Annotated in this window: 53 protein-coding genes (2 of these 53 only partly in view); 26 read left to right on the top strand and 27 right to left on the bottom strand. The window is 70.1% G+C overall.

Annotated features, from left to right (window positions below):
• Positions 1–611: the 3' portion of an SGNH/GDSL hydrolase family protein gene (locus ACZ4TO_RS01695; RefSeq protein WP_382780461.1), read on the top strand. The gene continues 316 nt to the left of window position 1, outside the view; only the last 611 of its 927 coding nucleotides appear in the window; its start codon lies off the left edge, out of view; the stop codon is at positions 609–611.
• A 75-nt stretch (positions 612–686) separates the two neighbouring features.
• Here the strand turns inward: ACZ4TO_RS01695 and ACZ4TO_RS01690 are convergent, their stop codons facing one another.
• Entirely contained in the window at positions 687–2129 is a 1443-nt protein-coding gene (locus ACZ4TO_RS01690; RefSeq protein WP_468023112.1) for a cellulose binding domain-containing protein, read from the bottom strand.
• Between the two features lie 298 nt (positions 2130–2427).
• On the opposite strand from ACZ4TO_RS01690, the gene ACZ4TO_RS01685 reads away from it, so the two are divergent.
• Entirely contained in the window at positions 2428–3315 is an 888-nt protein-coding gene (locus ACZ4TO_RS01685) for a GntR family transcriptional regulator (RefSeq protein ID WP_385046474.1), read from the top strand.
• A 21-nt stretch (positions 3316–3336) separates the two neighbouring features.
• Here ACZ4TO_RS01685 and ACZ4TO_RS01680 read toward each other — a convergent pair whose 3' ends face one another.
• Together ACZ4TO_RS01680 and ACZ4TO_RS01675 are read right to left on the bottom strand one after the other, a co-directional pair.
• The gene (locus ACZ4TO_RS01680) at positions 3337–4110 is read right to left on the bottom strand and encodes a crotonase/enoyl-CoA hydratase family protein (protein WP_468023111.1); all 774 of its coding nucleotides are present in this window, start codon (positions 4108–4110) and stop codon (positions 3337–3339) included.
• Between the two features lie 64 nt (positions 4111–4174).
• The gene (locus ACZ4TO_RS01675; RefSeq protein WP_468023110.1) at positions 4175–5383 is read right to left on the bottom strand and encodes a cytochrome P450 family protein; all 1209 of its coding nucleotides are present in this window, start codon (positions 5381–5383) and stop codon (positions 4175–4177) included.
• 377 nt (positions 5384–5760) lie between these two features.
• Here ACZ4TO_RS01675 and ACZ4TO_RS01670 point away from each other — a divergent pair, with 377 nt between their 5' ends.
• A complete protein-coding gene (locus tag ACZ4TO_RS01670; protein WP_382780475.1) occupies positions 5761–6588 on the top strand; it encodes an alpha/beta fold hydrolase in 828 nt (275 codons plus the stop codon).
• An 88-nt stretch (positions 6589–6676) separates the two neighbouring features.
• Here ACZ4TO_RS01670 and ACZ4TO_RS01665 read toward each other — a convergent pair whose 3' ends face one another.
• The gene (locus tag ACZ4TO_RS01665) at positions 6677–9526 is read right to left on the bottom strand and encodes a SpoIIE family protein phosphatase (protein WP_468023109.1); all 2850 of its coding nucleotides are present in this window, start codon (positions 9524–9526) and stop codon (positions 6677–6679) included.
• A 254-nt stretch (positions 9527–9780) separates the two neighbouring features.
• Here ACZ4TO_RS01665 and ACZ4TO_RS01660 point away from each other — a divergent pair, with 254 nt between their 5' ends.
• Positions 9781–11016 (top strand): AI-2E family transporter, encoded by a 1236-nt coding sequence (locus ACZ4TO_RS01660; protein WP_385046487.1) that lies wholly within the window; start codon positions 9781–9783, stop codon positions 11014–11016.
• A gap of 128 nt (positions 11017–11144) precedes the next feature.
• Here the strand turns inward: ACZ4TO_RS01660 and ACZ4TO_RS01655 are convergent, their stop codons facing one another.
• Together ACZ4TO_RS01655 and ACZ4TO_RS01650 are read right to left on the bottom strand one after the other, a co-directional pair.
• The gene (locus ACZ4TO_RS01655; RefSeq protein WP_385046490.1) at positions 11145–11591 is read right to left on the bottom strand and encodes an SRPBCC family protein; all 447 of its coding nucleotides are present in this window, start codon (positions 11589–11591) and stop codon (positions 11145–11147) included.
• Between the two features lie 354 nt (positions 11592–11945).
• Positions 11946–12524, bottom strand: a complete 579-nt coding sequence (locus ACZ4TO_RS01650; RefSeq protein WP_468023108.1) for a hypothetical protein — start codon at positions 12522–12524, stop codon at positions 11946–11948.
• Between the two features lie 138 nt (positions 12525–12662).
• Between ACZ4TO_RS01650 and ACZ4TO_RS01645 the strand changes: the two genes are divergently transcribed.
• The 4 genes from ACZ4TO_RS01645 (at position 12663) to ACZ4TO_RS01630 (ending at position 14756) form a co-directional block, all read left to right on the top strand.
• A complete protein-coding gene (locus ACZ4TO_RS01645) occupies positions 12663–13163 on the top strand; it encodes a molybdenum cofactor biosysynthesis protein (RefSeq protein WP_382780488.1) in 501 nt (166 codons plus the stop codon).
• A 146-nt stretch (positions 13164–13309) separates the two neighbouring features.
• Positions 13310–13672, top strand: a complete 363-nt coding sequence (locus ACZ4TO_RS01640) for an ArsR/SmtB family transcription factor (protein ID WP_385046499.1) — start codon at positions 13310–13312, stop codon at positions 13670–13672.
• Positions 13669–14205 (top strand): SRPBCC family protein, encoded by a 537-nt coding sequence (locus tag ACZ4TO_RS01635; protein ID WP_385046502.1) that lies wholly within the window; start codon positions 13669–13671, stop codon positions 14203–14205. Before ACZ4TO_RS01640 ends, ACZ4TO_RS01635 begins: the two co-directional genes overlap by 4 nt.
• Positions 14202–14756 (top strand): TIGR03086 family metal-binding protein, encoded by a 555-nt coding sequence (locus tag ACZ4TO_RS01630; protein WP_385046505.1) that lies wholly within the window; start codon positions 14202–14204, stop codon positions 14754–14756. Before ACZ4TO_RS01635 ends, ACZ4TO_RS01630 begins: the two co-directional genes overlap by 4 nt.
• Positions 14757–14811: 55 nt before the next feature.
• On the opposite strand, the gene ACZ4TO_RS01625 is transcribed toward ACZ4TO_RS01630, so the two are convergent.
• Complete coding sequence (locus ACZ4TO_RS01625) at positions 14812–17169, bottom strand: FUSC family protein (protein WP_468023107.1); 2358 nt, start codon at positions 17167–17169, stop codon at positions 14812–14814.
• Positions 17170–17649: 480 nt separating this feature from the next.
• Here ACZ4TO_RS01625 and ACZ4TO_RS01620 point away from each other — a divergent pair, with 480 nt between their 5' ends.
• Positions 17650–19719 carry a serine/threonine-protein kinase gene (locus ACZ4TO_RS01620; protein ID WP_468023106.1) on the top strand — a complete coding sequence of 690 codons (2070 nt, stop codon included), beginning with the start codon at positions 17650–17652 and terminating at the stop codon, positions 19717–19719.
• Positions 19720–19810: 91 nt separating this feature from the next.
• Positions 19811–20893 (top strand): DNA polymerase III subunit beta family protein, encoded by a 1083-nt coding sequence (locus ACZ4TO_RS01615; RefSeq protein ID WP_468023105.1) that lies wholly within the window; start codon positions 19811–19813, stop codon positions 20891–20893.
• Between the two features lie 12 nt (positions 20894–20905).
• Here the strand turns inward: ACZ4TO_RS01615 and ACZ4TO_RS01610 are convergent, their stop codons facing one another.
• On the bottom strand, positions 20906–21187 hold the full coding sequence (locus ACZ4TO_RS01610) for a deoxyxylulose-5-phosphate synthase (RefSeq protein ID WP_468023768.1): 282 nt from the start codon (positions 21185–21187) through the stop codon (positions 20906–20908).
• A gap of 343 nt (positions 21188–21530) precedes the next feature.
• Here ACZ4TO_RS01610 and ACZ4TO_RS01605 point away from each other — a divergent pair, with 343 nt between their 5' ends.
• A complete protein-coding gene (locus ACZ4TO_RS01605) occupies positions 21531–22436 on the top strand; it encodes a lamin tail domain-containing protein (RefSeq protein WP_468023104.1) in 906 nt (301 codons plus the stop codon).
• 185 nt (positions 22437–22621) lie between these two features.
• On the opposite strand, the gene ACZ4TO_RS01600 is transcribed toward ACZ4TO_RS01605, so the two are convergent.
• The 5 genes from ACZ4TO_RS01600 to ACZ4TO_RS01580 all read right to left on the bottom strand — a co-directional run bounded on the left by ACZ4TO_RS01600 (position 22622) and on the right by ACZ4TO_RS01580 (position 28417).
• A complete protein-coding gene (locus ACZ4TO_RS01600) occupies positions 22622–23644 on the bottom strand; it encodes an ABC transporter permease (RefSeq protein ID WP_385046522.1) in 1023 nt (340 codons plus the stop codon).
• Positions 23641–24603: an ABC transporter permease gene (locus ACZ4TO_RS01595; RefSeq protein ID WP_384796568.1), complete on the bottom strand. Its 963-nt coding sequence runs from the start codon at positions 24601–24603 to the stop codon at positions 23641–23643. Before ACZ4TO_RS01595 ends, ACZ4TO_RS01600 begins: the two co-directional genes overlap by 4 nt.
• The gene (locus ACZ4TO_RS01590; protein ID WP_468023103.1) at positions 24596–26158 is read right to left on the bottom strand and encodes a sugar ABC transporter ATP-binding protein; all 1563 of its coding nucleotides are present in this window, start codon (positions 26156–26158) and stop codon (positions 24596–24598) included. The genes ACZ4TO_RS01595 and ACZ4TO_RS01590 overlap by 8 nt, the downstream gene beginning before the upstream one ends.
• A gap of 1 nt (position 26159) precedes the next feature.
• A complete protein-coding gene (locus ACZ4TO_RS01585) occupies positions 26160–27260 on the bottom strand; it encodes an ABC transporter substrate-binding protein (protein WP_382780521.1) in 1101 nt (366 codons plus the stop codon).
• Between the two features lie 143 nt (positions 27261–27403).
• Positions 27404–28417 (bottom strand): LacI family DNA-binding transcriptional regulator, encoded by a 1014-nt coding sequence (locus tag ACZ4TO_RS01580; RefSeq protein ID WP_382780524.1) that lies wholly within the window; start codon positions 28415–28417, stop codon positions 27404–27406.
• Between the two features lie 159 nt (positions 28418–28576).
• Between ACZ4TO_RS01580 and ACZ4TO_RS01575 the strand changes: the two genes are divergently transcribed.
• Both ACZ4TO_RS01575 and ACZ4TO_RS01570 read left to right on the top strand, forming a co-directional pair.
• Complete coding sequence (locus ACZ4TO_RS01575; protein ID WP_468023102.1) at positions 28577–31180, top strand: PA14 domain-containing protein; 2604 nt, start codon at positions 28577–28579, stop codon at positions 31178–31180.
• 237 nt (positions 31181–31417) lie between these two features.
• Positions 31418–32620: an MFS transporter gene (locus ACZ4TO_RS01570; protein WP_468023101.1), complete on the top strand. Its 1203-nt coding sequence runs from the start codon at positions 31418–31420 to the stop codon at positions 32618–32620.
• Position 32621: 1 nt separating this feature from the next.
• On the opposite strand, the gene ACZ4TO_RS01565 is transcribed toward ACZ4TO_RS01570, so the two are convergent.
• On the bottom strand, positions 32622–33092 hold the full coding sequence (locus ACZ4TO_RS01565) for a hypothetical protein (RefSeq protein ID WP_468023100.1): 471 nt from the start codon (positions 33090–33092) through the stop codon (positions 32622–32624).
• A gap of 374 nt (positions 33093–33466) precedes the next feature.
• Between ACZ4TO_RS01565 and ACZ4TO_RS01560 the strand changes: the two genes are divergently transcribed.
• A complete protein-coding gene (locus ACZ4TO_RS01560) occupies positions 33467–33922 on the top strand; it encodes a hypothetical protein (protein ID WP_468023099.1) in 456 nt (151 codons plus the stop codon).
• Positions 33923–34165: 243 nt separating this feature from the next.
• Here ACZ4TO_RS01560 and ACZ4TO_RS01555 read toward each other — a convergent pair whose 3' ends face one another.
• Complete coding sequence (locus ACZ4TO_RS01555; protein WP_468023098.1) at positions 34166–34771, bottom strand: hypothetical protein; 606 nt, start codon at positions 34769–34771, stop codon at positions 34166–34168.
• A 196-nt stretch (positions 34772–34967) separates the two neighbouring features.
• On the opposite strand from ACZ4TO_RS01555, the gene ACZ4TO_RS01550 reads away from it, so the two are divergent.
• The 3 genes from ACZ4TO_RS01550 (at position 34968) to ACZ4TO_RS01540 (ending at position 36479) form a co-directional block, all read left to right on the top strand.
• Positions 34968–35495, top strand: coding sequence for an SMI1/KNR4 family protein (locus tag ACZ4TO_RS01550; protein ID WP_468023097.1), 528 nt, complete (start codon positions 34968–34970; stop codon positions 35493–35495).
• Between the two features lie 159 nt (positions 35496–35654).
• Positions 35655–36071 (top strand): hypothetical protein, encoded by a 417-nt coding sequence (locus ACZ4TO_RS01545; RefSeq protein WP_468023096.1) that lies wholly within the window; start codon positions 35655–35657, stop codon positions 36069–36071.
• 111 nt (positions 36072–36182) lie between these two features.
• Positions 36183–36479, top strand: coding sequence for a hypothetical protein (locus ACZ4TO_RS01540; RefSeq protein WP_382780546.1), 297 nt, complete (start codon positions 36183–36185; stop codon positions 36477–36479).
• A 76-nt stretch (positions 36480–36555) separates the two neighbouring features.
• Here ACZ4TO_RS01540 and ACZ4TO_RS01535 read toward each other — a convergent pair whose 3' ends face one another.
• Positions 36556–37086: a GNAT family N-acetyltransferase gene (locus ACZ4TO_RS01535; RefSeq protein WP_468023095.1), complete on the bottom strand. Its 531-nt coding sequence runs from the start codon at positions 37084–37086 to the stop codon at positions 36556–36558.
• 54 nt (positions 37087–37140) lie between these two features.
• Positions 37141–37614 (bottom strand): MarR family winged helix-turn-helix transcriptional regulator, encoded by a 474-nt coding sequence (locus ACZ4TO_RS01530; protein ID WP_468023767.1) that lies wholly within the window; start codon positions 37612–37614, stop codon positions 37141–37143.
• Positions 37615–37764: 150 nt separating this feature from the next.
• Here ACZ4TO_RS01530 and ACZ4TO_RS01525 point away from each other — a divergent pair, with 150 nt between their 5' ends.
• Complete coding sequence (locus ACZ4TO_RS01525; RefSeq protein WP_468023094.1) at positions 37765–38139, top strand: HGxxPAAW family protein; 375 nt, start codon at positions 37765–37767, stop codon at positions 38137–38139.
• A gap of 271 nt (positions 38140–38410) precedes the next feature.
• On the opposite strand, the gene ACZ4TO_RS01520 is transcribed toward ACZ4TO_RS01525, so the two are convergent.
• A complete protein-coding gene (locus ACZ4TO_RS01520; protein ID WP_468023093.1) occupies positions 38411–38923 on the bottom strand; it encodes an SMI1/KNR4 family protein in 513 nt (170 codons plus the stop codon).
• 94 nt (positions 38924–39017) lie between these two features.
• Positions 39018–40133 carry a PP2C family protein-serine/threonine phosphatase gene (locus ACZ4TO_RS01515; RefSeq protein ID WP_468023092.1) on the bottom strand — a complete coding sequence of 372 codons (1116 nt, stop codon included), beginning with the start codon at positions 40131–40133 and terminating at the stop codon, positions 39018–39020.
• A gap of 284 nt (positions 40134–40417) precedes the next feature.
• On the opposite strand from ACZ4TO_RS01515, the gene ACZ4TO_RS01510 reads away from it, so the two are divergent.
• On the top strand, positions 40418–41194 hold the full coding sequence (locus ACZ4TO_RS01510) for a hypothetical protein (protein WP_468023091.1): 777 nt from the start codon (positions 40418–40420) through the stop codon (positions 41192–41194).
• A 346-nt stretch (positions 41195–41540) separates the two neighbouring features.
• A complete protein-coding gene (locus ACZ4TO_RS01505; RefSeq protein WP_382780566.1) occupies positions 41541–41918 on the top strand; it encodes a hypothetical protein in 378 nt (125 codons plus the stop codon).
• A gap of 531 nt (positions 41919–42449) precedes the next feature.
• Here the strand turns inward: ACZ4TO_RS01505 and ACZ4TO_RS01500 are convergent.
• Entirely contained in the window at positions 42450–42698 is a 249-nt protein-coding gene (locus ACZ4TO_RS01500; RefSeq protein WP_468023090.1) for a hypothetical protein, read from the bottom strand.
• Positions 42699–43041: 343 nt separating this feature from the next.
• Between ACZ4TO_RS01500 and ACZ4TO_RS01495 the strand changes: the two genes are divergently transcribed.
• Together ACZ4TO_RS01495 and ACZ4TO_RS01490 are read left to right on the top strand one after the other, a co-directional pair.
• Positions 43042–43332 (top strand): CPCC family cysteine-rich protein, encoded by a 291-nt coding sequence (locus ACZ4TO_RS01495; protein ID WP_468023089.1) that lies wholly within the window; start codon positions 43042–43044, stop codon positions 43330–43332.
• A 735-nt stretch (positions 43333–44067) separates the two neighbouring features.
• Positions 44068–44517, top strand: coding sequence for a hypothetical protein (locus ACZ4TO_RS01490; RefSeq protein WP_468023088.1), 450 nt, complete (start codon positions 44068–44070; stop codon positions 44515–44517).
• A 229-nt stretch (positions 44518–44746) separates the two neighbouring features.
• On the opposite strand, the gene ACZ4TO_RS01485 is transcribed toward ACZ4TO_RS01490, so the two are convergent.
• On the bottom strand, positions 44747–44920 hold the full coding sequence (locus tag ACZ4TO_RS01485) for a hypothetical protein (RefSeq protein ID WP_468023087.1): 174 nt from the start codon (positions 44918–44920) through the stop codon (positions 44747–44749).
• Between the two features lie 1606 nt (positions 44921–46526).
• Here ACZ4TO_RS01485 and ACZ4TO_RS01480 point away from each other — a divergent pair.
• Positions 46527–47528, top strand: a complete 1002-nt coding sequence (locus ACZ4TO_RS01480; RefSeq protein WP_468023086.1) for a YdcF family protein — start codon at positions 46527–46529, stop codon at positions 47526–47528.
• Between the two features lie 466 nt (positions 47529–47994).
• Here ACZ4TO_RS01480 and ACZ4TO_RS01475 read toward each other — a convergent pair whose 3' ends face one another.
• The gene (locus tag ACZ4TO_RS01475; protein ID WP_468023085.1) at positions 47995–48636 is read right to left on the bottom strand and encodes a uridine kinase family protein; all 642 of its coding nucleotides are present in this window, start codon (positions 48634–48636) and stop codon (positions 47995–47997) included.
• Positions 48637–48972: 336 nt separating this feature from the next.
• On the opposite strand from ACZ4TO_RS01475, the gene ACZ4TO_RS01470 reads away from it, so the two are divergent.
• Positions 48973–49404, top strand: coding sequence for a DUF4259 domain-containing protein (locus ACZ4TO_RS01470; RefSeq protein ID WP_468023766.1), 432 nt, complete (start codon positions 48973–48975; stop codon positions 49402–49404).
• A gap of 229 nt (positions 49405–49633) precedes the next feature.
• Here ACZ4TO_RS01470 and ACZ4TO_RS01465 read toward each other — a convergent pair whose 3' ends face one another.
• Positions 49634–50752 (bottom strand): fatty acid desaturase family protein, encoded by a 1119-nt coding sequence (locus ACZ4TO_RS01465; RefSeq protein ID WP_385046594.1) that lies wholly within the window; start codon positions 50750–50752, stop codon positions 49634–49636.
• A gap of 7 nt (positions 50753–50759) precedes the next feature.
• On the bottom strand, positions 50760–51815 hold the full coding sequence (locus ACZ4TO_RS01460; RefSeq protein WP_468023084.1) for a ferredoxin reductase: 1056 nt from the start codon (positions 51813–51815) through the stop codon (positions 50760–50762).
• Between the two features lie 87 nt (positions 51816–51902).
• Here ACZ4TO_RS01460 and ACZ4TO_RS01455 point away from each other — a divergent pair, with 87 nt between their 5' ends.
• Together ACZ4TO_RS01455 and ACZ4TO_RS01450 are read left to right on the top strand one after the other, a co-directional pair.
• Positions 51903–53042 carry a PucR family transcriptional regulator gene (locus ACZ4TO_RS01455; RefSeq protein WP_468023083.1) on the top strand — a complete coding sequence of 380 codons (1140 nt, stop codon included), beginning with the start codon at positions 51903–51905 and terminating at the stop codon, positions 53040–53042.
• A 75-nt stretch (positions 53043–53117) separates the two neighbouring features.
• Complete coding sequence (locus tag ACZ4TO_RS01450) at positions 53118–53489, top strand: hypothetical protein (RefSeq protein ID WP_468023082.1); 372 nt, start codon at positions 53118–53120, stop codon at positions 53487–53489.
• A 186-nt stretch (positions 53490–53675) separates the two neighbouring features.
• On the opposite strand, the gene ACZ4TO_RS01445 is transcribed toward ACZ4TO_RS01450, so the two are convergent.
• From ACZ4TO_RS01445 to ACZ4TO_RS01435, 3 genes are all read right to left on the bottom strand, one after another.
• Entirely contained in the window at positions 53676–54953 is a 1278-nt protein-coding gene (locus ACZ4TO_RS01445; RefSeq protein WP_468023081.1) for a hypothetical protein, read from the bottom strand.
• A gap of 293 nt (positions 54954–55246) precedes the next feature.
• Positions 55247–55825: an O-methyltransferase gene (locus ACZ4TO_RS01440; RefSeq protein WP_468023080.1), complete on the bottom strand. Its 579-nt coding sequence runs from the start codon at positions 55823–55825 to the stop codon at positions 55247–55249.
• A 23-nt stretch (positions 55826–55848) separates the two neighbouring features.
• Positions 55849–56044 carry the 3' portion of a hypothetical protein gene (locus ACZ4TO_RS01435; RefSeq protein ID WP_468023079.1) on the bottom strand. It continues 167 nt past the right edge of the window, so only the last 196 of its 363 coding nucleotides appear in the window; its start codon lies off the right edge, out of view; its stop codon occupies positions 55849–55851.

Below are 56044 nucleotides of genomic sequence, written 5' to 3'. Positions count from 1 at the left end.
TGTGGAAGGCGCAGGGGACCAACGGACCCCAGCTCGACGCGGTGAAGCGGGACACCGATCTGGTGACCGTGCAGATCGGCGGCAACGACATGGGCTTCGGCCCCATCATCGCCACCTGTGCCGGGCTCAGCTCGAAGGACCTCGCGGGCAACCCCTGTCAGCAGTACTACGGTGCCGCGGGCTACGACCAGCTCACCCTGAACATCCTCCAGACGGCGCCCAAGGTCGCCCGGGTACTGCGGGAGGTGCATTCCAGGGCGCCGCACGCCCGCGTGGTCGTCGTCGGCTACCCCGACCTGCTGCCCGACGACGGCAGCGGCTGCTACCCGACGGTGCCGTTCGCCGCGAAGGACTTCCCATACCTGCGCGACACCGGCAAGCGGCTCAACCTGATGCTGCGCACGGTGGCGTACCTGAACCGGGCCGAGTTCGTGGACACGTACGCGCCGACCGTGGGTCACGACATGTGCAAGGCGCCCGCCGACCGCTGGATCGAGCCGCTGCGCCCGACCGCGCCCGCCGCTCCGGCCCACCCGAACGCCGCGGGCCAGGCGGCCATGGCCCGCGCCGTGCTGGCCGAGCTGGGCCACGGGGCCGGCCACCACCACTGACCGCTCCGGTCCGACGCCCGGTCCCTGTCGGCGAACGCCCCCGCGTCCGCCGACAGGGTCCTCGGACCGGCCGGGTCAGGAAGCCGGCACCTCGTCGACGAACGTGGTGCCGGCGCCGCGGTAGGCGCTCACCTTGGCGGCGACCTGGGCCGGGGTGAGGACCTGGTCCTTGACGTGCAGGACGTAGTCGACCTGTTCGTCGTACGCGCGCGCCCCGGTCGAGGTTTGTCCGGAGAGGTCGATCAGCCACTGGTTGAAGTTGATCGACATGGGCCGCTCGGGCAGGTACTGGGCGTCATGCGTGCCGAAGAGCTGCCCGTCGATGTAGTACTTGATGCTGCTGTTGTCGATCGTGAGGACCAGGTCGTGCCAGCCGGCGTAGCTCTGGCGGGCCTCGGTGTGCTGGTTGACGGCCTGCCAGGGGTCGGGGTTGTAGGTCTCCCAGGACGTCGTGTACAGGATGTTGCCCGTCTCGCCCCAGCCGCCGTTCGGCAGGTACTCGAAGTCGTACTCGGCGTAGTCGTCGGCCATCGGCGCCGTGAGGTCGTTGATGGTGAAGAACGTCTGCACCAGGTGGTCTCCGTCGGGGCCGGACGCGGGCGCGTCGGCGAACTTCACCCGCGCCGCGTAGGTGCCGTTCTTGAACTTCATGCTCTTGGAGACGACTTCGGTCTGCCGGGTGGACTCGGCGGTGCCCGAGGTCGACGTCTGGAGGTTCATCACCGAGTTGCCCGACACCACGGGGAACGTCACCTTGGACGGGTCCCAGGTCGCGCCGGGAACACCGGGGCCGCCGGAGTTGGAGCGGACGTTCCAGCCGTGCGCGGAGATCGCGGGGTCGGTGGACGACGCGTAGGAGAAGTCGTCGAACAGCGCCTTGCCACCGCCGGGCGGGTCCGTCGGATCGGTCGGGTCGGTGGGGTCGGTCGGATCCGTGGGGTCGTTGCCCGCGGGTGCCGTGCCCCACACGGTGGTTCCGGCGAGCTGGGCGGTGACCTTGTTCCAGTCCGCGTACGAGGTCTGGGCGCCGTTGAAGGAGTAGTCGTCCGCCTGGTTCAGGGTCTGCCAGCTCGACTGGTAGAAGCGAAGCTGCATGTCACCGGTGTCGGCGCCCGGTGCCAGCGTGCCGGCCGTGGAGGTGAAGCCGATCTCCAGGTACCGGTCCGCGGTGGCGGTGGGGTGGGCCAGGGTGCCGAACGTGCCGGTGACGTTCGCGCATCCCTTGACGGCCCAGGAACAGGCGAAGCGGTAGCCGGCGCTCGCCGAGTCCGCCTTGAAGTAGTAACGGATCCTCACCTGGCTCAACTGCACCGTCGTGGAGCCGGTGTTGCGCACCTTGAACCAGGGCTCGCTCTGGTCGGCGGTGGCACCGCTCGCGCTGGTGCGGTACTGGACGGCGATGCCCCCGGCCGCGGCGGCGGGGACGGACATCGGGACGGCCACCAGGGCGGTGCCGCCCAACAGGGCCGACAGGGCGAGGGCCACGCGACGGCGGCCTGACAGGGGGCGGTTGCTCATGTGGGTTCCTTTCGATGGGCTCCCGCCGGCCGCGGGAGGTGGGGGTGCTCAGGAACACGTGGAGACGGGCCGTGCTTGACCAGTTGGACGCTGGGCCTTACCAGTTGACGTCGCCTGAAAAGTGGCATAGACCAATGCGTCCGTCAACCCCCTTGTGTTCGAAGGAAGTTGGCCGGAGGGAGCGGATGTGCGTCACTGTTGAGTGGAGCCCAGGGGGAGCAAGAGGCAGGACCAGCAGACCAGTTAGGGTCAGGGGCCATACCAGTTGCCCGGCACCGACGACGAGCGAGGGTCAAGCATGGAGATCGATCCCGCCGCCTCCCGCGCGGTACTCAAGCGGGAAAGGGTCCGGGACACGATCCTCGAACTCATCGAGGAACGCCGTCCCGGCGACGCCATCCCGTCCGAGCGCACCCTCTGCGCGCAACTCGGGGTGTCACGGCCCACCCTGCGCGCGGCCGTGGACCAACTCGTCGTGGCCGGACTCCTGGTGCGCGAGCACGGGCGGGGCATGTTCGTGGCCGCCGAGAAGATCACCCAGGAACTCGTCCCCGACCGGGAGAACTTCAGCCTGCCCCGGGCCGCGGGCACCTGGACCAGCCGGCTCCTGGAGTTCAGCACGGTGTCCGCCGGTGCCCGGGTGGGCCGCCGCCTGCGCATCTCCCCGGCCGCGGACATCCGTTACGTGGCCCGGCTCCGCCTCGTCGACGGCTCACCCATGGCCATCGAGTACCTGCACGTCCCCGCCGGCCTGGTGCCCGACCTGACCAGTGACGAACTGGAGAACGGCGACCTCTACGAGCACCTGGGCGAACGGCACGGGATCCAGGTCAGCGAGGCGTTCCAGTCGATCGAGCCGACGGTCCTGACCCGTGACGAGGCGGACCTGCTCGACGTGCCGGAACTCTCCCCGGCCCTGCTGTTCGAGCGCCTCACCTCGGACGCCTCGGGCCGGCCGGTCGAGTACGTCCACTCGATCTACCGAGGGGACCGCTACCGCATCGTCTCCCGCCTCGCCCTCGGGCCCCGTTCGCAGCGCCCGTCGCCCCACGACGGACACCACCCCGGGATCCCGCCCGGCGACTTCCTGCCGGGCGAACCCGTCACCTTCTCCACCCGCGGCGTCGTGGCCGGCGGCCTCTTCGGCCAGGGCGGCGGACCGGGGGAGGGCGGGCCGGCGACGTGACGGGGGCGGACGCCTCGTCGCTCACCGCCTCCAGGCAGGGGGGCGCTTCTCGGTGAACGCCCGCGCTCCCTCGGTGGCGGCGTGGGTGGTGAAGACCGGCGCGCTCAGCGGATCCTGGACGGCGTAAGCGGTGTGGTCGTCGAGGCCGCGGGTGTCTTGGACGACGCGCTTGGTGATGTGGACGGCGTCGCGGGAATGGGCCTGGACGCGTTCGGCCAGGGCGATCGCCGCGTCGAGGGCTCCCCCCTCGGGGGTGAGCCGGTTGACGAGTCCGTACCGCGCCGCGTCGGCGGCCGGCAGCGGAGCCGCGGTCAGCAACAGTTCCATGGCCACGTGGTAGGGGAGCCGGCCGGGAAGACGGACGGCGCCGCCCTCGGCGGCGATCAGCCCACGGGCGACCTCGGGCAGGGCGAAGAACGCGGTGTCGGATGCGGTGATGAGGTCGCAGGCGAGGGCGAGTTCGAAGCCGCCCGCGACGGCCGCGCCCTCCACGGCGGCGATGAGCGGCTTGCGGATCCGGGCGCGGGTCAGTCCGCCGAGCCCACGGTCCGCGACGAGCGGAACTCCATGGTCGGGGAAGGCCTTGAGGTCCATCCCCGAACAGAAGTGGCCGCCCGCGCCGGAGAGGACGCCGACACCGAGCGAGGGCTCGGCCTCCAGCCGGGCGAGGGCCGTGTCCAGGGCGTCGGCCAGCGCCCGGTCGACGGCGTTGCGGACGTGGGGCCTGTTCAGCGTGATGAGCAGGACGCCGGGGCAGGGTTCGGCCGTCGTCACCACGGGTTCACTCGTGTCCATGAGATGTGCTCCTGGTCGAGGGTCGTTCGGCACGCGGGCCCGCGCGCCGTAGGGCGGGGGCGGATCAGATCCGTACGACAGGGAGTTCGGCCAGCCCGCGCATGACCCGGGCCGGACGCCAGGGGAGTTCGTCGTAGGGCTTGGCGAGCCGGACCGGGCCCAGTCGTTCGAGCAACCGGGGGAAGGCGACCGCGCCTTCGAGGCGGGCGAGAGCGGCGCCGATGCAGAAATGGGGGCCGTGGCCGAAGGCGAGATGGTCGTTGGGGGTCCGGCCCACATCGAGCCGGTCGGCGTCCGCGAAGCGGGCCTCGTCCCGGTTGGCGGAACCGATCAACAGGCTGACGATGTCCCCCCTGTCGATCGACTGGCCGTGCAGGCGGATCGGTTCGGCGGCACACCGGAAGGTCGCGTCCCGCACGGGGGAGTCGTACCGGAGCAGTTCCTCGACCGCTGTGCCGACGAGCTCGGGGCCGGCTTCCGGTCCGGTCAGCAGGGCCGCCTGGTCCGGGTTCCGGAGCAGCGCGAGCGTGCCGTTGCCGATGAGGTTCATGGTGGTGTCGTGGCCGACCAGCAGCAGGAGGTAGGCGGTCGAGCGCAACTCCTCCTCGCTCATCGCCCCGCTGTCGTCGCCGGCCCGCACGAGAGCGCCCAGCAGGTCGACCCCACTGCTTTCGCCGCTCGTTCGTTTTCCGGCGATCAGGCGGTCGAGGAGGGCGTGCAGTTCTCGTGCCACCCGGGCCGGATCCCGGCCCGGATCGGGTGCGATCGTGGCCATGAGCGTGTCCCGGGTGGCCGCGTCGTCGAGCTCCGCGGGGACACCGAGGATCGCGCAGATCATCCGGAAGGTGAGAGGAGCCGCGAAGGCCGCGATCACGTCGACGTGGGTGTCGTGCTCGATCCGGTCCAGCAGGCGGTCGGCGGTTTCCGCGATGAACGGTTCGAGACGGGCGATGCGGCGGGGTACGAACGCGGCGTTCACCAGGGTCCGCAGACGGGTGTGGTCCGGAGGATCGGCGTGCACCAGATGCCGGTTCAGCCCGGGCGGCCCCGGAACGTAACCCGGTACCCGGTCCGGGTCCTTGCTCAGTCGCCCGTCGGTCAACAGGGCTCGTACGTCCGCGTGGCGGGAGATCTGCCACACGGTGGGCCGGCCGGGCCTGCGGTCCGCGTGAGCGGGCGCGTTCCGGCGCAGCCAGGCGAAGTACGGATAGGGGTCCCGCACTCGCTCGGCCAGGAGGCGAGGGGGCGGGGACGGTACGGGAGGAGCGGGCACGCTGGCTCCGGATGCGGTGATCGACAGGGACACCGCGCCAACGCCGGGACGTGACCGGAGGATGCGGAAACCATCGCGATCGCACGCGCCATGGGATGCAAGATCGCTCTGACGGCTCAGTCGGGCCCACAGGTATGGAGGTGCGCTCCGCCCGCCGCGACGCCGCGTGGCAGTTGGGCTAGTGTGAGCTGGACAACGTACTCATTCCGGGCGATTCGCGCTGCCGATCTCCCTGTCGCGCGGACGGACAGCGTGCGAGGCCGACGGTGTGGATGCCCGACGGCGTACGCGGTCGGCGGCATCGCCGGCAGGACCGAGGAGTTCGTCGACGGCGCGCGAGGCGCCGGGATCCGGACCAGATTCGAGAGGACCCGTACATGCCCTTCGCCACCGCCAAGGACGGCACGCAGATCTTCTACAAGGACTGGGGATCCGGTCAGCCGGTCGTCTTCTCGCACGGCTGGCCGCTGACCGCGGACGCCTGGGACGCCCAGATGAAGGTGATGGTGGACAACGGCTTCCGGGCCGTCGCCCACGACCGCCGCGGCGGCGGACGCTCCGACCAGCCCTGGGACGGCAACGACCTCGACACCTACGCCGACGACCTGGCGGCGGTCATCGAGGCCCTCGACCTCCGGGACGTCATCCTGGTCGGCCATTCGACCGGCGGCGGCGAGGTCACCCGCTACATCGGCCGGCACGGCACCGGCCGGGTGGCCAAGGCGGTCCTCGTCGGCGCGATCCCGCCCCTCATGCTCAAGACGGCGGAGAACCCCGAAGGTCTGCCGGTCGAGGTGTTCGACGAGATCCGCAAGGGCGTCGAGACCGACCGGTCGCAGTACTACCAGGACCTCAGCGCGCCCTTCTACGGCGCCAACAGGGACGGATCGACCGTCACCCAGGGGACACGGGACCAGTTCTGGCTCTGGGGGATGACCGTCGGCATCAAGGGCGCCTACGACTGCGTCAAGGCGTTCTCCGAGACCGACCTCACCGAGGACCTCAAGAAGATCGACGTCCCCACCCTCATCGTGCACGGCGACGACGACCAGATCGTCCCCATCGTGGCCTCGGGCGACAAGTCCTCCAAACTCGTCAAGGACGCCGTCTACAAGGTGTATCCGGGTGCTCCCCACGGCCTGGCGATGGTGCCGAAGTTCGCCGAGGTGTTCAACGCCGACCTGCTGGAATTCGCACGTGGCTGACGCTTGGCTGACGTCGGATCAGCGGCTTTCCCGTAGAGCCTCGTAGAGCCTCCGTGGCGCGGTCGCATCGACCGCGCCACGGAGGCTCTTACGGGCGTCGAGACCGGCTCGGGGCGTCCTGGTCCGGATCCTCGCCGGGCGCCTCCGTGCCGCCGGGAAGGGCCTGTTCGGTCCAGATGGCCTTGCCGTCAGGGGTGTAGCGGCTGCCCCAGCGCTCGCAGAGCGCGTTGATGAGCTGGAGCCCGCGGCCCCCCTCGTCGGTGTCCGTGGCCCGGCGGATGCGGGGCATCGTCAGACTCGCGTCGGACACCTCGCAGACCAGCGTCCCGCTGCACAGCAGCCGCAGGCCGATGGGGCCGCTGGCGTGCCGGATGACGTTCCCGACGAGCTCGCTGGCCAGCAGCTCCGTCGTCATGACCAGGTCGTCCAGGTGCCATTGGGCGAGCTGCTCGCGTACATGGCGGCGGGCCTCGCCCGCCGCCTCCGGGCCCTCCGGCAGCGCCCAGGAGGCCACCTGGCGGTCGGCCACGTGGTGCAGGCGCGCGATCAGCAGAGCCGCGTCGTCGGCGGTGGGCCCGCCCGGGAGCAGGCCCCCGGTCACGGAGTCGCACAGCTCCTCCGGGTCGGCGGACCCCGCCGCACCGCGGAGCAGACCGGCGAGCTGGGCCATGCCCTGGTCGATGTCCCGCCGCGGTGACTCCACGAGCCCGTCGGTGTACAGGACCAGGAGGCTCTCGGCGGGCAGTTCGAGCTCCGTCGTCTCGAACGGGGGGAACGCGGCGCCCAGGGGAGGGTTGGCGGCGACCTCGGGGAAGTCGGTGCTTCCGTCCGGCCGCACGACGAGCGGCGGCGGGTGACCAGCCCGCACCATGGTGCACGAACCGTCGGTGGAGTCGTACAGCGCGAACAGACAGGTCGCGTAGGCGTGGTCGCCGAGGCCGCCCACGATGTCGTTCAGATGGCCCATGATCTCGTCGGGGGGAAGTTCCAGGGCGGCCAGCGTGTGCAGGGCGGTGCGCAGCCGCCCCATGGTCGCGGCCTCGGACAGGCCGTGGCCCATCACGTCCCCGACGACCAGGGCCACCTGGCCCGCCGACAGCGGGATCAGGTCGTACCAGTCCCCGCCCACGTCCAGGCTCTGCCCGGCCGGCAGATAGCGCGCCGCGGCCGTCGCCTCCGGAACGGTGGGCAGCCCCCGGGGCAGCAGCGCCTGCTGGAGCTCCTCGGAGCGGGTGAGCTCGGCCTCGTAGAGCCGTGCCCGCTCCAGCGCGTGCGCGACCAGGGCGCTGATGGTGATGAGGAGCGTGCGGTCCTCCGGCGTGAGGAGCCGTGCGGTGTCGAAGGCGATGACGCACACGCCGAACGTGTGGCCGGACGCCGTCAGAGGGAGGAAGGCCCAGGCCTCCATGCCGGTCGGCGGCAGGCTCCCGTCGTCGGGGAAGGCCGTGCCCCATTCCTCGCGGGAGGAGTAGAAGCGCGGCTCGCCGGTCAGGATCGCCTCCCAGGCCGGGCCCGCGTCACCCACTTCCCTGCCGTTTTGCCCGTGCTTCCGACGCAGAAAGGAGTCCGGGTAGCCGACGGACCCGATGTGCACCAGCTTCTGCTCCTCGATGACGAGAACGAGCAGGCCCTGGGCGCCGAACGGTGGCAGGACACGCTGCGCGACGGCGGCGACCACGTCCTCGGACGTGGTCGCCGCCGCGAGCTGCTTGGTCAGTTCCGCCGTACGGCTCGCGCGCTCGGCCGCGGCGCGGACGGCCGCCGCCTGATCGGCCTCACGGCGGCGGCGGTCGGTGACATCGGTGAAGTACACCGTCAGACCGCCGGGGACGGGGACGATCCGCAGGTCGTAACAGCGCCCCGTGTCGGTCAGCGTGATGTCGAAAACGGCCGTCGTGGACTGCGCGGCCCCGTGCCGGCACCTGTCCTCCAGATCCGGAACATGGCTCAGGGCGGGCAGGGCCCACAGGTCCCGGCCGAGAAGCTGCTCGCCGGACGTTCCGAGAATGCGTTCCGCCTCCAGATTGGCGAAGGTGATCCGCCAGTCGTCGTCCACGGACAGGAAGGCGTCGCTCATGTGCCGCAGGGCCCGGCTGAGCGCGTCGCGGGTCGAGCGTGCCGCGTCGCTCGCCCAGCCCTTGCCGACGATGCGCGTGACCTGGCCCTCGTCGTCGAGCACGACATGACCGGAGGCGCGGGTCCACGTGTATCCCCCGTCGCTGCGCCGGACGCGGTACTCGGCCTCGAACGGCGCGTGCGTGCGGATGGTGCGTTCGGCGGCGGCCAGAGTGCTCGGGAGGTCGTCGGGGTGGACCACCTTCATCCAGGTCTCGACACCGGGCACAAAATCTCCCGGCCGGGTCTGGTAGACCTTCATGGCCACCTGGTCCCACCGCAGCTCGCCGGTGCGTACGTCCCACTCCCACGAGCCGACCGGAGTGGTGTCGAGGTCGGTGCCCATGCGTTCCGGCTCCGGCATCTTCTGCAGCCGGTTCATCGTCCAGTCCGCGACCGCGCCGAGGAACGCCCGCTGATCGGGCGCGGGCTCCTCGTTGTCACCGGTGAGACAGGTGATCGCCCCGACGGCACGGCCCTCGTGGACCAGGGGTACGGCGAACCAGCCGGACCGCGACAGCAGCGGCGCGGTGGGCTCCTCCAGGTCGGAGGGGAGCGCGGCCACCCATACGTGCTCACCGGAGCGCACGGCACGGGCGGTGGCCGTGGGACCGTCCTGGTCGAGGATCTCCCAGGCGCGGGTGACCGACGACGGCAGTCCGGTGGAGGAAACCAGACGCAGGGCCGACATCGGGCCCCGCAGGTAGACGGCCCCGCCGACGCAGCCCAGCTCCGCGATGGAGTGCTGAAGGGCGAGCCGGAAGACCTCGCTTTCCGTGATGCCGTCGTCAGCGGTCTCGAGTAGGTCCAGCCGCCTGATCACAGACCCAATATAGGGGTGAATGTCTTAAATGACATTAAAGGGATGAGGTGCCGACGAGAGTTCCCGAGCCGTGGACGCGACGGCCGAGGACCGTGCGCCTCCCGGGTTGCGGGGCGTCGGGCGCGACACCACGCTGGCCAGGACGCCCCGCGTGATCGACGACCGGGGGTCGCCCGCTTCCCGAGGTCGCGCGGCGGTCCGCGGCCGACGCGCGGGGCGGGCGGGCACGACGACGGGAGGACGGTGGCACACAGGTGAACGCCGGATCGCGTCGTCCTGACCGGCCGCCGGGCGAGCCCGGCACGGGCCGCGGCGGGCGCCGTGCGCGTCCCGTCGTCGGGAGCCGTTCCTCCCACGGCGCCCGGACGGTCACGCGGACCCGTACGGCCGCCGCGTACGGGCGGTACGGCAGCGGGGACCACCAGGGCGCGCTGGTGCATCACGGGCTGCGGGTGGCCGCTGCCTACGCGTGGCGGCTGATCGTCGTCGGCGTGGTCGGCTACACGGTCTTCGCCCTGCTGGGCAAGCTGCAACTGGTCGCCGTGGCCCTGTTCCTCGCGCTCGTCGTGACGGCCGTCCTGCGTCCCCTCGCCGATCTGCTGGCGCGGCGCCTGCCGCGGACCGTGGCGGTGATCATCAGCATCCTCGGCAGCATCCTGCTGGTGCTCGGCGTGATGGCGCTGGTCGGCGGTGTCGTGGCGAGCGAGTCCGGCGACCTGGGCCACGAGTTCGCCGGGGGACTGGGCCGGATCGAACGATGGCTGGAGGGCTCACCCTTCCATCTGAGCCACGCCGTGCTCTCGAACCTCCAGGGCAAAGTGGCCACGTTCGTCTCCGACCACCGTGCCGTGGTGATCAGCAGCGCCCTGAGCGGCGCGGGACGCGCGGTGGAGTTCGTCACCGGCCTCGTGCTCGCGCTGTTCTGCTCGCTCTTCTTCATCCGTTCCGGGGACAGGTACTGGCGCTGGTTCCAGGAACTGATGCCGGAGGGCGTTCGGGACACATGGGACCGCGGCGGCCGGGCGGCCTGGCGCACGTTCGCCGGTTACACCCGCGGCATCATCATCGTGGCGGCCACCAACGCCGTACTCGTCGGCATCGCCCTCACCCTCCTGGGTGTCCCGCTGGCGCTGCCCCTCACGCTCCTGGAGTTCTTCGCCGCGTTCATCCCCCTGGTGGGCTCGCCCGTCGCGCTCGGCGTGGCCACGGTCGTCGCGCTGGCCAGCAAAGGGCCGGTCGTCGCGATCATCGTGCTCGCCCTGATCGTCGTCATCGGCCAGATCGAGGGGCACGTCCTGCACCCGCTCGTCATGAGCTGGGCGGTCCGGCTGCACCCCGTGGTCGTGGCCCTCTCCGTCATCGCGGGGAGCATCCTGGCCGGGGTGACCGGGGCGGTGGTGGCGGTGCCGATGGTGTCGGTCGCCTGGTCCGTGATCACCGAACTGCGGTCACGCCCCGAGCCGGAACCCCCGGGGCGCCCACCGCGGTGACGTCGTGACCCCGGATCCGCCGCGATCAGCGGGCCTCGGCGGCCGCCGGATCCTCCAGGCCGGGAACCTCGGCGGCCGCCTTGATCCTCCAGGTTCAGGAGGCCTCGACGGCCGTCGGAAATTCCAGGTCAGGAGGCCTCGACGGCCGCCTTGATCCGCTGGCCGAAGGCGTCCGCGTCCTTGCGGGCCGCGCTCAGGGCGAAGCCCACCAGCAGCTTGCCGATGCCGTGGCCCTCCAGGACGTTGAAGATCCGCACGCGCGTGGTCCCGGGGCCGGTGGACTCGAAGTCGTAGCCGCCCTCCGCCGCCATGACGACGTTCTTCGAGATCTCCGCCCAGCGGATCCGGCGCGACGGCTCGAACTCCGTGATCCGGAACTTGCGGCCCGTCTTCATGCCGGCGTCCTTGACGGTGCTGGTGAAGACGGTGCCGACGGCCGTCGGGCCCTCCGGAGTCTTGGTGATCGCCTGCACCCGCGGGCTGAACTCCGGGTCGTTCGTGCCGGCGGCGAGGTAGGCGAAGACCTCCTCGACGGGTCGGTTGATCTCGGTTGTCGCCTCGAACTGACCGGACACGGTTCCTCCTGTGCTGCGATCACGGACCGCCCGCTGAGGGCGCGCGGGGCTTTGCCGCGCCCGATCAGACTAGGGCCTGTCTGACAATTCGCGTCGTCGCCCGAAGGGCGGCCCGGCGGCGTCGTGGGGGTCCCCCCTGCTCGAGCGCAGCCGAGAGCTCGGGGGAGCGTGCTCTCGGTGCGCCGGCCCCAGGCCTGCGTACTGGACGTACTCGGGTCTGAGGCCGGTGTGGCGAGTGGGGGTCCCCCCTGCTCGCAGAGCTTGGGGGAGCGTGCATGGCGTCGCCGGGCAGACGGGAATTGTCTGACAGGCCCTAGGGGGCCGGGAACTGGGTGGGCGCGTCGTACGGCCGGTTCAGTGGTCGAAGACGTCGGTCAGGCGCACGGTGTAGCCGTCCTCCTCCATCAGGACGACGGTCACCCCGAAGGGATTGGGGTGGTCCAGCTCCATCGGAGTGAACGCGTACTCCACGGCGGCCTTGACCGGGGGCGGCAGTTCGCCGTCCGGCCGCGGCGCCGGCGCCTGGCCCCAGTCGAGTCCGGCCGCCGGCTCGTCCGTGTTCCCGGTATCGGCGGACGAGGACTCCCCGGTGTAGGGGAACTGGTGCAGCACATGCCCGTCCGGGGTGGCGCGCACCATGTTCAGACACGGGGCGGGCCCCACGACGGGAAGCTCACAGGCCGTGGCGACCTCCTGGGTCTCCCAGGCCAGGACGACCTCGTCCGCCCCGGCCGCCGCGGCGATGTTCGACAGCGCCGCGATGCCGGTGAGCGCGTCGGCGCCGGGCTCGGTCGGGCGCACCCAGACCAGCCCGACCAGCTCGCCCCGCACGAGCGGCATGATGACCGGCCGGGGCACCGCACCCTCACGCACTCCCTTGACGTAGGTGCTCTTCATCGAGCTGACCAGCGTGTCCCACGTTCGCGTGTCCACGGAAGCCCCTTTGCCGCTGTCGTCTTCGATCACCGCCGACCCTGTCACGCGGGCCGGCCCCGTGTCAGGCGGACCTCCCCTACGCTCGATGAGACGGGACGTGTGGGAGAGGCGGGGCGTGTGGAAGAGGCGGGGCGTGTGGAGATCCTTCAGCTGCTGGTCTCGCCCGTGCACCGGTTCGAGGGCCGTCCGGGCGACGGAATACCCCCGCTGCCCGACGCGGACCTGGTGACGACCGCCCGGGTGCGCGCCGGACTGGGGATCGTCGGCGACCGCTACTTCAACCATCCGGCCCATCGCAACGCGTCGATCACCCTCATGGCCGTCGAGCGCTTCCCACAGGGAGGGGCCGCCGAGCCGGATCTCCGGCTGACCCGGCGCAACGTCCTGCTCCGCGGGGTGGACATCGACTCCCTGGTCGGGGCGACGATCTCCCTGGACTGCGGCACCGGGCCCGTCGTCCTCGCCGTACGCAGTGCCGCCAGGCCCTGCGGCTGGATGGACGCCACCCTGGGCCCCGGTGCGCGACGGGCGCTGCGCGCCGGCGGCGGAATCCGCTGCCGCCCGCTGACGGACGGCACGCTCGCGGTCGGGCCGGCCGAGTTCGCGGTCCTGGAGCCCGCACCCCCGAAGGACTGACACCCGGGTGGAGAGGGCGGCCGGAGGCGGCGTGAGCAGCGGACCGGCACGGCTCACCCGCCTTACTCAACCAGTTGGTTGACTAAGCCGTCGGCCCGTCGTACGGTTATTCAACCGACTGGTTGAGTAAGCGAGGTGAGTGAGAGGTGCCCGACGATCGGCTGTCCCGGGTGTTCTCGGCCCTGGCCGACCCGACGCGGCGGGACATCGTGGCCAGGCTGGCCACGGGGGACGCCACTGTCAACGAACTGGCCGAGCCGTACGACGTGACGGTGCAGGCCGTGTCCAAGCACATCAGGGTGCTGGAGGAGGCCGGCCTGGTCAGCCGCAGCAGGGACGCCCAGCGCCGGCCCTGCCATCTCGAAGGCGAGGTCTTCGACCTGATGACGCGATGGATCGAACGCTACCGCCGTGAGGCGGAGGACCGTTTCCGCAGGCTCGACGCCGTCCTCGATGAGATGGCGGACCAGCCAGGGGAAACCACCCCGGGGAAGAAGGCGGCATCGTGAGCACCACCCACCGCGGGCACGAGACCCTGATCGAGGCCGATCCGGCGCTGCCCACCATCCTCATCACCCGCGAGTTCGAGGCGCCCCCGGAACGCGTGTTCAGGGCGTACACCGACCCCGATCTCGTCGTACGGTGGCTCGGCCCGCGCCGGATGACCATGCGGATCGACGTGTACGAGGCGCGCACCGGTGGCTCGTACCGCTATGTGCACCGCGAGGACGACGGCACCGAGTACGGCTTCCGCGGGGTGTTCCACGAGGTGCGCCCCGACGAGCGCATCGTGCAGACCTTCGCCTACGACGGCTTCCCGGACGGCGTCAGCCTGGAGACCACCCTCTTCGAGGACCTCGGCGGCCGGACCCGGGTCACCACCACCTCGCTCATGGCGTCGGTCGACGCCCGCGACGCGATGATCAGAAGCGGTATGCGGCGCGGTGTGACCGAGGGGCACGAGCGCCTCGACGAACTGCTCGGCGGCGGCCCGAGCGGAAACCCCGGATCACGGACCGAGACGGAAGGCTTGAGATCATGACCAGCGCAGCAGACGAGCACCGCACCATCGCCGAGGGCTTCACGGAGCGGGTGCGCGGGGTGAGCCCCGAGGCCTGGGACCACCCCGCGCCGGTCGAGGGCTGGGTCGCCCGCGACGTGGTGCGCCACCTCGTCGAGTGGTTCCCCGCCTTCCTGAAGTCGGGCGCCGGGGTCGAACTGCCGAAGGGACCCTCGGTGGACGAGGACCCGGTGAAGGCGTGGACGGTGCACAGCGACGGGGTGCAGGCACTGCTCGACGACCCGGCCACGGCACACAAGATCCTGTCGAACCCGCACATCGGGGAGGTCCCGCTGGACCAGGCGGTCGACCGCTTCTACACCGCCGACGTCTTCATGCACACCTGGGACCTGGCACGGGCCAGCGGCCAGGACGAGCGCCTCGACCCCACCAGGTGCGCCCGGTTGCTCGACGGCATGCTGCCGCTGGACGACGTGCTGCGGCAGAGCGGGCAGTACGGGCCGCGGGTGGAGGTCCCGGAGGACGCCGACGTCCAGACGCGCCTGCTCGGCTTCATCGGCCGCACCCCCTGAGGACCCCCTCTTTCAGGCGGTTCGGCGAGGACCCCTCTCCCAGGGGTCGGCCCCGTCACCCTCCCTTGCGTGCGGTGGCACCGTGGCCGTCGGCCGGTCGTGTCCCGTCGCCCCCGACCGCGGGCGGCGGACCGTCCGGACCGCTCCCGCCGATCGCCGTCAGCTCCGCCGCGAGGGTCCGCAGCCAGGTGTCGATGTCGACCAGCTCGGGCAGGACCGGAGCCGGGGCCGCCGCGGCGACCTCGTGCGGAAGGGGTACCGGCGTCGCCCGGACGCCGTCGGACGGGAAGGCCGCCGCGCTGTCCATCGCCGCGGCCAGCCGCCCCGCCGACTCGCTCGCCCACCGGACCGCTTCGGGCGGCGCCGGACCGTACGCCAGCCGTGGCAGCCAATGCGATCCGACCACCGCGTGGGAGACGCAGTTGAGCGCCAGATGCCAGTCCGGACCGCTGTCGACGACATCCCGGCCGCCCTCCGTCCGGTACTGCGCGTAGGCACCCTCGGCGATACGGAGCCGGTGCCGGGTCAGGCGCAGCGCGTCCTCGGCGGCGCGGCGCCGGGGCGGCGGCTCGCCGGGTCCGCCGGGCTCCCCGGGTCCGCCCGGTACGCCGGGCTCTCCAGATCCGCCGGGCTCCCCGGATCCGCCGGGCTCCCCGGATCCGCCGGGCTCCCCGGATCCGCCGGGCTCCCCGGATCCGCCGGGCTCCCCGGATCCGCCCGGCACCCCGGACGGCACGGGTGCCCCGACCACCGCGGACACGGTGGCCCGCACCAACGGCCCCGTGGAACGCAGTACGTCCGACACACCGCGTCGCACCTCGGCGTGGGCTCCGGCGGGCCAGGCGAGCACGCCGCACACCAGGCCGATCGTGCAGCCCGCCAGGACGTCGAGCAGTCGCGTCTCCGCCAGCCGCCAGTCCGCCGTGGCGAGCTGGCTGAAGGCGGCCGACACGACCAGGGTGAACAGGCCCTGCGCCCAGGCGGGCCCCGCGATCGGTCCCACCGCGAACGCCACGAACATGGCCGGCACCAGCACGGCGGCGTACACCTCGACATGGCCGCCGGCCCCGTAGATCAGCGCCCCGGCGGCCAGCGCGCCCACGAGCGTGCCGACCGCCGCCGAGCGCACCGTGGACCAGGTCGCGCCCGCGGTCGTGCGCCCCAGTGTCAGCACGGCCAGCAGCACCCAGAAACCGTGGGACAGGTCCAGCGCCCCGGCCACCAGCCGGGCCGCGCCGAGGCCCAGGGCGGTGCGGACGGCGTTCTGGAACAGGACCGAACGCAGCGTGAGGTTGCCGGTCAGACGCAGCACCAGGAGCCGGGCCGTGGAGGGCCTCGTGTACCAGAACTGCTCGGGCGGCAGTCCCGCCGCGTCACGGCGCCCGCCGATCGCCACGGCCACCGCCGCCTGGGCGGTCAGGGCCGATGCCGCCACCACCAGCAGGCCGGAGCGGAACTCCAGCAGCCGGTGCGAGGCCTTGGCGTCCATGTCGAGCCCCGTACCGGACGGCCGTCCGCGGTCGGCGACGAAGCCGGCGACCATCTCCTCCAGGGTCTCGGGCGCCGGCACGGCGCGTGCGCCCCGCAGCGCGCCCGCCGTCGCGGCGCAGCCGTCCGCGACACCGCGCAGCAGCTCCTCGGAGGGCGGATCGGCGGCTGTCGCGGAGTCCGGGCGCTCGGCCATCCGGGCGAGCTGGTCCAGTACCCGCCGTGTCGCGGCCCCGGCCTGCGCCAGCCCGCGGTCGGTGCGGCCCGCCCCCGTCGGACGCGAGGCCGGCGGCGCCTGTGACAGCCGCAGCCCCAGCCCTTCCGCGCGCAGCCGCCGGGCCCGCTCGGGAGCGTGCCGGTGCCCCCGGGCGAACGCGAGCGCCGAAGCGGCCGCGAGATCCAGGGCGGCGGCGATCCGCGCGCGGTAGGGCTGAACGGACGGGGCGGGCAGGAGCAGCAGTTCGCACAGCACCAACAGGGCGACACCCGTCAACAGCCCGCCGAGGCGCTGCGGCAGGGTGTCGGGCGCGTAGGGCGGGAAGCACGCCAGCACGTAGAAGAGCAGCAGTCCCGGGACCACACCCGCCGCGGCGGGTCCGTACGCGGAGACGAAGGAGACGGCGAAGCCGATCACCAGCATGCCCGCGACGGCGGATGCGGTCGTCACGGCGAGAGAGGTGCCCAGCGCTGTCAGCGCCACGGCCGCCGGCAGCGCGAACAGGACGGTCCGCGCCCGGTCCCGGCCGCTGCCCGGGACCGGGGACAGGATGCCGAGCGCGATCGGCGCGAAGAGGGCGTAGATGGCGACGACCGGTCGGTCCAGTGCGTAGAGCGCCCAGTAGAAGCCCGCGGCGGACGCGACCGTGACGCGCGCGGACTGCCGCGCGGCCCGTACGCGACCGGGGGAGAGGGGCCGCTTCGGCATGGACGTTCCTTCCCCGGCGCCTCCCCGGGTCCGTCCCCGCCGTATGCCCATTGTCGGCCGGGACGGGACCGGGGGCACGTCCGGCACGCCTCCGCTCCGGCGCGTGACCGGCTCTCTCGCGCCCGACGGCTCCACCGTGCGCCCGGCACGCTCCGGAGACCGACGAACGCCACAACAAGGCTTCCGCATAAGCCAGTTGAAGGGATCGATGACCGGATCCGGTCTGCTGCGGGCCACGTCCGCGACACGGTCCGCAAGCGCCTCGTCACCGGGCGCGCGAGAGCCCGCCGCCTGATCAGGGGTTTCTCTACCCAGGACGCGGGTGAGCGCATAACATCCGGACGGGAAGTCACCCGGAAGGCATGTCGGGGCAACCTGCCGGGACCCGGGACCGCCCCCGACCACGGGACCGCACGGCTCCCGACCGTCCGTCACCTCTTCACCTGCTCAACCGTTCAGTCCTGCACGAAGGAACCATCAGTGAGCGAAGCCGGATCCTCCGGAAGAGTCCAGCCGGCTCAGGCCGGCGATCCCTCCCGAATAGGTCCGTACCGGATCGTCGGTCGTCTCGGCGCCGGAGGCATGGGCACCGTCCATGCCGGAGTAGCCTCCGACGGAACGCGCGTGGCGGTGAAGGTGATTCACCCCTCACAGGCCCAAGACCCGCATTTCAGGGCCCGTTTCAGGCGTGAAGTGGAAATGTCCTCCCGGGTCACCGGCCCGTACCTGGTCCCGCTGCTCTCCGCCGACGCGGACGCCGCCACTCCCTGGCTCGCCACCGAATACGTCGCCGGGCCGACACTGAACCAGCAGGTGTTCGCCCAGGGACGGGTCACCGGACCCGCCCTGTACGCCTTCGCGGCCGCCACCGCGCAGGCGTTGGCAGCCGTCCACGCGGCCGGCGTGGTGCACCGCGACGTGAAACCGCAGAACGTCATCCTCACCCCCTCCGGACCCCGCGTCCTGGACTTCGGCATCGCGCACGCCGACGACGACACCCGGGCCACCCGGCCGGGAGCCACTACCGGCACCCCGGGCTGGATCAGCCCCGAGCAGTACCGCACGGGAGACGCGGGGCCCGAGAGCGACGTGTTCGCCTGGGGCGCGCTCGTGGCGTACGCGGCCACCGGAAGGTCGCCCTTCGGGACCGGTGCCTCCGACGCGGTCGCGTTCCGCGTGACGTCGGGCGAACCCGACCTGGACGGCGTCCCGTTGCCCCTGCGCGAGATCGTGCGAGGGGCGCTGGCCAAGGAGCCGGTGGACCGTCCCCAGGCCGCCGACGCCGCCGAGGAGTGCTTCGAGCTCCTGGCCGCGCAGCTCATCCAGGCGATGCGGGCCGACACGTTGTTCACGCGGGCCGAGGACATGATCACCGCGGTCTGGGACATGCCCCCCGTGGACGATCCGGCGTGGCCGCGGCCGGCCAGGCGAGGGCGCAAGCCGTGGGCGGGCATGCTCGTCGTCGCGGCGGCGGTCATCGGGGGCATCGCGGGGGGAGTGGTGGCCCTGATGCCCGGCAAGCCGGAGGGCGACCGCCACGGCACCTCGAACGCCTCCTCCCTCCCCGCCTCCTCCGGCCCCGTCACCTCCACCCCCGCTTCCACCCCTCCCGCCTCCTCCCCGGCCGCGATCCCGCGGCCGTCCGGCACGGTCCTGAACACGGACGCGAAGACGAAGGCGGGCACGGCGGAACAGTCCGGGCAGTCCACGGACGGCCCCCCGGCGAGTGTGGAGAGCTGGGCCGAAGCACGGTCGGCGCGGGGCGAGGGCGAGCACGAGGTGGCCCGTGCCGTCCTGCGCGACCAGGCCGCTCTCGGTCGGCAACTCGGCGACGCCATCGAACTCGCCCCGAGGACCGTGAGGTTCCACGCCTCGCGCGGGGAGGTCTACCTCTCGTACCGGCTCACCTCCGACGAACCGGGAACGCTCTACGCGGAGACGGAGGTCGCCGCTCTGATGTGCCGGACGCTGCGGAACGTCGTCGTGGGTCTGCACCCCGAGCTGCCGTACCGCACCTTCGTCATGGTGAAGGAGACGCCCGGCCGCGACCCGCTGGTGACCTGGGACGACGACTTCCTCGCCGACGCGCGGTGCACGTCGGCCGACGAGGACAACCTGAGCCGCGCCGGAGTCGGGACGGCGTGGGAGCCGGACGAACAGGGCCTGGGTCAGGCCATGATTCCCAGCACCGACACTGCCGAGATCAGGGTCGCGGACCGCGCCACCCGTAGGATCGTCGAACGGACCAACGGGATGCGGACGGAGCTGGGCACGGATCGCGTGCTCGGCAACGCGGAGCTCAAGATGGGCTTCGACCCGGACCACGCGGCCCTGTACACGTGGTCGGCGTACGGGTCGTGGAACCAGCGGCAGGTGGCGGCCTGGGCCGACATGGCGGCGGGCGAGGCGTGCCGGGCCCTGGTGCGGCAGCAGGACAGCGCGGGCGACGCGTGGCCGTACACCCGCTATGCCGTGGCGCAGCGCGACGGCTCCGGCTATGTGATGATCCGTTGGGGTACGGCGCGGAGTCTGGCCGACTGCCCGGCCTGATCCGATCCCGGCCGGGTCGGGTCGCCCGAGCGGGACCGGGGTTGACCCTCGACATGGTCGAGGGCCCAGGGTTCCGGGTGTGGAGAGCGAGATGCGCAGCATCGGCGAGATGGCCCGGGACTGCGGACTGAGTGTGAGCGCCCTGCGGTTCTACGACCGCGGCGGTGTGCTGGTGCCCGCCTGGGTGGACCCGGTGAGCGGCTACCGCTGGTACGACCCGGAGCAACTGGAAGAGGCACGGCTGCTGGCCCGGCTGCGCCGGGCCGCCATGCCGCTCGCGGACATCCGGCTGGTGCTCGCGGGCTGGGCCGGCGCGGACACCGAACTGGTGCGCAGGCTCCTTGAGGAACATCTGCGCCGTCTCGAGGCGGGTCTGTCCGATGCCCGCGACGAGTTCTCCACGCTCCGAGCACTACTCGACAGCAGGGAGAAAACCATGACGTCGCCCCGTACCGAGGTCGTCCGTCTGACCGTCCCGGCGCCGGAACTCGCCGGTGCGCTGGACGCGGTCCGCTTCGCCGCCGGCCGGGACCCGGAACTGCCCATGCTCGCCGGTGTCCTGTTCGACATCGAGGGCGAGAAGCTCGACGTCGTGGCGACGGACCGGTACCGGATGGCCGTCGCGCGGGCGTCCACCAGTGGACACGCCGACACGCGCGTCCAGGTCATCGTTCCGAGCCCGCTGGTGGACGCGATGCGAGCCCTGCTGAGCGGCGAGGAGCCGGTCGGGCTCGCGGTCGACGGCGACCGTGTGACGCTGGAGAGCGCGGACGGACAGACGGCCGGCCGCTGCCTCGACCACGACTTCCCCGACTACCGCCGGCTCGTCCAGGCGCCGGACGGGCACAGGTCCGCGGTCGACGCGGGGACCTTCCGGGAAGCGGTGGAGAGGGGACCGGTCGTCGCGAGCGACGCGAGCGGGCCGGGCGGGACGGCCGCCGACCTCACCCTGCTGAAGGTGACGGGGGACGGGACGGTGACCATCGGCGACGACCGGTGGAGCGACCAGAACCAGGTCGCGGTCAACCGCGAGTTTCTGCTGCACGCCCTCACCGCCGGGGCCCGTGACGAGCTGACCCTGGAGATCGGCGCCCCCACCGCCCCCGTCGCGATCCGCCGCCCCGACGACGAGCACACGTTCTCCCTGCTGATGCCGGTCCGTCTGGAGAACTGAACGGACGTCCCGTCAGGGAATCTCGGGGCGCGAGAGCGACCGGGCGAAGGGCTCACCGGTGCGCCGTGCGTACGCCATCCGCTCACGGACCTCGCGCAGCGTCCGCGGGCGGTAACCGGGCCCGCCGCAGCAGGACTTGTGGAAGCCGACACCCGCGTGGAGCAGCACGGAGAGCGTCCTCCAGGCCGCGGTGTCCCGCCGCCTGGGCGCGGCGAAGGCCGAACCCGCGTGGATCAGCCCTCCAGCGCACCGGTGGCAGATCCGCCGGGGCGACGCGCTCGGTCGGGCCCGGATCGGACCGGAGGGGTGTTACTCACTTTCGGGTGACGTGCTGGTGACGTGTGCTGACGCTCGACATGACCCGATACGCCCTAGATGTTGTGTACGTAAGGGAGTTGAAGGTGTCAGTCCATCACTTTTCAGCTTTCCGTAGTTAAAGGCCATATACAGACGCCTGTAACTGAAATGTCCGTAATTGGTAACAGCCGTCGGGTGTCGCCCGGCATGGGCGGGGATGTGCAGCAAGTTATGAGTCCTCGGCCACCGGGCCGGGACTCGCACAGGGTCGCACCGTGCGGGTTCCCCGAAAGGGGCGCCCGCACGGGGTGTGCCGGCTCTCGAACCTTGAGGAGCTTTCATGTCCGTTTCCACGTCTGTCACTGCTCGTCGCGTGGCGGCCGCGGCCATCGCGGCCGGCGCTCTGGTCGGCTCGGCCTCCGTGTCGGCCTCGGCCGCCGCGCCGCGTTTCGACCGCACGCACGTCGCCATCAGCAGGGTCCAAAGCGACGCGCCGGGCTTTGACGACCGCTCCGCCCGTTCCCTGAACGCGGAGTGGGTGGAAATCACCAACTCGGGTCGCCACGGAGTGAACCTGAACGGCTGGACGCTGTCCGACGAGGACGGCAACCGCTACACGTTCCACCACTACACCCTGGGCGGCCGTGCCACCGTCCGGGTCCACACCGGCTACGGTCGCGACACCAGCCGCGACGTCTACCAGGACCGCCGCAACGAGGTGTGGGACAACCGCTCCGACGAGGCCACGCTCCGCACCGACCGCGGCCGCTTCGTCGACAGCGTCTCCTGGAACCGGCGCTGGGACCGTGACGACCGCCGCGGGCACTGGGACGACCGCGGCCACGGCCGCCACGACCACCGTGGACACGGGGACGACCGCGGCCACGGCCGTGACGACCACCGCGGCCACGGCGACCACCGGGGTCACGGCGACGACCGTGGCCACGGCCGTGACGACCACCGCGGCCACGGCGACCACCGCGGGCCCGTCCTGGGCCAGCAGGGTCAGCAAGGTCCCCGCCAGGGCCAGCAGGGCCAGCAGGGCCAGCAGGGTCAGCAGGGACCGCGTCAGGGTCAGCAGGGTCAGCAGGGTCAGCAGGGTCAGCAGGGTCAGCAGGGTCCCCGCCAGGGCCAGCAGGGCCAGCAGGGTCAGCAGGGCCAGCAGGGTCAGCAGGGCCAGCAGGGCCAGCAGGGCCAGCAGGGACCGCGTCAGGGTCAGGGCCTGGGGCACCTCCTCGGTCACTGAACCTCGGCCCCTGACTCACCCGCTCGGGGTGTACGCGGGTGCCAACCGGTCCGCTCGTGGAGCTGACCGGGCGTAGTCCCGGGCCCGCCCGGACCCGACGACGTACGCATCCGCAGGACGGCATCACCGCGAAAGGCCCGCACCGATCGGTGCGGGCCTTCCGCTGTCCGGACGGGTCGCGCCCCTCACAGCACCCGGCGTCTGCGTCCCAGCCAGGTCTGCGCGATGACGACGACGGCCAGGAAGGCTCCGCTGACGACCTGTTGGTAGGCGGAGTCCAGCGAGCCGATCTGGTTGATGACGTTCTGGATGACCTTCAGGAGCAGCACTCCGACGAGCGAACCGCTGATGAAACCGAACCCGCCGGTGAGCAGGGTGCCGCCGATGACGACCGCCGAGATCGCCTCGAGTTCCATGCCCGAGCCGAGGATCGTGACCCCCGACGCGAGCCATGCCGCGTTGAGCGCTCCGGCGAGTCCCGCGCACAGCCCGGAGAGCGTGTAGACGGAGATCTTCGTACGGGCCACGGGGGCGCCCATCAGAGCCGCGGCGTCCTCGTTCCCGCCGACCGCGTACACGTACTGCCCGAACCGGGTGCGCCGCAGGACCACCGCGCCGAGCACGAACAGCGCGACGGTGATCCACACGGGCACGCCGATGCCGAGCAACGACCCTTGTCCGAGCTTCGAGAAGAACGACCCCTTCTCCACGAGATACGTCTTGGAACCCTCGTCGGTGACGGAGAGCAGGATGCCCCGCGCGCCGAGCATCGAGGCCAGGGTGACGATGAACGGAGCGAGCCGCGAACGGGCGATCAGCAGACCGTTGACGAGGCCGATCAGTCCACAGACGGCCAGCGGCAGCAGCAGCGCCGCGACCACTCCGTACTGCGACGCCCAGGCGGCGAGCACACCACCGAGCGCGAACAGCGAGCCCACCGACAGATCGATCCCGCCGGTGATGATGACGAAGGTCATGCCGAGCGCGACCACGGCGAGGAACGCCGAGGAGAGCGCCATGTTCTCCAGGTTGTCGCCGGTCAGGAAGGTGTCGAAGCCGATCGACGCCGCGGTCATCGCGACGATCAGCGTGACGAGCGCGCCGTGCTGCTGGGCGAGGGCGCTGAGCCGTTCGGAACGGCCGGCGCCGGTCGCCTCCTCCTGCGCCGTGTTCTTCGCGCGCACCGGTATGTCCACGTCGGTCGTCATCGCTTTCCTCGTTCCCGGGCCGCGTAGACGGCGAGGACGATCACCACGGCCTGGGCGATCTGGGTCCACGACGGCGGCAGGTCGTGCTTGATGAGCGTGGTGGTGAGCAACTGGATGAGGACGGCGCCGGCGACCGTGCCGCCGATCCGGATACGGCCACCGCTCAGCGGTGTCCCGCCGACCACGACCGCGGTGATGGCGGACAGTTCCATCAGGTTGCCGAGCGAGGAAGGGTCGCTCGCGGTGAGGCGGGCGGTGGCGAGCACGCCCGCGACCGCCGCGAGGACGCCCGAGCAGACGTACACGAGGATGAGGACGCGGCGCACCGGCAGTCCGGCGAGCCGGGCCGCGGGGCGGCTGTCCCCGATCGCGAGGAGACTGCGGCCGAAGGTCGTACGGCGTACGACGAAGCCGACGAGCAGGGCGAGAGCCGCGGCGATCAGGACGACGTACGGGACACCCAGGACGTCGCCGGAGCCGAGTTCTGCCATGGCCGGGTCGTGGACGTCCTTGAGCTGGGGGAGGAGCACCAGGGCCAGCCCGCGCCCGGCGACCATCAGCGCGAGGGTCGCCACGATCGGCTGGACGCCGACGAACGCGATGAGCGAGCCGTTCGCGACTCCGATCACGGCGCCGCCGACCAGCGCGATCAGGACGGCGATCCCGGGCCCGTAGCCCAGATAGAGGGACAGGAGCGAGGTGGACAGGGCCATCACCGAGCCCACCGCCAGGTCGACGCCCTCGCTGCCGATCGCCAGCGCCATGCCGAGCGCCACGATGAGGACCGGAGCGACCTGGACCGCCTGGGTGCGGAAGTTCTCCGTGGACAGGAAGTGCGGGGTGAAGACGGTGTTCACCAGGAACAGCACCACGACGCCCAGGTAGACGCCGTACTCCTGGAGCAGGGCCAGCAGACGGTCGCGGTCGGCGGTGACCCGGCCCAGTGTCAGTTCAGTCATCGTGGCCTCCCGGTCCTGCGCCCTCGTCGACGGCCGCTGCCGCGACGGTCGGGGCGGCGGGTGCGGCGGCGATGGCGCGCATCAGCCGGTCCTCGGTGACGGCGTCGCCGGTCAGCTCCTCCACGACCGCGCCGTCCTTGAGGACGATCACCCGGTCGCTGCCCTCGATCAGTTCCTCGGGGTCGGAGGAGATGAGCAGGACGCCCAGCCCGTCGTCGGCCAGTTCGTCGATCAGTTTCTGCACCTCCGCCTTGGCGCCGACGTCGATGCCCCGGGTCGGCTCGTCGAGAAGCAGGACCTTGGGCTGCATGGCCAGCCAGCGGGCCAGCAGCACCTTCTGCTGGTTGCCGCCGGACAGTTCGCCCACCTTCTGCTGGGGACTCGCCGCCTTGATCCGCAGCCGCTTCATGAACGTCTCCACGATGCGGTCGATGCGTGCCTCGTCGACCAGACCGAAGCGGGAGAGGCCCGGCAGTGCGGCGAGCGCGATGTTCTCGCGCACCGAGAGACCCGGCACGATCCCCTCGGCCTTGCGGTCCTCGGGCAGCAGACTGATGCCGGCCCGGATCGCGGCGGGAGTCGAGCCGGTGCGTACCCGCACGCCCCCCACCACGACCCGCCCGGAGTCGGTGGGCAGCGCCCCCGCGATGGCCTTGGCCGTCTCGCTGCGCCCCGAACCGAGCAGCCCGCCGAGCCCCACCACCTCGCCGGGCCGCACCGAGACGGACACGCCGTGCAGTTGGTGACGCACGGTCAAGTCGTGTGCCTCCAGGACGGGTTCGGCCTCGGTGTCATGGCCGCCCGCGAACTTGGTCAGGCCCTCCTGCCGTACGTCCGCGATCTCCCGCCCCAGCATCAGCGCCACGAGCCTGAGCCGGTCGAGTTCGGCGATCCGGCCCGTGTGCACGACCTTGCCGTCGCGCAGCACGGTGACCGCGTCGCAGATCTCGTACAGCTCGTCGAGCCGGTGGCTGACGTAGATCACCGCGATGCCCCGCTCGCGCAGCATCCGGATCACCCCGAACAGGGTCCGCACCTCGCGCGGTTCGAGCGAGGAGGTCGGCTCGTCCATGACGACGACCCGGGCGTCGACCGAGACGGCCCGGGCGAGCGCCACCATCTGCTGTGCCCCGACGCCCAGTTCGCGCAGGGGCCGGCGTACGTCGACCCGCAGGCCGAGCTCGCCCAGGGCCGCCTCGGCCTGCCGGTGCATGCTCCGGAAGTCGATCAGGCCGAGCCGGCCGCGGGGTTCACGGCCGAGGAAGAGGTTGCGGGCCACGCTCATCAGCGGGACCAGGTTGACCTCTTGGTAGATGGTGGAGATCCCCGCGTGCTGCGCCTGGAGCGGGGTGGCGAAGCGGACCGGAGCCCCGTCGTACGTCACCTCGCCCTCGTCGGGCTGGTAGACGCCGGTGAGGACCTTGATGAGCGTCGACTTGCCCGCGCCGTTCTCGCCGATGAGGGCGTGCACCTCCCCGGCGCGGGCCGTGAAGTCCACGGAGGACAGGGCCTTCACGCCGGGGAAGGTCTTCGACAGGCCGTTCACTGACAACATGTCAGTAGGCCTTGCCCAGGTCGGTCTTGGCGTTGTCCTTGGTGTACGCGCTGTCCTGGATGACGATGTCCTGGGAGACCTTCTCGCCCTTGGTGAAGGTGTCCAGGGTCTGGAAGGCGAGCGGCCCGAAGCGCGGGTTGGACTCGACGACGCCGTCGATCCAGCCGTCGACGATGCCCTGGACGGCGTTGCGGGTGCCGTCGATCGTCACGATCTTCACCGCGCCCGGCTGCTTGCCCGCCCCCTTGAGGGCGTTGACCGCGCCGAGTCCCATCTCGTCGTTCTCGGCGTAGATCCCGGTGATGCCGGGCTTGGACTGGATGAGGTTCTCGGTGACCGACTGGCCCTTCTCGCGGGCGAACTCACCGGTCTGCTTGAAGACGATCTTCAGGCCGGGAGCCTTCTCCTTGATGCGGTCCTCGAAGCCCTTGGTGCGTTCGGTCGTCACGTTGTTGCCGGCGGCGCCCAGCAGGATGGCGATCTCGCCCTTGCCGCCGGTCGACTCGATCATCTGGTCCGCGGCCCGCTTGCCCTGCTCCACGAAGTCGGAGCCGATGAAGCTCACGTAGTCCTTGCAGGCGGTGGCGTTGATCTTGCGGTCGATGGTGATGATCGGGATGTGCTTGGCGGACGCCGAGCGCAGGACGGGCTCCCAGCCGTCGGAGTTGAGCGGCGCGATCACGAGGAGGTCGGCGCCCTTGGCGATGAGGTCCTGGACGTCGCTGATCTGCTTGGAGAACTGCGACTGGGCGTTGGCCGTCAGCAGCTTCACGCCCAGCTTGTCCGCCTCGGCCTTGATCGACGCGGTCTCGGCGATCCGGAAGGGGTTGGCCTCCTTCTCGGACTGGGAGAAGCCGACGGTGGCCGACTTGAGGTCGATCTTCTTGGCGCCGTAGGCGTCGATGGCGCAGGTCGGTCCGGACCCGGTGGACGGTGAGGCGACGACCTGGCCCTGGTCGCTCGCTCCGGCGGAGCTCTTGTCCTTGCCTGCGGTGTCGTCCTCGGACTTCGCGCACCCGGAGACGAGCGCGAGGCTCGTGATGAGGCCGGTGGCGAGGAGGGTCCTGGCGGAGGTGCGGTGACGTGGTGCGAGCGGCTTCATGGAGTCCCCAAACGGCACGGCCCCGGCGCTGAGAGCGCTCCCGGGGATGATCGGCTCTTGCGGTCGGCTCGGTGTACTCGTCGTTCCGGGGAGGTTTTTACATCGTTGGAAGAGGCCTGTAAACCCCTCCGCCCGAAATCCCGTCAGCGCCGCCCCAGCGTGCTCTCCCGCTCGACCAGCCTGAAATCGGCCGTCAGTTCACGTCCGCCGGGCTCGGTCCGGCCCGACAGGCTGCGCAGCAGGGAGGCCACCGCCATCCGCGCGATGGCCTGCTTGTCCGGCGAGATCGTTGTCAGGGTGACGGCCCCGAACCGGCCTTCCTCGATGTCGTCGAAGCCCACCACCGCCACGTCCCACGGCACCCGCAGACCGCGTTCGTGCAGCACCCGCATAGCACCGATCGCGACCAGGTCGTTGTACGCGAAGACGGCGTCCGGGCGCACCCCGGAGTCCAGCAGCCTGGCCATCGCCCGAGCGCCCTCGTCGCGGTCCCAGCCGCCGACCGGCACCACGAGTTCGTCGGGGGCGGGCACCCCGGCCTCCGTCAACTCCGCGCGCCAGCCCGCCAGTCGCAGATGCGCGGGCCGGTTGGCCGAATCCGTGCGGGCCCCCAGGTAGGCGATCCGCGAGCGCCCGCGGCTCAGCAGGTGACGGACCGCGCTGCGCGCGGCGGACACGTTGTCGATCGCGATGTGGTCGTAGGGAAGTTCGTACTGCCGCTCACCGAGCAGCACGAGGGGCACGTCGTCGGTGCGGGAGCGCAGATCGTCGTCCTCCAGCTCCAGCGGGCTGAGGATCAGACCGTCGATGACGTTCGCCCGGAACCCCTGGCTCACCAGCACTTCCTGTTCCCGGTCGCCGCGCGTGTGGTCGAGCAGGACGGTGAACTCGTGCTCGGCGGCGGCGTCGATCACGGCCCCCGCCAGCTCCGCGAAGTACGGGTTGCCCAGCTCGGGGACGGCCAGGGCGATGATGCCCGTGCGGCCTTTGCGCAGGTGGCGCGCCGTGAGGTTCGGCCGGTAGCCCAGCTCGTCGATCGCCTCCTGGACCCGGGCCCGCATGGCCGGGGTGACGTGCGGATAGTTGTTCACGACGTTCGAAACCGTCTTGATCGAGACGCCGGCGTGCTCCGCGACGTCCTTCAGGCTGACCCGCAAGGGATCTCCTCTTCATCGATGTGCGCCTCTGTCACCTGGCCGTTTGTCATGACCCTGGACAGAGGCCGGGACCCGTGCTGTGATGCCCACTCCCGCTACTTCCAACGTTGTACAGACTGAAGCAACGAGCCGCCACCCTTCCTCAGCCAAGGAGGATCCGTGCGCATCAGAACACTCCGCCCCCGACTGACACTCCTGGTAGCCGCGTTACTCGCACTGACGGGGCTCACCGTGGCCCCGACCGCCACGGCCGCCGACGACCCCGTCGAGGTCCACGGCCTGAAGGGCGAGTACTACACCCAGTCCGCCCCCGGCGCCTTCGACTTCCACGAGCTCAAAGCGACCGGACTGGACACCAACCTCGACTTCGACAACCTGGAGCCCCGGCTCTCCTTCGCCACCGGACAGGCGGACGACGTCAACGTCCGCTGGACCGGCCGGATCGTCCCCGAGAAGACCGGCCCGCACACGTTCTCGATCATCGGGGACAACGGCTTCCGGCTCTGGGTCGACGGGCACCTCGCCATCGACCACTGGGTCGACGACTGGGACCGCGAACAGACCTCCCAGCCCCTCGACCTGACCGCCGGACAGGCCTACGACATCAAGGTCGAGTACTTCGAGCACTTCGGCGGCTCCAACCTCCACCTGCGCTGGACCCCGCCCGGCGGCACCAAGACGGCCGTCCCGCAGTCCGCGCTCCGGCTGCCCGACGGATACGCCTACGACGGCGCCGTCGCCACCACGGTCCAGGCCGACGGCCGCACCCTGCGCCTCGACTTCGCCCAGCCGCTCACCGCACCCCCGGCGGGTCTGACCGACCACGTCGAGGCCGTCATCGGCGGGGCCAAATGGCCGCTTACCACGGCCAAGTTGGACCCCGCAGACCCCAAGTCCCTGATCGTCGGCCTCAAGGAACCCGTCGTCGGCAACAAGTCCGGTACGGCCAAGGGCACCGCCGACCTGCGCTACGACGGCCAGGGCGGCCTCTCCGGGACGAACGGCAACGTTGTCAGCGCCTTCTGGAGCAGCGGACCCAACCGCTCCACCCACGAACTGCGGACCAAGTGGGCGGACGCCGTCGAGGCCGGCAAGGCCAAGACCGAGTACCCCCGGCCCCAGCTCACCCGGACCGACTGGCGTGATCTCAACGGCTCCTGGCAGTTCGCCCCGGCCAAGGCCGGCGAACAGCCCCCGGTCGGCAAGAAGCTCGCCGAGAAGATCCGCGTGCCCTACCCGGTGGAGTCCCAGCTCTCCGGCGTCGAACGGCACGAGGACCGTATGTGGTACCGCCGCACCTTCACCGTGCCCGCCGACTGGAAGGTCGGCTCCGGCAAGCACCTCCAGCTCAACTTCGGCGCCGTCGACTGGCGGGCCGAGGTCTACGTCAACGGCACCAAGGTCGCCGAACACGAGGGCGGCTACGACAAGTTCAGCGCCGACGTCACCGCGGCGCTCAAGCCCGGCCGCACCCAGGAACTGATCGTCGGCGTCTACGACCCGACCGACGCGCAGAACGGCGAGAACCCGCCGGTCGGCAAGCAGCGGCTCGACCCCAGCGGCATCTGGTACACCCCGTCCTCCGGCATCTGGCAGACGGTGTGGATGGAGCCCGTGGCCGCCGACCACGTCGACTCGCTCAAGCTGACGCCCGACGTCGAGAACAGCCGGCTCACCGTCGAGCCGAAGGGCGTGCGGGACGGAGTGCCGGTCACCGCGACCGCGTACGCCGGACACCGCAAGGTCGCCACGGTGAAGGGCCGTACCGGGCAGCCGCTCGTCCTGAGGATCACCGACCCGCACCTCTGGTCACCCGACGACCCCTTCCTGTACGACCTCAAGGTGAGCGTGGGCGCCGACCACGTCCGCAGCTACTTCGGGATGCGGTCGATCGCCGTGGAGCAGGTGAACGGCACCCCGCGCACCGTCCTCAACGGCAAACCCGTCTTCATGATGGCCACCCTCGACCAGGGCTTCTGGCCCGACGGCCTCTACACCGCACCCACGGACGAAGCCCTCGCGTACGACCTGAGGATGCACAAGCAGATGGGCTTCAACGCCGTCCGCAAACACATCAAGGTCGAACCCGACCGCTGGTTCTACTGGGCCGACCGCCTCGGCCTGATGGTCTGGCAGGACATGCCCGCCATGACCGCGGGCGTCAACCCGAACGCCGCGTCCCGCGCCGAGTACGAGCGCGAGATGAAGCAGATGATCGACGAGCACATCAGCAGCCCCTCGGTCGTCATGTGGGTGACCTTCAACGAGGGCTGGGGCCAGTACGACGAGGCCCGCATCGCCGACCAGGCCAAGGCCTGGGACCCGACCCGCCTGATCAACTCCATGTCGGGCATCAACCTCGGCGTGGACGGCGGCACCGGCGACATCATCGACGAACACGGCTACCCGAGCCCCGCGCTGCCACCGAACCCGGACGGGAAACGGGCTCTGGTCAGCGGCGAGTACGGCGGACTCGGGCTCGCGGTGCCCGGACACGCCTGGTCCGTGCAGCAGTCGTACGTGGACGTCGACCCCTCGGCGTACACCGACGACTACCTGGCTCGCCTCGCCGAGGTGCACAAGCTCGCCTGCAAGGGCGGCAACGGCGCCGTCTACACCCAGATCTCGGACGTGGAAGGAGAACTGAACGGCCTGATCACCTACGACCGCGCGGTGGTCAAGCCCGACGTGGCCCGGCTGAAGGCCGCCCACGAGGCGCTGATCCACGACGCCTCCCAGGCGGCACCGGCCAACTGCTCCTGACGACGAGGCGCCCGGAGCCCGCCTCCCCGCAGCTCCGGGCCCGCCTCGCACCGGCCCCCTGACAGGCCGTACGCGGGTGTCCGCCCTCCCTCCGCGGGAGGGCGGACAGCCACCTTCCACCGTCGCCGAGCACCCGAACCACCGAGGCCCACCCCGTCGCCCCCTCCGCTTCCCACCGCCCCTCGCGGCGGCACGTCGGGCCGGGAACACGGCGGCCACGACGCTACTGTCGGCGGCATGGACGGTGATCGCCAAGGGTGGCGCCAGTGTTTGCTCAGCGGGGCGGTGTTCGCCGTCTGCATGGCCGGCACCACACTGCCGACCCCGCTCTACGGCCTCTACCAGGAGAAGTTCGACTTCTCCGAGCTGACCGTCACCGTCGTGTACGCCGTGTACGCGTTCGGGGTCATGGGCGTGCTGCTGCTCGCGGGCAACGCGTCCGACACGGTGGGCAGGCGCCCCGTGCTCCTGTGGGGCCTCGGCTTCGCGGCGGCGAGCGCCGTCTGCTTCCTCGCCGCCACCGGGCTGGGCTGGCTCTTCGTGGGGCGGCTGATGTCGGGCCTGTCCGCGGGCCTGTTCACCGGGGCGGCCACCGCCTACGTGATGGAACTGGCCCCACCGGGCGGCGCCGCCCGGGCCACCTTCGTCGCCACGGCCGCCAACATGGGCGGACTCGGCTGCGGTCCGCTCATCGCGGGTCTCCTCGCGCAGTACGCGCCCTGGCCGCTGTATCTGCCGTTCGTCGTCCACCTCGCCCTGGTGGCGCTCTCCGCCGCCGTGGTGCTCCGGCTCCCGGAGACCGTCCGCGAACGCCGCCCGCTGAACACCGTACGACCGCAGCGCCCCGGACTGCCCCCGCAGGTCCGGCCGGTGTTCACACCACCCGCGATCGCCGCGTTCGTGGGCTTCGCCCTGTTCGGGGTGTTCACCTCCGTCAGCCCCGCGTTCCTCGCCGAATCCCTGGACGTGACCAACCACGCGGTGAGCGGACTGGTCGTCGCCCTCGCCTTCTTCGCCTCGACCGCAGGACAGCTCGCCGTCGGCCGGGTCGGCGCGGGACGGTCCCTGCCCCTGGGCTGCGCCGCACTCCTCGCCGGCCTCGCCCTGCTGGCGGGCGCGCTCCGCTGGGACCTCCTGGTCCTGGTGGTGCTGAGCGCGATCGTCGGCGGCGCCGGCCAGGGCCTCGCGTTCCGCGGCGCCCTGACCACGGTCGCCCAGGCCTCGCCCGAACACCAGCGAGCGGCGGTGATCTCCACCCTGTTCGTGGTCGCGTACGCGGGCATCTCGGTGCCGGTGATCGGAGTCGGCGTCCTGGTGGGCCCGATCGGCCTGGAGGGCGCCGGGCTGGTGTTCATCGCGTGCATGGCGGTACTGGTGTCGGTGGCGGGGGTGTACTTGCTGAGACGGCCGGTTCCGGTCGAGTCCGCTCGCGACGCGTGACTCACCCTTGGAGCTTCAAGCCCCTCGGCGAGGTGAGGCCCTTGTCCGGGTGAGCGCGGAACGTGGCTGTCCAGACGGTGGGCGGGCACGATGTTCCGTTGGGGTGCTGTTCGTTCAGCCGGGCGCGGGCGCTGTCCTCGACAACAGTCTCACCACTCCTCGCGGACGTCACGGTGAGCCGCACCGGCAGGGTCGACGCGCCGACGCCATCGGGCAGTCGGACCGACAGCGTGGCGAACGGATCGTCGGGACGCCCCGACCTGCCCTCCTCGCAGTGACGGTTCACGCAGAGCCCGATGCTCGCCGCGTCCCGGCCACCGAAGTCGGCGGGCCGCCACACGACCGAGACCCGCGAGGCGTCATCGGCCAGGGTGCACGGCGCGTCCGGACCGAGGAGCGAGCATCCGGTCAAGGCAGCGGCCAGCACCGGTATGAGGAGGATTCGGAGCAGGGGAGTGCCGTCTCGCGTCATGTCCGCTCCGTGCCAAGATCCGTTGGGAAGGACGGACTCTACGTGCCGTTCCGCGAACGATCTACGCGCTTCGCGATCACCCGCTGACAGAGTCCGGCCCGCTCCAGTGGACGCAAAGACAAGTCACCGTCCACACGGAGCTAACGACAGCAGTCGAGCGCCCCGGCATTGTGGTGCGCGGCCGGTTGATCCACCCACCATCGGCACTGCCGGCTTGGCGAACGGTGCCACGGCCATCCAATGGACGGGTGAATCCGTCAGTACCAACCCGGAGCAGGAGTGGCTCCAAGCACTGTGGCTGTCCTGGAGAGGTCACGCACACCCATGAGCACGAAGCGCAGCGCACCAGTCACATGTAGGGAAAGGGAGGGCACATGAGGTTCCGTCGGGTTGCACGCGTCGCCGGCGTATTGACCGCGGGGCTGCTGACCGTGGCGGTTGCCACCGCGCCGGCGAGCGCCGCCACCGTCAACTGGAAGGAACTCGATCCGAGCATCCCGTTGTTCTGCGAGTCCACCATCCCGCACGCCACCTACCCCGACGTGTATTTCCAGGGGTGTCTGGTGGCCAACCAGAACGGCGACGCTCAGGTCATCATGGTCGTCAACAATCAGGGCCCGAAGGCCGTCAACATCGGCGGGTGGACGTCCTCCCAGTTCGGCAGCAACGTGACCTGCGCCGACTCCGTCCTGAACCCGAATTTCCAGCGTGCCTGTTTCGGCCCGACCGTTCACCTTCCCGCGGCCGGCGTGACCTACAAGAGCTCGGTGCACCTTACGGTGAACGGTTCGACCAAGATCGCGCCCGCACCGGACATCGGTCGCATCTGAACACGGCGGCTGTCGCGCAAGGCGAACGGCGGCTGTCGCGCAAGGCGAAGGGCCGGCGCCTCCACCGCGGTCGTTCGTCCTTGCCGACAGCCCTCACAGGTCTGGAGCACCGCCACGCCGGCGATCAGGTGCCCCCGATGGCAGGACGTAGGCCCTTACGACAAGACCGCCATCTCCTTCGAGGTAGCGGTCAGGCTCGCGTCATCTCATCCCGCGCTCGGCAAGATCCGTTCGAAGCCGGACCTAGTACGGACCGCCGCGGAAGAGCAGGCTGCCGTGATGGCGTGGGCGGTCGCCGCGTTCGTGGGCCGCGTCGGAACGGTCCGCGGGAGCCGAACGGGCCGCCAGGGCGCGGAGGGTCGCAAGGCCCGCGAGCACCTCGTCGCGACGCGCGGCGGACTTCATCCAGGCCGGAAGGCGGGCGAACATCGCCATCGTCGGGGAGGCGCGACGCTCGCGCAGCCGGGCGCCCACGAAGGCGCTGAGGGCGTCGACGTGCTCCTCGTCGTAGGCCCACAGAATCCGTCCGGCACAGCGGGTCTGAAGCCAGAGAGGGCGCCCGAAGAAGGGGTCCTCGGTGCCGCCGGGCACCGCGCCGATCAGGGCGTTGTCCCGCTGTCCGGCCGTCCAGTCGGCGACCGCGCCGCAGCCGGCGCACGCGAGGCGTCGGGGTCGGAAGAGCAGGTCGCTGACGTACTTCGACGGAGGCCCGATGTCCGGCCGAGGGACCACCAGAGCGCGGCCACCGCACCCGGGGCAGACCACGAGGATCCGGCCGGTGTACCGGACCAGCCACGTGCCGTGGTCGCGGTGGCGGACCGGATCGGGCCGCGCGGACTCGGAGTTCATGCCGCACACCCTGCCAGGCTCTGCTCGTCCGGGCGACCGAGATACGGCGCGAGACCGACGTACGGGCCGACGAGCCCGTACCACCGCCGCCACCGCAGCGAGTGTGCGCTCGCGGACCACGGCTCTCCCGAACGGCTGCCGGGCGCCGACTCACCCTGGGCGACTCTCAAGATCCCGGCCGTGGCACCCTGTTCGGGTGACGTCCGCAGATGATCGCCGGTTCCCCGCCGCACTCGCCGCCGCCCTGGCGGTCCGGTTCGACTACGACGGCGGTGACGGTGTCGACTTCGAACCCTTCGAGGCCTTCCTGTCCGCCGACGACACGACCGACTGGTTCCGGGCGTGGACCGGCAACGGCGAGCTGACCGGCGACGACTTTCGTGTGTTCGGCCAGGACGGCACCGGCGGATACGCCGCGTTCTGGCTGGTCCGTGACGGCCGGCCCCTGGCCGAGCAGCCTGTCGTCTTCATGGGTTCCGAGGGGGAGACCGGCGTCGTCGCCCCCAACCTGGGTTCGTTCCTGTGGGTGTTGGCCGACGGCCTCGGTCCCTTGGAGGCGGCCACCTCGTACGAACCCGACCGGGTTCCCCGCCCTCATGGTGAACTGACCGCCATCGCGGAGCGATGCGCAGCGGAGCACCGTGCCCCGGCACGCTCCGTGATCGAGGAGGCCGGCCGGGAGTTCCCCGGCTTCGACGACACCATCATGGAGCTCTGCCGCTAGCCGCGAGCCCTCCCACCTGCGGTGATCGTAGGGTGGGCGCTGCCCTGTTCGCCGACAGTGGCTCGTCGAGCCGTAGCGTGCTGTGGCGGAGCCGGTCGACGGGGTGCTTCGTGTCTTCGTGCCCGTTCCGGCCACCCGCCCGGTCTGGAGGAGTTCGCCGTGCCACCCCGTTTCGAGACCGCCCGCTTCCATGTGGAGTCGGGCCCCGAGTCCCTCTTCGTGCGTGTCCGCCACATCCTGCGCGAGCCGGTACGGCTGGCTGCCCGCGGCGGCCATGTCACCGAGCGGATACGTCAACGGGAGGCCCCGGCGGAGCAGTTGGTGTCCTTCGACCCGACGAGCTGGGACCTGGTCTCGGCCGAGGTGCGTACGGACACCGGCAGGTGGGTGAAGTCGACCTGGCGCGTGCGCGCGGACGGGCGGGACTGGTGGGTCGTCGTCGGGTTGGGCGACGCCCTCGTCACCGTGATCGACGTGGATCCGTGGCGGCGGGGGAGGGGCCAGGACGTCGTGGTCGAGGGGCCCTTGTACGTCAAGGTCGACGCCGTCAACGCGGAGCTCATGCGGGCGGCCTGAGAGCCGGGCCGGAGTCCATGCGGGGGCCTGGCCCCGTACCGTGAATGCCCACGCGGTGCGGGCCAGTTGCGGATTTCACGGGTGTGCGGGCGACTGATTATGATCTTGGCCATGTCTGTGCAGAACTCGAACTCCGACAGAGCCCTGTCGCGCAAGCAGCGCCTTCAGGAGAAGCAGCGCCGTCAGTTGGCGGTCGTCGACACCGTGGACAAGGCCGAGGCCAAGGTGCGCAAGGCCGAGGTCGAGGTGGCCATGGCCGTCGCCGAGGCGGTGCAGGTGTTCGGCGGCATGCAGGAGGCGTCGGAGGGGCTCGACATGCCGATCCAGACGGTCCAGCGCTTCCTCGGCATGGCCCAGGACGAAGCGGTGAGCGCCGGGAACGTCGTGGAGTCCGTAGGCGCATCCTGACCTTGAGCTTGACCTTGATGGCGGGCCCTCGCGGGAGAGCGGGGGCCCGCTCGCTGTGAGAAGTGTCAGACAGGCCCTAGGGCTCCGCGTCGTGAACCGGCACGGCCTTCTCGAGAAGGGTGAACGACTTCCGGATGCCGCCCGGTTGGGGCTTGCCCGCCTTGTGGCCGACGACCTGATAGCCGGCGTTCAGGTAGTACGCGTTCAGGCGGGCGTTTGCGGCGAGACAGTCCAGGCGTATCAACTCCCGTCCTGCCGAAGCCACCCGACGCTCGGCGGCCTGGAGCAGGAGCTGCCCCGTTCCCGGCGGCGCGTTGGTCCGGTCCACCATGAGGCGGTGGACGTACCCGGCCAGGGGTGGTTGTGGCCCCCAGGCGTCCTCATCGGCCCACCACAGCTCCCAAGCCCCGACCAAACGGTCGGCGGTTTCCGCGACCCAGACCTCTCCACTCGTCATGACGCGGCGGAAGTGGCCCTCGTCCAGTTCACCGGGCTGCCACTGGCCGGTGATCCCCTGAGCGAGCATCCATCGAGCGGCATCGTCACGCAGGCGAACGACGGAAGCCACGTCGGGCTCAGTGGCGAGGCGAAACCGTATGCCGTTCACATCGTGATCTTTGCACGGCCACGGCGGCTACCGCCTTCGCGGGGCGCGAGATCGTCACCCTCGGTGAGGAGCGGCCTCGTCGGCCTGCGGTGAAGCGGGTGCTCCCTCCCGGATTTCGTGCAGCGCCTCGTCGAACATGGTGCGGGCCCTGGTGAACCAGTCCGCCAGTACGGCGATCTCATCCGGTCCGTAGTCGGCGAAGAGGGTCGCCAGTCGCTGGTAGACGGGGCCGTAGATGTCCAGAATGCGCTCCTGAGCGGTCTCCTCCATGACCACGTACACGCGTCGGCGGTCGCCCGGGTCCGCGGTGCGCCGGATGTAGCCCGCCTTCTCCAGGCGGTTCAGCACTCCCGTCACCGCTCCCGTGGTCAACCTGGCCCGTTCCGCGAGATCGCCCGCGACGAGTGATTCGCCGGCCATCGACGCCTCCATGAGGAAACCCAGGCAGGTGAGGTCGGTGACGTTCAGGCCCATCCTGCGGGCGATGTCCTGCTGTCCGAACTGGGCTGTGGCGATCATCCGGTCCATGGCGTAGAGCGCATGATCGGCCGTCGCGGCCGGGCGAGCCTTGTGATCACTCACGGTTCCTCTTAGGATCTAAGATAATTAGCTCGCGAGGTAAGAGATCTCGCGACGGGGTCATCCCTACCATTTTCACAGCTCTCGAGGGGCGAGATCATGTTCATCCACGGTGACGACGACCACGACTTGGGCCACACGGTCGCCGGCTGGAGCGGTGCGGGCATCGCGGTGCTGGGATTCGGACTGTGCGGACTCGCGCTGATCAAGGCATCGGGACTTCTCACGCTCGCCGGAGTGGCGGTGCTGGTCCTGGCGCTGCTGACCACGTGGCTGCTGCACCTGACGGGCTGGGGCAAACCGAGTGGTCCTCGTCCCGCTTCCCAGTGGGACTGGCGGGTCAGGGACGTCACCGCCCGCGACGGTCACAACGACTGCCTCGGCTGCCGGCTCGCGGGGCGGCGGGCGCCTCGTGGGCAGGTCGCGGAGCGTCCCGCTGAGGGTGTTGTCGCCGATGCCGTTGCCGACGCCTGAGCCGGGCGGGTTGCTGCGGGGACCCCGCGGTCAGGGGATCTCCCGGATCACGGCATCTTGGTCATCGGGGCATGCCCATGACCATGCGCCTCCGTGACCATGTGCCTCCGTGGCCCGGTACCTCCGTGGCCCGGCACCTCCCGCGGCCTCAGGGCCTCCCAGACCTCGGAGTCTCCCGGACCTCGGTAACTTCCGGACCTCGGTAACTTCCGGACCTCAGTAGCCTCCGGACCTCAGTAGCCTCCGGACCTCATTAGCCTCCGGACCTCGCCTAGCTCAGTGACTCGAAGAATGCCCGCTCCGGTGCGGAGGCGCCCGCCATCACGTCCTCGCCCTTCAGGTACGCCAACAGCCAGTCGCTGAAGGCCATTTCGTAGAGGACGAACTCCCCACTGTCCATCTCCTGCACGCCCACGGCCCACGGTGCCGACGGCTCGTGCGGTACGCGCAGGAAGACCGTCTCCGCCGATGCGCCCGTCGCGATCGGCAACAGTTCCCCGGGGCGAGATCCCGCGCGGCTGGGAAGGAACTCCGCCGAATCCTCCTCCAGCCAGAACTCCATCGACTCCTTGATCTCTTCGCCGAGGTTCCTGGTCGGGTGGCCGGGGTGGTCGAGGACCAGCCCGCCGCTGATCAGGACGGGGCCGTAGGCGTCGGCCACGGCCCGGAAATCGGCGGGGAAGGCGACCCCGAGTTCCTGTTCCAGGCGTGTCCAGGGAGCGGGATCGGACCAATGGAAACCGGGTTCTCCCAGTAGCGCCTTGATCTCCTCGAGTGTTGCCATGGGTCTCCCCTAACGGGTACGGATGTGATCACCGGAGCATCCCATGCCCGGCCGCGGCCGGAATCGGACCCCCGTCGTCGCCGACCCTCGCGGGTCATGCGGTGTCGGGTTCGTGGGTGATCGCCAGCAGAGCCATGTCGTCGGCCCTTCGGCCGCCCGTGTGCCGGTGTACGTCGGCCAGCAGGGCGTCGAGGAGGGCGTCCGGACGGGCGTACCGCAAGAGGTCGGACCTGGCGGCCGGCTCGTAGAACTCGCCCTTCGTGTTCCGGGCTTCCGTGAGTCCGTCGGTGTAGAGCAGCAGAGTGGCTCCCTTCGGGAACGTGACCGTGTCGACGTGCTCCGGACCGGCGGCGAGGGCGGTGAGGCCCAGGGGCAACGCCGGCAGGCTGGGTTCGACATACCGGACGGCATCCGGCAGCAACAGCATGGGTGCGGGGTGACCGCGGTTGACCAGACGGACCTTGTCCCCGTGCCGGGGGAACTCCGCCACCACGCTGGTGATGAAGCCTTCGAGCTCGGTCACGCCCCCGGACTGCTCGATCTCGAGAGCCACGGCTCGCTCCAGCCGTTCCACGAGCGCGGTGAGGCTGGGCTCCTGCAGGGCCGCCTCACGGAAGGTGCCGATGCTGTCCGCGACGGCCCTGACCGCGTTCAGACCCTTGCCGCGCACGTCGCCGATCACGCAGCGCACGCCGAACGGCGTATCGACCACGGCGAAGAGATCTCCGCCGATCTGCGCATCCGATTGCGCGGCCTCATAGCGAGCGGCGAACCGCAGCGGCCCGCTCGCCTTCGGCGGGTCGCGCAGGACGGCCCGCTGGACGGTGGCGGCGATGTCACGGGCCGACTGGAGCTGGGTGTGCAGGTGATGGAGGAGGCGGTTGAGGAGGACCGAGATCACGGCCACCGTCGCGACCATGGACAGTTCGCTGTACTCGGTGGCGGTCCCGTGGAAGCCGAAGTACCCGAACATGGCCAGGTCGAGGAGGAATGCCGCCACCCCGGTGGCGACGGTCCCGCGCAGGGACAGCAGGGGAGCCGCCGTGAGGATCGCGGCCGCGTAGAGAGCCGCGGCGCTGACCGTGGGCGGCGTGGCGAAATCGATCACCACGGCCGCGCACAGCAGAACCACCGGCAGCAGGGGCCTCCACTTTCCCAGCCGCTGCCACACCGTCAGCCCGGCCACGCGCTGCTCCAGACGTCGACTCATCTCCCGGCCGGCTCAGGCTATGGGCTGACCGTCCGTACGGCCGCCCCATCGTGCTCCGGCTCGCACGCCACCCGACGGCTATGACCCGAACGCCGCACACCGGAGAGACGCGCGGCGGGCGATCCGGCGACGAGTGCCGCCCGCGCGGGGCTGATAGCACACGAACCGCCGGCCGCCCGGCAACTCCCGACTTCGCGCCCCGTGGCGTCCCGGCCGCCTGAACAATGCGGTATCCGGTACGCCTGAACCATGCGGTATCCGGTACAGATCGAAGAGGGGATCCGGTGGCTCGTCGCACCAACACGTCCTGCCTGGGTATGGCAGTCAAGGGCTATCTGCTGCTGAACCTGTGGACGGCCATCGGCTACGCCCTGGCCCTGCCGGTCACCCTGCCCGACCTGATGGCGTCTCAGGATCCACCGCTGCACGTCAAGGGCCCGGTGCAGTACGCGGTCCTCTACGGCGTGCCCGTCGTCGTCGCCGCGGGCCTGACCCTGTTCGCGAGCCGCCGACGGTCCGTCGCCCCATGGGCGGTGGTCGCTCGCGCGGCAGCGGTGCTCGTGCTCGCGCAGGTCGCTGCCCACTGGGCCGCGGCCCGCTTCGACGCGCCCGAGTGGAGTGTGCGCGCGATGGCGCAGTGCGGTGCCGCCGCGCTCACCGCGTACCTGTGTCTGCTGGCGGTGCGCCGGTGGGACGACCGCGGCCTCCCCTCGGGAAGCCGTCGCCCGGGTCCGGGCGAGATCTGGCACGCGGTGGTCCCGTTCCGGGACAACGAGGGCAGCAAAGAGCGCTACTGCGTGGTCATGCGGAGCCGCCCCCACTACGTGGAGGTCCTCAAGATCACCAGCCAGAACAAGGACCACCGCGACGACCACATCCGCATGCCCAACTACGGGTGGGACTTCACGTCGGGCAAGGACCACTGGGTCGAGATCGGCCTTCAGCCGCTCAGGGTTCCCTACCAGGATTTCACCGGCGGCCGCCCCAAGGGCCGCTGCCCCCGACCGGTCTGGCGTCGGCTGCGGTCCGAGAGCCCAGCACCCGCGCCATCCGCGGTGTAAGGGCAATTTCGTACATCTGAGGGTCACAGGTACGACACGAAGCGTTCGTGATCATGCACTCCAAGTCACACAGGCGCCACAATGGCGGCGCTCAAGTCGTCCTTGGGGGGACCATGCACGCAAGAACCAATGGCGTCGGCCTCACGACCGCGCCCACCTGCTGCGGAGCCGCAGTTCATCAACAGGGCAGGGCCGTACGCGCCAAGGGCGCCGCAGCCTCCCGATCCGCTGAATGCGGACCCGACTCGAACCTTGCGAACCTCTCGCAGGCCGGCTGGATGATCCGGGTCGCCGGACACCGGACCGGACCGATCAACTAGCCAGCTCGCGCAGAGGGGAATCCGCCATGCAACGCCGTGCCGCCACCGTCGCCGTCACCGCCGTCAGCGCCCTGCTCGTCTCCGCCCTTGGTGCCTGCAGCAGCGACTCGCCGTCCGAGAACTCCAAGTCGTCGCCGTCGTACGCAGCCGACAGCGTCAACGCGCGCTGCCGGGCCCAGGACTGGCCCCAGCCCATGCCCGACGTCCAGGGCGAGCCGTTCGACCCGCTCGGCAAGGACCTCAAGTGCTTCGACAACATCCAGGCCGTCGCACCCGACGGACACGACGTGATGAGCGACCCGGGCAGCGGACTGGGTGCCTGGACTGTCGTATCCAGCACTCCGGGCCCGGGTGACAAGGTCGGGATCAACACACCGATCACGCTTGAGCTCCGGAGGGGATGAGAGCGCGAGGGACACGACCGCCGCCCCCCGGGGGAGGGGGGCGCGCGGCCGACCGTGGACGCGGGCACACACTCTCGCCGCCTGCGCCAAACCGGTCGGCCTCGAGGCCCTGTTCCGAAGGCCGGGGATCAGTCACGTACGGTGCGTGGGGTGTGGGCCCCGGCCGTTGAGGGTCGTTTTGGGGCGTACGAGGCAGAAGTCGCCCCCCTCGGGATCGGTCAGCTCTAACCGTCCGGAGTTCGGGACGAAGAGGTCGTGCGAGACGCGTGCCAGACCGTACAGGGAACTGCGGGGAACGCCGGGAATCGAGGAACCGTCACTTGGGGTCTGCGCCCTTCCGCCCGCCCCAGGCCGGTCCTGCAGCAGGCCCCGAATCACCTCTGCTTACCGGCCCGAGGGCTCGACAGCTAGGTACGGCCACGGAATCTCGTACCCGCCCAAACGTGGCGTGAGCTTGCTCGCGCCTGCGTGAGTGGCCCTGACGCCAAGGCCCGGTTCGCACTGCCGTATACGAGGACTCCGCCCTCGGCGTCAGTTCTTCCGGCGACGCCCCTGCGCATAGGGGCCATGGCGATCATGTTCCCGCCATTCCTCGTCATGAGGGTCACGGTCTTCGGCGCCCGCATTGTCTCCGGGAGTCGAGATGTGTTCCCCCTTGCTGACCTTGGCCAGCAGCGAGGCGAGGGGATCAGGGGGACCGTCGCTGAAGCGATCGGAGCCGCGTTCGGGCGGCGGCCCCGGCTCTGTCCCGTCGTGCCGCGCCCGCGATGTCTCGCTCATGAGCAGCCCCCTCCGACTCCTGAGATGCACTCGAGGTCTTTCCCTGGAAGGCCGTGGGTAACCCGACTTCGCCGTTGCCCAGCTGAGCAAACTTGCCAGAAGCCGAATCATCATCGGACACGCTCCAGACCTTCAACGCCCGCTCACGCACCGCGTGTTGGCTGCCCCACGGGAAGCGACGTGGACGGGCCGCCGGTCAGAAGGGCTTCCCGCCTGCTCCGCCGCACTTCAGCCAAGTCGGCTCGCACCGAGGCCTCACGCTTCCCAAGCTCACGGCTCCACTGGCTGGGCAGCTCGTGTATATCGGCTCGCGATCCATGGCGATGCCAGACAGGATGCCGTGATGGACACTCCGTTCCTCAACATCCAAGGGAAGGCCGATGACGGTCCGCACCCCTGTCCCTGCTGCGGCTTCCTGACGCTCGGCGAGCGCAGCACCTTCGAGATCTGTCCGGTGTGCTTCTGGGAAGACGACGGGCAGGACGACCACGATGCGGATCGAGTGCGAGGCGGCCCCAACGGCCGGCTGAGCCTCACGGAAGCACGGAGGAACTTCCACACGATGGGTGCTTGCGACGAGCGATGCACCCAGTTCGTACGCGCCCCACTGCCGAACGAACACCCCACGGTCTGACGTCACCAGCTGACATCAGCATCGCCGAACGACAACGGATCACAGCGATTGAAGCTGGACCACGGACCGTCTCTTGATCTCCACCATGACGGGTCACACGGGCTGACTGGCAAGTCCAGCCGATCAGAGAACCGTCTCCCGTCAAGCGCGTGACGCAGACTCAGGCCATGACACTTGGCCCCGTTGCACGCTGCGGGAGAGAGGAAGCGATGAAGTTGTCCCTAGGAACTTGGGTACGAGTCCGGCGAGCGCACCGACAGCGCTGGGATGCAGACATCATCCGCGCCCTCCAGATCCCCGTCCCATGGCCCACGCAGGAACGAGCACGACAGCTGATCCAGCAGGGGAAGTGGCGTGAAGCGAGCACCGAGATCACGGAAGCGACCGGCTACGACCGCCGGGAAGCCAGATGCGTCGTGCTCGCCCTGACGCACGGTTGCAAGGTCCCCACCCCCTGCCGCCTTCCTTGGACTCGGAGGCGACCGACCCCGAACGTCTCTGACGTCCACGGGTGACATCGACAGCGCCGGACGTGGACACCCATGCACGGCCCGGTACGTCCATCCTGATCAGGCGAGACTCTTGCCAGGACGCTCCCGGATCGAACCTACAAGGCGGATGTCGGCGGTTCGAAACCGTCCGCGCTGGACATCAGCCGACTCGTGGATGGTTCACGACAAGTGACGTCAGCGCCGTGTCACTGAGGTGGACGGACGAAGGTGCAATGATTCGTTCGTGGTGACAGATGCCGAGTGGCCCCGGATTCGCAAGGGCCTGCGCTTCGGGCAGCTCTTCGAGGGCACTGTGGTGAAGGTTCCCAGGCCCGGTGCGATCGGGATCTTCGTGGACATCGGCCTGAGTGTCGGAGGCTTTGTCGACGTCCTGCTGCTGCCGGACGAGAGCGAGGACTGGCCGACGGAAGGCACGGTTGCCGAATTCGAGATCTGGTGGGCTGACAGCCGCCAGCAGATTCGGCTGAAGCCGTCCGATTCTCGGTATCTGCGGAACGACTTCACAGACTTCGTTGAACGCGTCCGTCCCAGTTGGCCTGCCGACGTCGGCCAGCCCGTTCGTGACCCGGGGCCTGTCACCCCCGACGAGTTGCGGGCCCGCTTCGCTCCGATGGGTCGTCGGCCAGCTCCCCCTGAGGCTGGAGAAGTGGCGGACGCTCCCAGCGGAACCTAGCTGGCCGCGGCTTCGGTACGGGCTGGGGAGCTGGCGAGTCGGTAGGAGTCGAGGTCCTGCTCGCCGCCGCGAACCCTCCCCCTCCTGACGGGTGTTCCTCGTGGAACGTGTGTCGGATCCGTCCGGCCGGCGAAGTACGCGGCTTCTCTTGCCCACCCGCTTCCGGGTGCGGTGGCGGAGCAGTTCCATCGCACCCAGGTCGCGCCCGACAGGCGCTGCGGCACGCCAGTCAGAGGCCTTTGACGGAGAGGTAGATCCGGTGGCGATGGGGCGTCCCGTTGCTGCCGGACCAGACCCAGGCGGCGATGGAGCCGTCTGCATCGTGGCTGCTCTCGCGGCCGGCCGTGGCGACCGTGTGCCGCAGGCGTCGGGCCAGCGCCCGGTCGAGGATGAGTGGTCCCACGCCGTGGACGGGCTCAAGTGTGGGGCCAGGCTGTTGCACGAGGTGCGTACGGGCACGAACTAGCCAGCCCTCAGCCGCAGTCCGCCGGCCTCGTCATCCTGCACACCGCTGGAAACCTACTGGGGTTCGGTGCGGGCAGGTTCGGGGAACATCGAGGGCTTCGTGAGTGGCGAGCCCTTCAGGCACGGAGTGTTCGCGAGCACGTTCGTCTCGCCGGAGCCCTTCACGTAGGGGACGAAGATGGTGAATTCCCCGAATTTGCCCGGGGATGTATATCGCCTTCTATTGTCATGCATGCGCCATCCTCCCATGGTCCAACCCTGCTTCTCGAGGTCGGCTCGGACTTTGGGGCCGACGTCCGGAGACCGCACCCCCTGTAGGAGCGACATGGTTACCGTGTGTCTCGCGGTGCCCGGATCCTGGCAGTCGGGAGCGGTCTCCACTGCGGGATGCACGGCGCCGATCGGGGGCGGTCCTGACGTCCGTGCGGCCGTGGTCACCTGGAGCAACAGCTCGTGGAGGCGCTCATCCGCTTGGTCGAGCGTGGTGGTGGTAGTCAATGACTGCGTGGTGGCCGGAGTCGATGATTGTGTGATGGCCGAGGTCGATGGCTGTGTGGTGGAGGCGGGGGAGGCCTGTGAGTCCGAGCAGGCCGTGACCAGGGCGAGAGTTCCAAGAGCGGCGCATATGGATACTCGACGTTGACGCACTGTTTCCCCTAGATGATCGCAAAGAGAGCCGATGGTATCTCCAGAGGTCCGGCCGGGCCATGGGGCTTCCTGGGGGCCGTCAGGGGTCGGCCATCGCTACTCGAACTCGGTGGTTGCCTCGCTTCAACAGTGACCTGGTCGATGATCGAGTGTTGGACGCCCTCGGCGTAAGCCGACGCCCTGGACGGCATCCCCTTCACCCGCGGCACGGTGATACGGGCGGGCACCCTCAGGACCCGGAAGCGGGGCTGAACCCTGGAGGATCTCGCGACCTGGGTGACGTAAGGGGCCGCAGGATCCGACGACCTCCCTTCGAAGGGCACCGCGAACCGCCGGTAGGGGTGCGCCTGGCCGCCGCCATCATGAGTGCTCCGCTCTTCGACCGCGCCTGCCAAGCACCGGTTTTGTTCTATACAGCAGGCCCTTCTGCTTGCTCGGCGGCCTGCCGCTCCCGGCGTTTTGCCCGCGTGCCGTTGCCAGGCTCGTCCTGGGTGTCCCAGCCGGGTTCTGGGCCAGGATCACGCGTCGGGACCTTTGTGACGTTCAGGCCGGCCGCGCAGCCGCAGGCGTGCTGACTCGCGCCACATGTCAGGAGTCGGACACATCGGGTCGGGGCCGTTCCCTCGCCCAGGAAGGCCGCGGGCGGGCGTCCCTGGTCGTCCATCCATGGCACTTCCGTCACACGCACGCTGCGTTCCTGCCCGTCGGCCACGCGCAGGCGTGACGGAACACCCCTGGACGGCGTGGGGCCCGCCTGCGTACGGCGGGCCCGGACGAGTCTGCGAGGATGTCCGGCGGCCGTCCGCACCGGGCCCAGCAGCGCTGCGCGGGTCCGGGAATGCGCAGGCGGCGACAGGATCTGGCCCGGCGGGCGGGAGAGCGGAGTGGTGGGGGACGTGCCGGAGTACCCGGAGTACGTTGCCGCGGCGGTGTTCGCCGTGGGCGTCGTCGTCCATGCTGCGCTGGCGCCGCACCGGTTCTCCACCGCTGTTCTGTTCTGCCTCGCGGTGACGTCGGCCGGGCTCGGAGGGGCCGCCCGCAGTGCGGAGACGCACCCCACCGTCGTGACCGTGCTCGCCCTCGCCGCCCTGCTCATGACGCTCGTGCTGGGGCTCCTCCTGCTGGTCGACGGCATCGTCCTGGTCCGGCGCTACGGACCGCAGGCGTCCCTGCTGGCCACCGGCGCCGCCGGCTGCGCCCTGCTGGCGGTGCTCGGCCTCGACGCGGTCGTCCAGACAGTCGGTGGCAACGTGGCCGGTGCCCTCATGGTGGCGGTGAACGCGGCTGCCGGATACCTCAGCCTGCTCTTCCTCGTCTTCACCGTCTACGTGTTCGTCCGGGGCCGCGGCACCCCGCCGCCGGACACCACCCATGTCGTCGTCCTGGGCGCCGGGCTCAATGGCGACCGGCCCGGTCCGCTGCTGCGCCGCAGGCTGGAGCGGGCCCTCGCGGTCGACGCCGCCGGCGCACCGGACGCAGACGGTGTGGTGTTCGTCGTCTCGGGCGGCCAGGGCGGCGACGAGGTGCGCTCCGAGGCGGACGCCATGGCCGACTACCTGCGCGCCCGCGGGGTGGACGCCGACCGGATCGTGCGGGAGGACCGCTCCGTGAACACCGGGCAGAACCTCCGCTTCAGCGCGGCCCTCATGGACCGCACCGCCGCTTCCGGGCACCGTGCCACGGTGGTCACCAGCGGCTTCCACGTCTACCGCACGGCCCTGCTGGCCCGTCGCGCCGGCGTTCCTGTCCATGTCGTGGGCGCGCCGACCTCCCCCGCGTACTGGCTCTCCGCGACCCTGCGCGAGTTCGTCGCCGTCTTGTGGTTGGACCGACTGCCCCTGATCGGGCTCAGCCTGCTGCTGGCGGTGCCCGTGGCGACAGCGGTCTTCCCGCACTGAGGCACCCGTCGTGCGTGCCGCCCCGGGCAGCAGGGTCGGCCTGGCTTCGCCGGCAACCCGCGCCCGCGCCGAACGGTTGACCAGCTCCGATCAACAACACGCTGGCCGCCTACAGGCCCGGTCCTGCGAGTCCGATCGCAGGCGACCTTCACGGACTCACAGTGACTGACGGATCCCCCCAGCAGGCCTCAGCAATCGTCCCGCCCATAGTTGGGCATCGAGGGGCAGGGAGGCTGGACCTCGAGCTGTGGCGGACGAGGTGGAGCGGTCGTAGCCAGGCTTCGATCGCGCACGCTCGAAGTCGGCCACTTGGGGCGAGCCTCGAAAATCGTGGCTCGCCCCCCTTCGCCCGGCTGCAGGTGAACTGGATCGGTCGTGATTCGCCTGCAGCCGGGCGGGGGTTGGGCTGTTCTGCCGGACGCGTGATCGCGCGGTGTCGGGCTCGGGGCCGGTGCCCCGGGGCATGTCACATCGCGAACGCCGGGACCCCGGGAGTACGGGTCACACCGCGCACCGCCCGCGCCCGCGAGGGCGCAGCCGGCTGCGGCGCGAGGGTCGACCCGATCAGCGGCATGACGGCCGCCAGCATCTCCGCCTCGCTCGCGGTCCCGTCCACGACCAGATCGGCCGCTGCCCGCGAGGGCGCGACGTGGTCTGCGTGGCGGTCCCTGCCGGTCTGCAGATAGTTGCGCAGGGACAGTCGGGGGTCCTGCCGCTGCGTCTCGATCTTCCGGAGGATCTTGCGGGCCAGGCGTATGTCGTCGGGGGTGTCGACGTACACCCGCCACGCCGCCCGCCGGACCACGGACGGCAGCGACAGCGCGAACAGGCCCTCGACCACCACCAGCAGCACGCCGGGGCGCAGCAGCGCCGCGTCGATGGCGTGGGCCACCGCTGTCTCGTCGATCGATCCGGGATGGTTCCAGTCGAGGACGGCGTGCCCGTCGGCACTGACCGTCCAGACACCCATCAGGGGGTCGTGCGCGGGCACGTAGTAGTCGTCCAGGTGGACCAGGGCCACGCTCTCGGGACACTGCAGCGACAGGGCTTCGGCAAGGGTGGACTTGCCGGATGCGGTGCCGCCTGCGACCGCCATTACACCCGTCATACCGGGCGCTCCTCATGTGCTCAAAGGGGATAAACGAAGCGGCCGGACAAGCCGGGTGCAGGGAATGTACGGCGTCGTGATCGCCTATGGCAAGCACGGAGACGCGGCCCGGTTCAGCAGAGGCCAGGACCGCGGTTTTCGGGAGACCCGGGTGCTGTCGAGGGGCATGTCGACCGGATCAAGATGCTCAAGCGCCAGAGGCTCGAGCGCGCCGGCTTCGCCCTTCTGCGGAGGCGTGTACGGCTCGTACAGCCGTACGGCTCGTACGGCTGTACGGTGATCGCGATGTCGGTGGCTGATGCGAGGATCCTGGCGCAGCTACCCGAGGAGATCGACATGGGCACCTGGGACACCGGCCCCTTCGACAACGACACGGCCGCGGACTTCGCCGATACCCTCGACGAGGCCAAACCGGAGGAGCGCGAGGCGCTGGTCCGTGGCGTCCTCACGCGCACCATCGACGCCACCGACTGGCTCGCCGAGGGAGAAAAGGCGGTGGCCGGCGCCGCGCTGATCGCGGCGCAATGCCCTGGCGGCGACCCGATCGACACACCTTACGGGCCTGAAGAGCCCATGCCCGCCTTCGCTGCCGATCTCCGGACGCTCGCGGACGATGCCCTCGCTCGCGTCATCGGCGAGGAGGCCGGGCCGGCCTCGAACTGGGTCGACCCGGAGAAATGGAAGCGGTGGCGAGGCGACCTCAACCGCCTCCGCACGGTGCTTGCTCCGCCACCGCCGACCATTCCGCTGTTCGACATCGAGCAATGACAGAGCGTCACACGCCACGAAATCCGTGCTCATGAACAACGCCGGGCGCATGTCCAGACAGCGCAGCCGGGCACTGGGCTGCCTGGAACCCGTGACGTACGGTCCGATGTCGCGGCTGCCCACCGTCACCGTCCGCAACGGGTCTCACCGAACACGGGTCTCACCGAACACGGATCTCACCGTACCGGCGGTGCCGCCGGTACGGCCGAGAGATCTGAACCTCCACCGGTCAGGCTGCGACGAGCTCCCGCTCGCGGTCCGGCGTCTTGACCTTGGGCTTCTTGTTCGGCAGGGAGAGCCGGAAGACCTTGTGCCACGCGGAGAACACCTGCTTGGGCAGCGGCCCGGTGACGTACTCCAGCTCGTACTTCTCGAACAGCGCGCGCACCTTCACCGCGACCTCGGCGTACCGGTTGCTCGGCAGGTCCGGGAACAGGTGGTGCTCGATCTGGTGCGACAGGTTGCCGGTCATGAAGTGCATGGCCTTGCTGCCGCTGATGTTGGCCGAGCCCATCATCTGGCGCAGGTACCACTGGCCGCGCGTCTCGCCCTTGATCGACCGGCGCTCGAAGACCTGCACGCCCTCGGGGAAGTGCCCGCACATGATCACCGAGTGGGACCAGATGTTGCGGACCAGGTTCGCGGTGAACGTGGCGGCGAGGGTGGTGAGGAACGACGGGCCCGACAGCAGCGGGTGGATCACGTAGTCCTTGAGCACCTGCTTGCGGATCTTGCGGCCCACGGCCTTGGCCCGCTCGCGGAACTCCGGGTTCTTGCGGCGGCGCTTGTGCAGGTTCTTGCCCAGCTCCAGGTCGTACGCCGCGATGCCGTACTCGAAGAAGCACGCGTTGAGGAAGTTCCACAGCGGCTGGCCGAGGTGGAACGGGTGCCACTTCTGGTCCTCGTCGACGCGCATGATGCCGTAGCCGAGGTCGTTGTCCTTGCCGATCACGTTGGTGTACGTGTGGTGCAGCTCGTTGTGCGAGTGCTTCCACTGATCGGACGGCGAGACGTGATCCCACTCCCAGGTGGTGGAGTGGATCTTCGGGTCCCGCATCCAGTCCCACTGGCCGTGCAGGATGTTGTGGCCGATCTCCATGTTGTCCATGATCTTCGCCACGGACAGACCGGCGGTGCCGAGCACCCATGCGGGCGGGAAGAACGAGAACAGCAGCACGCCCCTGCTGACCAGCTCGAGCTTGCGCTGCGCCGAGATGACCTTGCGGATGTAGGCGGCGTCCTTCTCGCCGCGGCCGGCGATCACCTCGTCGCGGATCGCGTCCAGCTCGCGGCCGAGCTCCTCGATCTGCTCCGCGGTCAGGTGGGCGGTGGGGTCGATGGCGGTCAAGGTGCTCCTACCGTTCGATGTCGCAGGGGCCCGCGGCGGCGGACACGCAGGTCTGGATGAGGACGCCCGGTTCGGCTTCGGTGATCTCGCCGGTGCGCAGGTCGCGGACGGCGCCCGCCTTGAGCGGCGTGATGCAGCCGAAGCAGATGCCCATGCGGCACCCGGAGGGCATGAGCACGCCGGCCTCCTCGCCGACGTCCAGCAGCGGCGTGGCGCCGTCCGCGTCGACGGTCTTGCCGGTGGCGCTGAACGTGACCTCGCCGCCGTCGCCCGCGACGACGACGCCGGGGCGGAAGCGTTCGGTGTGCAGGCGCTCTTGTACGCCGTGATCGGCCCAGTGCTTCTCGGCGGCGTCGAGCAGGCCCGCGGGCCCGCAGGCCCAGGTCTCGCGCTCGGCCCAGTCGGGCACGAGTTCGTCGAGACGGGCGATGTCGAGCATGCCGTCCGTGTCGGTGTGCACCTCGGTGAGTCGCAGCTTCTTCTCCGCGGCCAGGTCGTGCAGTTCGCTGCGGAAGATCACGTCCTGCGGCCGTGGCGCGCAGTGGACCATGACGACGTCGTCGAACTCGGTGTCGCGCAGCATGCCCATCACGGGCGTGATGCCGCTGCCGGCGGTCAGGTAGAGCACCTTGGCGGGCTTGGCCTGCGGCAGCACGAAGTCACCGGTCGCCTGGTCGAGCTGGACCAGCGTGCCGGGCTTCGTTCTGCGCACCAGGTGGTTGCTGACCTTGCCGTCGGGGATCGCCTTCACCGTGATCGTGAGGCGGCCGTCCTCGCGGTTCGTCGGGGAGGTGATGGAGTAGGCACGCCACAGGCGCACCCCGTCGACGTCGACCCCGATCCGTACGTACTGACCGGCCGTGTGGCCGCGCCAGCCCCGTCCCGGCCTGATCACGATGGTCGCGGCGTCACCCGTCTCGGGGTGCACGGCCTCGATACGCCCCCGCAGGTCGGCGCCCGCACGCAGCGGGCTGACCAGGTCGAGGTAGTCCGACGGCAGTACCGGCGTCGTGACCATCTCCAGCAGCTTCCATGCCCTGCTGCGGAGGGCTGTGCTCGTCATGGTGCCAGCTTGCTGCGTCTCAGGGCGTAAAGTCCTGACCGTAGGACGTGAATCTGATCGACGGAATTGTTCGCGGGGAATAAGAACGTGAGCCATGTAACCCAGCGGGCCAGCGAGCTGGCCTTGGACGAGACGACGGTCACCGCGCTTCGGGCCGCGCTGAAGACCACCGCCGACGAGGTCGTCCAGGCGATCATCGATGAAGTCCCTTCCTACGCCAACGCCCTTTCGGGCAGCATGGGCGGCACCATCCGCCGAGCGGTCCGCACCGCCCTGGGGCACTATCTGGACCTCGCCAGCGGGAACGCCGCAGGCGGCGACGGCGGTGACGCGGCGTACGAGCTGGGCCGCGGCGAGGTCCGCGACGGCCGTTCGATGGACGCCCTGCTCAGCGCCTACCGCGTCGGTGCCCGTGTGGCCTGGCGATGCCTGGCGGCGGGTGCCGTACCCGCGGGTCTGCCCGCCGCCGAGGTCGCCAAGTTCGCCGAGCTGACCTTCGCCTACATCGACGAGCTCTCCGCCGCGAGCGCCGCGGGCCACGCCGATGAGCTGGCCGCCCGGGGCAGGGATCACGAGCGGCACCTGGAACACCTGGCCCGCGACCTCCTCGCCGGCGCGAGCCCGGACGTGCTGCTGGCCTCCGTTCAACGGGCCGGGTGGCAGCCTCCGGTTTCACTGACCGCGGTCCTGCTCCCCGCCGCCCAGGCCCGGCCTGCCTACCGTGCGCTCGACCCGAGCACCCTCGTCCTCGACGATCTGCCGGACGCCACCGGTGTGTTGCTCGTCCCCGACGCCGACCGATCACATCTCTTGCGGCAGATGACCGACCGCACCGCCGTGGTCGGCCCGGCCCGGCCATGGACGCGTGCGTCCGCCTCGTACGCACGAGCCGTACGCGCGCGCTCCCTCTCCGCCGATATCCGCGACACCGAGGACCACCTGCCCGAACTGGTGCTGACCGCCGACATGGACGCGTTCGCGGACCTGCGTGCACGGGCCCTAGCACCGTTGCGGACCTTGCCCGTAGCGACCGCACGGCGGCTGGAGGAGACCTTGCGGGAGTGGCTGCTGCACCAGGGCAGACGGGACGAGGTGGCGGCGGCGTTGTTCGTCCATCCCCAGACGGTCCGGTACCGGATGGCGCAGGTGCGGGAGCTGTTTCCGGATCTCGCGTCGCCACAGCGGGTCCTTGAACTGACGCTGGCGGTGGGGCTTCGGGGCAACTGACCCGTACCCGGCCCCTCCCAACCTTGGGCGACCGCTGATCGACGTTGTGTCAGGGGCATCTGATAGACCCTGGGCATGGCGTTCTTGGCGGTGGTCGAAGGTGATACGGGCGGATGGCGCGTCGATCGGGATGCGCTGACCGAGGCGATCCGTGCCAGGTGGCCTGAGGTCGAGATCGATTCGTCGCCCCGAAGTGAAGTGCGCAGTCTCATCTGGATGTTCGACACGGAGAACGGCCCAGGTGAAGCGTGTCTGCACGAGGACAGTACATGCCTGTACACGGATGTTTGGGCGGAGGACGCGATCTGGTTGGCGATCGCCTTCCGCAGGCTGACACCCACGCACCTCGACCTGGTGTTCTGCGATGAGGGCTACACCTTCGACGTGCGTCTGCCACCAGGGAGCACCCAGGCCGAACTGGTTGCCCTGGTGAATGTGTTGGGTTGAGCCTGGCCCAGCAACGGAGGGACCGCGGGAACTGGTCGCGCGGGCGGAGCCAGGCGGCGGGCCGGCTGCGGAGGACGATGACGTACGAGGTACCGCAGAGTCGGCCGGCCGGGGAGCGCTACACCCGGGGCGGCAACCTGCCGGGCACCAGACGTAAAGGGTCCGATGGGTCACCGCACGGTCCTACTACCGAGTGCCACGCTCATGCTTTTTGACGAATGTGTAGCCTTTCGGGACGTTGTGTGATCCAGCGAGACCGGCCCGTCGGTGTTCTTCCTCGTATGCGGCTTTGGCTTCATCGCTCGCTGTCTTGCCAAGGTGACCGATCTGCATGAGATGTCCAGCCACCTGGTGGCGGGATGTCGCACTGGGCAGATTCACGACCTGGTGGTGGATCTCGACCGGGGCTGGGTGCAGATTGGGTGTGTAGCACACCAGACGGATCTGTACTTGTCCTGGCCGGGCGGGGAAGTCGAGAGTGCGGTCGGCTCCGTGGCTTCCCTTCTCCCAGGTGAGGTGTCCGTTGGCGATGAGTTCGTTCACGCACGAGCGGATCGCGTCGCTCGCCCATGAGGAGCCGCGGGACGAGGCACGGACGTTGTCGATCAGATTGCGCATCGGCAGGAGCGCGCGGCCTCTTTCGTCGAGGTAGCCCAGTTCCCGAACTGTGTCCCGCACGAGACGCTGGAGTTCGGACAGATTGACGTCCTGTTTGGGGTTCCTGCCCTTGGCCAGTTCCCGGGCCACAACGCGGGGATCATATTCGTGGAGCATCCTCCGCCCGGCCAAGTCGACGGGCTGTTCAAGAGCGGTGACCACCAGCTTGAAATTTTGCCCCGGGCTCCATCTGCCCGTGACGCGAGTGCCGGTCATGATGCCGGCACGCGGCCAGTCCACATGCCTCAGGTGCTGCTGGTCCTTCGTGAGCCGAGCGTGCAGGGGCATTTCCAGCAGAAGCTTTCTGTGGTGTCCGCCGCAGATGATGGTCAGCTTCGGAGACCAGGTCGTGTACCGGGATATGGCTGAAGAGGTTGCCTGCGCGAGTTGCTGTGCCACCTGTGGGGGTAGAGGGCAGTGTCTGGCGGCCAGATGGCGTTTGCGGACTACGAACTTCCACTCGACCGTAGTCCCATCCTCAATGACCTCGTGCGGATCGCCGGGATCGAACTGCCGGATCAACACGTTGGCTTCGCCCTCGTGGTCGGACGAGGAGTCCGGCGCCTCAGAGGAGCTGCGCGGAGAGGCGGCCGCCTTTTCCGAGAGGTCACGCCCGTAACATCCGTTGCAGCAAAGCACCTTGGAACCGTGAACCGGAACAGCGACCGAACGAGCCGTCTTCGTCTGATGGCAGCGACTGCAGGTGAACGTAGCGACGGATTCCAACCGCAGCAACTGCCAACCGAAGCGCGGCGGATGGCTGTGCACGATCCGCCGATTGAGAAGTGTCGATTCCTCGGTCTCCATAGCATGCCCCCCACGAACATGATGGCTGACGGCCGGCTCCTTTCAGAAGCCGATGGCTGAAAGATACGGCCCCATTCACAGCGTGATCAAGGTGTGGGTGAAGCATTGAGCGCAGGTCTCTTTCCTCCTCGCACTGCTCCCGAAGCCGCAACGCAGTCACGCTGCGGTCTTTGAGGGGACGTCGGCCCCACCGGATGCCTTTCTGGCCGCGGATACGGGTGCGTTCAGGGACAGCAGCGGGTCGAGCTCGACAGCACCGGATCGGGTTCGCGATCGCGGTGCACTCTTGACCGTCAGGCGGTGCGCACCGCCATCAGCAGTCCGCTCGCCCATGCCATGCGGACGCACCGGAAGTCCTTGCGTTCGTCTAGTTCGGCCAGAAGGCGTTTGACGGATGCTTCGTGGCCCTCCGGCCAGCCGGGCTGGGGGAAGAGGTCGTCGATCAGGTAGATCCCGCCGGGGGCCACGAGGTCCAGGGCCTGGTCGAGGTGGGTGAACTTGCCCGGCCAGGTGTCTGCGAAGACGAGGTCGAAGGGGGCGCCGTCGAAGTCTTCGAGCCATGCGCCGCCGTCTCCGGAGACGAACGTCACCCGCGGGTCGGAGCCCAGTTGTTCTTGGGCGAAAACCTGGAAGGCCGGGTCGAGTTCGACAGTGGTCAGACAGGAATCGGCGTCCATGCCGCTGAGGAGCCAGGCCGTGCCCTCTCCGACTCCGGTGCCGAGTTCGAGGATCCGGCCCCCGGGCCGGGCGGCGGCGAGTGCTGCCAGCAGGCTTCCTGTGCGGTCTTCGCTGGACATGATGAAGCCCGCGTCGCGCGCCTTGGAGCGCAATGCCGGCAGGGCGGTCGGGATGCGGCTCGGTGTGTCGTCCATGCGCCGATGATGTGGGGACCACGTCATCGCGGGCAACGTGAATTCTCGTCTTGCGTGTCGGCGGCGGCAGACCACCGACGACGAAGCCGACCGCGTCCCGGGCCACGCGGGGCGGCCGCCAGTCGGACGACGATGAAGACGACCTCTCCCATCTTCAGACCGATCAGTTGAGTCACCCGCTCGTTGCCGTTGCCGTTGCCGTTGCCGTTGCCGTTGCCG

It is taken from the genome of Streptomyces sp. NPDC028298 (assembly GCF_055565895.1).
Note: the sequence above shows the minus strand (reverse complement) of the source record. Positions and strands in the feature narration are given on the sequence as shown.

Bases quoted from the DNA above. Each gene is read 5' to 3' on its own strand.
- ACZ4TO_RS01680 (WP_468023111.1), bottom strand. From the start codon at position 4,110: ATGGACACGAGTGAACCCGTGGTGACGACGGCCGAACCCTGCCCCGGC.
- ACZ4TO_RS01525 (WP_468023094.1), top strand. From the start codon at position 37,765: ATGTTCATCCACGGTGACGACGACCACGACTTGGGCCACACGGTCGCC.
- ACZ4TO_RS01495 (WP_468023089.1), top strand. From the start codon at position 43,042: ATGGACACTCCGTTCCTCAACATCCAAGGGAAGGCCGATGACGGTCCG.
- ACZ4TO_RS01585 (WP_382780521.1), bottom strand. From the start codon at position 27,260: ATGAAGCCGCTCGCACCACGTCACCGCACCTCCGCCAGGACCCTCCTC.
- ACZ4TO_RS01690 (WP_468023112.1), bottom strand. From the start codon at position 2,129: ATGAGCAACCGCCCCCTGTCAGGCCGCCGTCGCGTGGCCCTCGCCCTG.
- ACZ4TO_RS01505 (WP_382780566.1), top strand. From the start codon at position 41,541: ATGCAACGCCGTGCCGCCACCGTCGCCGTCACCGCCGTCAGCGCCCTG.
- ACZ4TO_RS01460 (WP_468023084.1), bottom strand. From the start codon at position 51,815: ATGACGAGCACAGCCCTCCGCAGCAGGGCATGGAAGCTGCTGGAGATG.
- ACZ4TO_RS01595 (WP_384796568.1), bottom strand. From the start codon at position 24,603: ATGACTGAACTGACACTGGGCCGGGTCACCGCCGACCGCGACCGTCTG.
- ACZ4TO_RS01520 (WP_468023093.1), bottom strand. From the start codon at position 38,923: ATGGCAACACTCGAGGAGATCAAGGCGCTACTGGGAGAACCCGGTTTC.
- ACZ4TO_RS01555 (WP_468023098.1), bottom strand. From the start codon at position 34,771: ATGAACTCCGAGTCCGCGCGGCCCGATCCGGTCCGCCACCGCGACCAC.
- ACZ4TO_RS01600 (WP_385046522.1), bottom strand. From the start codon at position 23,644: ATGACGACCGACGTGGACATACCGGTGCGCGCGAAGAACACGGCGCAG.
- ACZ4TO_RS01515 (WP_468023092.1), bottom strand. From the start codon at position 40,133: ATGAGTCGACGTCTGGAGCAGCGCGTGGCCGGGCTGACGGTGTGGCAG.
- ACZ4TO_RS01615 (WP_468023105.1), top strand. From the start codon at position 19,811: ATGCGCAGCATCGGCGAGATGGCCCGGGACTGCGGACTGAGTGTGAGC.
- ACZ4TO_RS01540 (WP_382780546.1), top strand. From the start codon at position 36,183: ATGTCTGTGCAGAACTCGAACTCCGACAGAGCCCTGTCGCGCAAGCAG.
- ACZ4TO_RS01590 (WP_468023103.1), bottom strand. From the start codon at position 26,158: ATGTTGTCAGTGAACGGCCTGTCGAAGACCTTCCCCGGCGTGAAGGCC.
- ACZ4TO_RS01470 (WP_468023766.1), top strand. From the start codon at position 48,973: ATGGGCACCTGGGACACCGGCCCCTTCGACAACGACACGGCCGCGGAC.
- ACZ4TO_RS01670 (WP_382780475.1), top strand. From the start codon at position 5,761: ATGCCCTTCGCCACCGCCAAGGACGGCACGCAGATCTTCTACAAGGAC.
- ACZ4TO_RS01530 (WP_468023767.1), bottom strand. From the start codon at position 37,614: ATGGACCGGATGATCGCCACAGCCCAGTTCGGACAGCAGGACATCGCC.
- ACZ4TO_RS01500 (WP_468023090.1), bottom strand. From the start codon at position 42,698: ATGAGCGAGACATCGCGGGCGCGGCACGACGGGACAGAGCCGGGGCCG.
- ACZ4TO_RS01475 (WP_468023085.1), bottom strand. From the start codon at position 48,636: ATGACGGGTGTAATGGCGGTCGCAGGCGGCACCGCATCCGGCAAGTCC.
- ACZ4TO_RS01450 (WP_468023082.1), top strand. From the start codon at position 53,118: ATGGCGTTCTTGGCGGTGGTCGAAGGTGATACGGGCGGATGGCGCGTC.
- ACZ4TO_RS01685 (WP_385046474.1), top strand. From the start codon at position 2,428: ATGGAGATCGATCCCGCCGCCTCCCGCGCGGTACTCAAGCGGGAAAGG.
- ACZ4TO_RS01625 (WP_468023107.1), bottom strand. From the start codon at position 17,169: ATGCCGAAGCGGCCCCTCTCCCCCGGTCGCGTACGGGCCGCGCGGCAG.
- ACZ4TO_RS01570 (WP_468023101.1), top strand. From the start codon at position 31,418: ATGGACGGTGATCGCCAAGGGTGGCGCCAGTGTTTGCTCAGCGGGGCG.
- ACZ4TO_RS01630 (WP_385046505.1), top strand. From the start codon at position 14,202: ATGACCAGCGCAGCAGACGAGCACCGCACCATCGCCGAGGGCTTCACG.
- ACZ4TO_RS01560 (WP_468023099.1), top strand. From the start codon at position 33,467: ATGAGGTTCCGTCGGGTTGCACGCGTCGCCGGCGTATTGACCGCGGGG.
- ACZ4TO_RS01445 (WP_468023081.1), bottom strand. From the start codon at position 54,953: ATGGAGACCGAGGAATCGACACTTCTCAATCGGCGGATCGTGCACAGC.
- ACZ4TO_RS01440 (WP_468023080.1), bottom strand. From the start codon at position 55,825: ATGGACGACACACCGAGCCGCATCCCGACCGCCCTGCCGGCATTGCGC.
- ACZ4TO_RS01605 (WP_468023104.1), top strand. From the start codon at position 21,531: ATGTCCGTTTCCACGTCTGTCACTGCTCGTCGCGTGGCGGCCGCGGCC.
- ACZ4TO_RS01565 (WP_468023100.1), bottom strand. From the start codon at position 33,092: ATGACGCGAGACGGCACTCCCCTGCTCCGAATCCTCCTCATACCGGTG.